Annotated in this window: 52 protein-coding genes and 1 pseudogene (1 of these 53 running past the window's edge); 28 read left to right on the top strand and 25 right to left on the bottom strand. The window is 72.5% G+C overall.

Features of this window, described 5'->3' with window-relative positions:
• Positions 1-249 precede the first annotated feature (249 nt).
• The 6 genes from kdpF (at position 250) to BJ999_RS24190 (ending at position 8,555) form a co-directional block, all read left to right on the top strand.
• On the top strand, positions 250-339 hold the full coding sequence (gene kdpF / locus BJ999_RS24215) for a K(+)-transporting ATPase subunit F (protein WP_179835406.1): 90 nt from the start codon (positions 250-252) through the stop codon (positions 337-339).
• Positions 340-2,010, top strand: coding sequence for a potassium-transporting ATPase subunit KdpA (gene kdpA, locus BJ999_RS24210; RefSeq protein WP_179835405.1), 1,671 nt, complete (start codon positions 340-342; stop codon positions 2,008-2,010). It begins immediately after the preceding gene.
• On the top strand, positions 2,007-4,181 hold the full coding sequence (gene kdpB / locus BJ999_RS24205) for a potassium-transporting ATPase subunit KdpB (protein ID WP_179835404.1): 2,175 nt from the start codon (positions 2,007-2,009) through the stop codon (positions 4,179-4,181). Before kdpA ends, kdpB begins: the two co-directional genes overlap by 4 nt.
• A gap of 1 nt (position 4,182) precedes the next feature.
• The gene (locus tag BJ999_RS24200; protein WP_179835403.1) at positions 4,183-5,091 is read left to right on the top strand and encodes a potassium-transporting ATPase subunit C; all 909 of its coding nucleotides are present in this window, start codon (positions 4,183-4,185) and stop codon (positions 5,089-5,091) included.
• A 31-nt stretch (positions 5,092-5,122) separates the two neighbouring features.
• Entirely contained in the window at positions 5,123-7,840 is a 2,718-nt protein-coding gene (locus BJ999_RS24195) for a sensor histidine kinase (protein ID WP_179835402.1), read from the top strand.
• Between the two features lie 121 nt (positions 7,841-7,961).
• Positions 7,962-8,555, top strand: a complete 594-nt coding sequence (locus BJ999_RS24190) for an SPFH domain-containing protein (protein ID WP_179835401.1) — start codon at positions 7,962-7,964, stop codon at positions 8,553-8,555.
• A 9-nt stretch (positions 8,556-8,564) separates the two neighbouring features.
• On the opposite strand, the gene BJ999_RS24185 is transcribed toward BJ999_RS24190, so the two are convergent.
• On the bottom strand, positions 8,565-9,662 hold the full coding sequence (locus BJ999_RS24185; RefSeq protein ID WP_229810702.1) for an MFS transporter: 1,098 nt from the start codon (positions 9,660-9,662) through the stop codon (positions 8,565-8,567).
• Here BJ999_RS24185 and BJ999_RS43160 point away from each other — a divergent pair.
• The 3 genes from BJ999_RS43160 (at position 9,640) to BJ999_RS24175 (ending at position 11,376) form a co-directional block, all read left to right on the top strand.
• A complete protein-coding gene (locus BJ999_RS43160) occupies positions 9,640-9,765 on the top strand; it encodes a hypothetical protein (protein WP_268247870.1) in 126 nt (41 codons plus the stop codon). The genes BJ999_RS24185 and BJ999_RS43160 overlap by 23 nt on opposite strands.
• A gap of 292 nt (positions 9,766-10,057) precedes the next feature.
• Complete coding sequence (locus BJ999_RS24180) at positions 10,058-10,624, top strand: TetR/AcrR family transcriptional regulator (RefSeq protein WP_229810703.1); 567 nt, start codon at positions 10,058-10,060, stop codon at positions 10,622-10,624.
• A gap of 14 nt (positions 10,625-10,638) precedes the next feature.
• Positions 10,639-11,376 carry a cupin domain-containing protein gene (locus BJ999_RS24175; protein ID WP_179835398.1) on the top strand — a complete coding sequence of 246 codons (738 nt, stop codon included), beginning with the start codon at positions 10,639-10,641 and terminating at the stop codon, positions 11,374-11,376.
• 14 nt (positions 11,377-11,390) lie between these two features.
• Here BJ999_RS24175 and BJ999_RS24170 read toward each other — a convergent pair whose 3' ends face one another.
• Together BJ999_RS24170 and BJ999_RS24165 are read right to left on the bottom strand one after the other, a co-directional pair.
• Positions 11,391-11,780: a DUF302 domain-containing protein gene (locus tag BJ999_RS24170; RefSeq protein WP_179835397.1), complete on the bottom strand. Its 390-nt coding sequence runs from the start codon at positions 11,778-11,780 to the stop codon at positions 11,391-11,393.
• Between the two features lie 60 nt (positions 11,781-11,840).
• On the bottom strand, positions 11,841-12,527 hold the full coding sequence (locus BJ999_RS24165) for a pentapeptide repeat-containing protein (RefSeq protein ID WP_179835396.1): 687 nt from the start codon (positions 12,525-12,527) through the stop codon (positions 11,841-11,843).
• Between the two features lie 84 nt (positions 12,528-12,611).
• Between BJ999_RS24165 and BJ999_RS24160 the strand changes: the two genes are divergently transcribed.
• Together BJ999_RS24160 and BJ999_RS24155 are read left to right on the top strand one after the other, a co-directional pair.
• Positions 12,612-13,088, top strand: a complete 477-nt coding sequence (locus BJ999_RS24160; RefSeq protein WP_229810704.1) for a DUF4279 domain-containing protein — start codon at positions 12,612-12,614, stop codon at positions 13,086-13,088.
• Between the two features lie 130 nt (positions 13,089-13,218).
• Complete coding sequence (locus BJ999_RS24155; RefSeq protein WP_179835395.1) at positions 13,219-13,968, top strand: ZIP family metal transporter; 750 nt, start codon at positions 13,219-13,221, stop codon at positions 13,966-13,968.
• A 114-nt stretch (positions 13,969-14,082) separates the two neighbouring features.
• Here BJ999_RS24155 and BJ999_RS44060 read toward each other — a convergent pair.
• Positions 14,083-14,655: pseudogene (locus tag BJ999_RS44060) on the bottom strand (class I SAM-dependent methyltransferase); the annotation flags it as partial.
• 4 nt (positions 14,656-14,659) lie between these two features.
• On the opposite strand from BJ999_RS44060, the gene BJ999_RS24145 reads away from it, so the two are divergent.
• Positions 14,660-15,070 carry a VOC family protein gene (locus BJ999_RS24145; RefSeq protein ID WP_373292897.1) on the top strand — a complete coding sequence of 137 codons (411 nt, stop codon included), beginning with the start codon at positions 14,660-14,662 and terminating at the stop codon, positions 15,068-15,070.
• On the opposite strand, the gene BJ999_RS24140 is transcribed toward BJ999_RS24145, so the two are convergent.
• On the bottom strand, positions 15,067-15,561 hold the full coding sequence (locus tag BJ999_RS24140; RefSeq protein ID WP_179835393.1) for a MarR family winged helix-turn-helix transcriptional regulator: 495 nt from the start codon (positions 15,559-15,561) through the stop codon (positions 15,067-15,069). The genes BJ999_RS24145 and BJ999_RS24140 overlap by 4 nt on opposite strands.
• Before the next feature lie 96 nt (positions 15,562-15,657).
• Here BJ999_RS24140 and BJ999_RS24135 point away from each other — a divergent pair, with 96 nt between their 5' ends.
• Positions 15,658-17,781, top strand: coding sequence for an MMPL family transporter (locus BJ999_RS24135; protein WP_179835392.1), 2,124 nt, complete (start codon positions 15,658-15,660; stop codon positions 17,779-17,781).
• A 6-nt stretch (positions 17,782-17,787) separates the two neighbouring features.
• On the top strand, positions 17,788-18,294 hold the full coding sequence (locus tag BJ999_RS24130; RefSeq protein WP_179835391.1) for a hypothetical protein: 507 nt from the start codon (positions 17,788-17,790) through the stop codon (positions 18,292-18,294).
• A 26-nt stretch (positions 18,295-18,320) separates the two neighbouring features.
• Here BJ999_RS24130 and BJ999_RS24125 read toward each other — a convergent pair whose 3' ends face one another.
• Together BJ999_RS24125 and BJ999_RS24120 are read right to left on the bottom strand one after the other, a co-directional pair.
• Positions 18,321-18,719, bottom strand: coding sequence for an ester cyclase (locus BJ999_RS24125; RefSeq protein WP_179835390.1), 399 nt, complete (start codon positions 18,717-18,719; stop codon positions 18,321-18,323).
• A 110-nt stretch (positions 18,720-18,829) separates the two neighbouring features.
• Entirely contained in the window at positions 18,830-19,039 is a 210-nt protein-coding gene (locus BJ999_RS24120) for a hypothetical protein (RefSeq protein ID WP_179831324.1), read from the bottom strand.
• Between the two features lie 165 nt (positions 19,040-19,204).
• Between BJ999_RS24120 and BJ999_RS24115 the strand changes: the two genes are divergently transcribed.
• On the top strand, positions 19,205-19,696 hold the full coding sequence (locus BJ999_RS24115) for a cupin domain-containing protein (RefSeq protein WP_179835389.1): 492 nt from the start codon (positions 19,205-19,207) through the stop codon (positions 19,694-19,696).
• A gap of 281 nt (positions 19,697-19,977) precedes the next feature.
• A complete protein-coding gene (gene helR / locus BJ999_RS24110; protein WP_179835388.1) occupies positions 19,978-22,149 on the top strand; it encodes an RNA polymerase recycling motor ATPase HelR in 2,172 nt (723 codons plus the stop codon).
• A gap of 18 nt (positions 22,150-22,167) precedes the next feature.
• Here the strand turns inward: helR and BJ999_RS24105 are convergent, their stop codons facing one another.
• From BJ999_RS24105 to BJ999_RS24090, 4 genes are all read right to left on the bottom strand, one after another.
• Complete coding sequence (locus tag BJ999_RS24105) at positions 22,168-22,698, bottom strand: MarR family winged helix-turn-helix transcriptional regulator (RefSeq protein ID WP_179835387.1); 531 nt, start codon at positions 22,696-22,698, stop codon at positions 22,168-22,170.
• Positions 22,688-23,410, bottom strand: coding sequence for an SDR family NAD(P)-dependent oxidoreductase (locus BJ999_RS24100; RefSeq protein ID WP_179835386.1), 723 nt, complete (start codon positions 23,408-23,410; stop codon positions 22,688-22,690). Before BJ999_RS24100 ends, BJ999_RS24105 begins: the two co-directional genes overlap by 11 nt.
• 112 nt (positions 23,411-23,522) lie before the next feature.
• Positions 23,523-23,996, bottom strand: coding sequence for an iron chaperone (locus BJ999_RS24095; protein WP_179835385.1), 474 nt, complete (start codon positions 23,994-23,996; stop codon positions 23,523-23,525).
• 48 nt (positions 23,997-24,044) lie between these two features.
• Positions 24,045-24,500, bottom strand: a complete 456-nt coding sequence (locus BJ999_RS24090) for a carboxymuconolactone decarboxylase family protein (RefSeq protein WP_179835384.1) — start codon at positions 24,498-24,500, stop codon at positions 24,045-24,047.
• Positions 24,501-24,682: 182 nt separating this feature from the next.
• Here BJ999_RS24090 and BJ999_RS24085 point away from each other — a divergent pair, with 182 nt between their 5' ends.
• Both BJ999_RS24085 and BJ999_RS24080 read left to right on the top strand, forming a co-directional pair.
• A complete protein-coding gene (locus tag BJ999_RS24085; protein WP_229810705.1) occupies positions 24,683-27,172 on the top strand; it encodes a tetratricopeptide repeat protein in 2,490 nt (829 codons plus the stop codon).
• Between the two features lie 119 nt (positions 27,173-27,291).
• Positions 27,292-28,230 (top strand): DUF5996 family protein, encoded by a 939-nt coding sequence (locus BJ999_RS24080; RefSeq protein WP_229810706.1) that lies wholly within the window; start codon positions 27,292-27,294, stop codon positions 28,228-28,230.
• A gap of 25 nt (positions 28,231-28,255) precedes the next feature.
• On the opposite strand, the gene BJ999_RS24075 is transcribed toward BJ999_RS24080, so the two are convergent.
• Positions 28,256-28,498, bottom strand: a complete 243-nt coding sequence (locus tag BJ999_RS24075; protein ID WP_179835382.1) for a hypothetical protein — start codon at positions 28,496-28,498, stop codon at positions 28,256-28,258.
• Between the two features lie 154 nt (positions 28,499-28,652).
• On the opposite strand from BJ999_RS24075, the gene BJ999_RS24070 reads away from it, so the two are divergent.
• Positions 28,653-31,256, top strand: a complete 2,604-nt coding sequence (locus BJ999_RS24070; RefSeq protein ID WP_179835381.1) for a DUF4132 domain-containing protein — start codon at positions 28,653-28,655, stop codon at positions 31,254-31,256.
• Positions 31,257-31,356: 100 nt separating this feature from the next.
• Here BJ999_RS24070 and BJ999_RS24065 read toward each other — a convergent pair whose 3' ends face one another.
• Together BJ999_RS24065 and BJ999_RS24060 are read right to left on the bottom strand one after the other, a co-directional pair.
• Positions 31,357-32,598: an oxygenase MpaB family protein gene (locus BJ999_RS24065; protein WP_179835380.1), complete on the bottom strand. Its 1,242-nt coding sequence runs from the start codon at positions 32,596-32,598 to the stop codon at positions 31,357-31,359.
• A 174-nt stretch (positions 32,599-32,772) separates the two neighbouring features.
• Positions 32,773-34,005, bottom strand: coding sequence for an acetyl-CoA hydrolase/transferase family protein (locus BJ999_RS24060; RefSeq protein ID WP_179835379.1), 1,233 nt, complete (start codon positions 34,003-34,005; stop codon positions 32,773-32,775).
• Between the two features lie 247 nt (positions 34,006-34,252).
• Here BJ999_RS24060 and BJ999_RS24055 point away from each other — a divergent pair, with 247 nt between their 5' ends.
• Entirely contained in the window at positions 34,253-34,591 is a 339-nt protein-coding gene (locus BJ999_RS24055; protein ID WP_179835378.1) for a VOC family protein, read from the top strand.
• 4 nt (positions 34,592-34,595) lie between these two features.
• Here the strand turns inward: BJ999_RS24055 and BJ999_RS24050 are convergent, their stop codons facing one another.
• The 3 genes from BJ999_RS24050 to BJ999_RS24040 form a co-directional block, all read right to left on the bottom strand.
• Positions 34,596-35,786, bottom strand: coding sequence for a putative PEP-binding protein (locus BJ999_RS24050; protein WP_229810707.1), 1,191 nt, complete (start codon positions 35,784-35,786; stop codon positions 34,596-34,598).
• A gap of 181 nt (positions 35,787-35,967) precedes the next feature.
• Positions 35,968-37,827, bottom strand: a complete 1,860-nt coding sequence (locus BJ999_RS24045) for an FAD/NAD(P)-binding protein (RefSeq protein WP_229810708.1) — start codon at positions 37,825-37,827, stop codon at positions 35,968-35,970.
• A 322-nt stretch (positions 37,828-38,149) separates the two neighbouring features.
• Entirely contained in the window at positions 38,150-38,812 is a 663-nt protein-coding gene (locus tag BJ999_RS24040) for a TetR/AcrR family transcriptional regulator (RefSeq protein ID WP_179835375.1), read from the bottom strand.
• Positions 38,813-38,865: 53 nt separating this feature from the next.
• Between BJ999_RS24040 and BJ999_RS41425 the strand changes: the two genes are divergently transcribed.
• On the top strand, positions 38,866-39,156 hold the full coding sequence (locus tag BJ999_RS41425) for a VOC family protein (protein ID WP_218935199.1): 291 nt from the start codon (positions 38,866-38,868) through the stop codon (positions 39,154-39,156).
• Entirely contained in the window at positions 39,153-39,500 is a 348-nt protein-coding gene (locus BJ999_RS41420; protein ID WP_218935198.1) for an FAD-dependent oxidoreductase, read from the top strand. The genes BJ999_RS41425 and BJ999_RS41420 overlap by 4 nt, the downstream gene beginning before the upstream one ends.
• A 12-nt stretch (positions 39,501-39,512) precedes the next feature.
• On the opposite strand, the gene BJ999_RS24030 is transcribed toward BJ999_RS41420, so the two are convergent.
• On the bottom strand, positions 39,513-40,691 hold the full coding sequence (locus BJ999_RS24030) for an ROK family transcriptional regulator (protein WP_179835374.1): 1,179 nt from the start codon (positions 40,689-40,691) through the stop codon (positions 39,513-39,515).
• A 150-nt stretch (positions 40,692-40,841) separates the two neighbouring features.
• Between BJ999_RS24030 and BJ999_RS24025 the strand changes: the two genes are divergently transcribed.
• A complete protein-coding gene (locus BJ999_RS24025) occupies positions 40,842-44,333 on the top strand; it encodes an alpha-N-acetylglucosaminidase TIM-barrel domain-containing protein (protein WP_179835373.1) in 3,492 nt (1,163 codons plus the stop codon).
• A gap of 7 nt (positions 44,334-44,340) precedes the next feature.
• On the opposite strand, the gene BJ999_RS24020 is transcribed toward BJ999_RS24025, so the two are convergent.
• Positions 44,341-45,162, bottom strand: coding sequence for an SAM-dependent methyltransferase (locus tag BJ999_RS24020; protein WP_179835372.1), 822 nt, complete (start codon positions 45,160-45,162; stop codon positions 44,341-44,343).
• A gap of 231 nt (positions 45,163-45,393) precedes the next feature.
• Between BJ999_RS24020 and BJ999_RS24015 the strand changes: the two genes are divergently transcribed.
• Positions 45,394-46,230, top strand: a complete 837-nt coding sequence (locus BJ999_RS24015; protein WP_179835371.1) for an SAM-dependent methyltransferase — start codon at positions 45,394-45,396, stop codon at positions 46,228-46,230.
• A 55-nt stretch (positions 46,231-46,285) separates the two neighbouring features.
• A complete protein-coding gene (locus BJ999_RS24010) occupies positions 46,286-47,812 on the top strand; it encodes a class I adenylate-forming enzyme family protein (protein ID WP_179835370.1) in 1,527 nt (508 codons plus the stop codon).
• A gap of 40 nt (positions 47,813-47,852) precedes the next feature.
• Here BJ999_RS24010 and BJ999_RS24005 read toward each other — a convergent pair whose 3' ends face one another.
• Positions 47,853-48,311, bottom strand: a complete 459-nt coding sequence (locus BJ999_RS24005; protein WP_179835369.1) for a hypothetical protein — start codon at positions 48,309-48,311, stop codon at positions 47,853-47,855.
• A gap of 1,416 nt (positions 48,312-49,727) precedes the next feature.
• On the opposite strand from BJ999_RS24005, the gene argG reads away from it, so the two are divergent.
• Positions 49,728-51,176 carry an argininosuccinate synthase gene (argG, locus tag BJ999_RS24000; RefSeq protein WP_179835368.1) on the top strand — a complete coding sequence of 483 codons (1,449 nt, stop codon included), beginning with the start codon at positions 49,728-49,730 and terminating at the stop codon, positions 51,174-51,176.
• Positions 51,177-51,204: 28 nt separating this feature from the next.
• On the opposite strand, the gene BJ999_RS23995 is transcribed toward argG, so the two are convergent.
• On the bottom strand, positions 51,205-51,951 hold the full coding sequence (locus tag BJ999_RS23995) for an aquaporin (RefSeq protein WP_179835367.1): 747 nt from the start codon (positions 51,949-51,951) through the stop codon (positions 51,205-51,207).
• Positions 51,952-52,062: 111 nt separating this feature from the next.
• On the bottom strand, positions 52,063-52,617 hold the full coding sequence (locus BJ999_RS23990; protein ID WP_179835366.1) for an Rv1733c family protein: 555 nt from the start codon (positions 52,615-52,617) through the stop codon (positions 52,063-52,065).
• Positions 52,618-52,724: 107 nt separating this feature from the next.
• Here BJ999_RS23990 and BJ999_RS23985 point away from each other — a divergent pair, with 107 nt between their 5' ends.
• Positions 52,725-53,576: a universal stress protein gene (locus BJ999_RS23985; RefSeq protein WP_179835365.1), complete on the top strand. Its 852-nt coding sequence runs from the start codon at positions 52,725-52,727 to the stop codon at positions 53,574-53,576.
• Between the two features lie 7 nt (positions 53,577-53,583).
• Here BJ999_RS23985 and BJ999_RS23980 read toward each other — a convergent pair whose 3' ends face one another.
• A complete protein-coding gene (locus tag BJ999_RS23980) occupies positions 53,584-54,174 on the bottom strand; it encodes a TetR/AcrR family transcriptional regulator (protein ID WP_218935197.1) in 591 nt (196 codons plus the stop codon).
• A gap of 93 nt (positions 54,175-54,267) precedes the next feature.
• On the opposite strand from BJ999_RS23980, the gene BJ999_RS23975 reads away from it, so the two are divergent.
• On the top strand, positions 54,268-54,927 hold the full coding sequence (locus BJ999_RS23975) for an HAD family hydrolase (protein ID WP_179835364.1): 660 nt from the start codon (positions 54,268-54,270) through the stop codon (positions 54,925-54,927).
• Here the strand turns inward: BJ999_RS23975 and dmpG are convergent.
• Positions 54,922-55,953, bottom strand: coding sequence for a 4-hydroxy-2-oxovalerate aldolase (dmpG, locus tag BJ999_RS23970; RefSeq protein WP_179835363.1), 1,032 nt, complete (start codon positions 55,951-55,953; stop codon positions 54,922-54,924). The two genes, BJ999_RS23975 and dmpG, sit on opposite strands and share 6 nt — an antisense overlap.
• A protein-coding gene (locus BJ999_RS23965; RefSeq protein WP_179835362.1) for an acetaldehyde dehydrogenase (acetylating) crosses the window boundary here: on the bottom strand, positions 55,950-56,719 show its 3' portion. 181 nt of this gene lie beyond the right edge of the window; only the last 770 of its 951 coding nucleotides appear in the window; its start codon lies beyond the right edge, outside the window; it ends in the stop codon at positions 55,950-55,952. Before BJ999_RS23965 ends, dmpG begins: the two co-directional genes overlap by 4 nt.

Below are 56,719 nucleotides of genomic sequence, written 5' to 3'. Positions count from 1 at the left end.
GATCGAGGTCGCCTTTGGGAAGCGTGAACGCGAGGACGGCGCCTGCCTGAGCCTGCTCGCCGGCCAGGACGCCGGTCCCTGACTCCGGACGGAGCCGCCAGGGCTTCAAGTTCCGCCAAAACTCCCGGAGCAGGCGCTTTGCTTCACGCGCTCCTGGAAGGAAGCGAGCATGGGCGACGTCGTGTTCGTTCTGCTGACGGTGGCGGTCTTCGTCCTGCTCGTCTTCGTGGTGAAGGGGCTGGAGAGGCTGTGACGGCCGAGAACGCGATCGGCCTCGTGCTGGCCGCGCTCCTGACGATCTTCCTGATCATCGCCCTGCTGTTTCCGGAGCGTTTCTAGATGAGCTCGACCGTCGCCGGAATCGTCTTCATCGTCTCGCTCGTCCTCGCTCTGGCGGCGGTGTACCGCCCCCTGGGCGACTACATGTACCGCGTCTACACCGGGACGAGGCATGCACCCGCGGAGCGGGTGATCTACCGGCTGACCGGGGTCGCCCCGGACGCCGAGCAGACCTGGCCCGTCTACGCGCGCAGCGTCCTGGCGTTCTCGGTCGTCAGCGTCCTGTTCCTGTACGGGCTCCAGCGGCTGCAGAACCACCTGGTCCTGAGCCTGGGGTTCCCGCCGGTCGAACCCGGCCAGGCGTGGAACACGGCGGTCAGCTTCGTCACCAACACCAACTGGCAGTCGTACGCGGGCGAGTCCACGATGGGCGACCTCGTGCAGATGGCGGGCCTGGCGGTGCAGAACTTCGTGTCCGCCGCCGTCGGCATGGCGGTCGCCGTCACGCTGGTGCGGGGCTTCGCCCGCAAGCGGACCGATCACCTCGGCAACTTCTGGGTCGACCTGGTCCGCGGCACCCTGCGGATTCTGCTGCCGATCGCGTTCGCGGCGGCCCTCGTGCTGATCGCCGGCGGGGTGGTGCAGAACTTCTGGGATCCGGCGCACCACACGGTGGACACGATCGCCGGCGGCACCCAGACCCTGACGGGCGGTCCGGTGGCGAGCCAGGAGGCGATCAAGCTGCTGGGGACGAACGGCGGCGGCTTCTTCAACGTCAACTCCGCCCACCCGTTCGAGAACCCCGCCGCCTGGACGAACTGGCTGGAGATCTTTCTGCTCCTGGCCATCGCGTTCTCGCTGCCGCGCACGTTCGGCCGGATGGTCGGCGCCGACGCGCAGGGCTACGCCGTCGTCTCGGTGATGGCGACGCTGGCGATCGTCAGCGCCGTGCTCATGCAGGTCTTCCAGCTCATGCACCATGGCACGGTCCCGGTCGCGGTCGGCGCTTCGACGGAGGGCGTGGAGACCCGGTTCGGGGTGCCGGACTCCGGGATGTTCGCCACCGGCACGACGCTGACGTCGACGGGCGCGACGGACTCCTCCCACGACTCCTACACCAGCCTCGGCGGCATGATGACCCTGGCCGGCATGATGCTCGGGGAGGTCGCGCCCGGCGGCGCCGGCTCGGGCCTGTACGGGATCCTGATCCTGGCGGTCATCACCGTGTTCGTGGCCGGGCTGATGGTGGGCCGCACTCCCGAGTACCTGGGCAAGAAGATCGGATCCCGGGAGATCAAGTTCGCCGCGCTGTACTTGCTGATCACACCGGCCCTGGTGCTGGTCGGCACGGGTGCGGCGATGGCGACCGGCGATGGCAGGGCCGGGATCCTGAACCCCGGGCCGCACGGCCTGTCGGAGGTGCTGTACGCGTTCACCTCGGCGTCCAACAACAACGGCTCGGCGTTCGCCGGCCTGACCTCCGGCACCCTCTGGTACAACACCGCGCTGGGGCTGTGCATGGCCCTCGGCCGGTTCCTCCCCATGGTCTTCGCGCTGGCGCTGGCGGGCTCGCTGGCGCGGCAGGGCCGTGCCCCCGCGTCGGAGGGCACGCTGCCCACGCACCGGCCGCAGTTCGTCGGCCTGGTCGTCGGCGTCACCGTCGTCCTCGTCGCCCTGACGTTCCTGCCCGCGCTGGCGCTGGGACCGCTCGCCGAAGGCGTCCACCCGTGACCGCTCGGGTCCGCCGTTCGACGAGGCCCTCGCCCCGGCATCCGGAAAACCGCGGCGGCAGGGTCCAGGGCGGCCTGCTCGATCCGAGGCAGGTGCTCAGGTCCCTCCCGGACACGCTGGCCAAGCTCGACCCGCGCACGCTGTGGCGCAACCCCGTGATGCTGATCGTCGAGGTCGGCGCGGTGTGGACCACGGTCCTGGCCGGCCTGAGCCCGAGCGCCTTCGACTGGCTGATCGCGGTGTGGCTCTGGCTGACCGTGCTCTTCGCCAACCTCGCGGAGGCGGTCGCCGAGGGCCGCGGCAAGGCGCAGGCCGCCTCGCTGCGCAGGGCGAAGGCCGACGCCGTGGCCCGCCGCCTGCTCGACTGGACGGCCGGGCAGGAGCGGGTCCGGGAGGAGGCGGTCGCCGCCCCGCGACTGCGGGAGGGCGACCATGTCGTCGTCGAGGCGGGGGAGGTCGTTCCCGGTGACGGGGACGTGGTCGAGGGCATCGCGAGCGTGGACGAGTCGGCGATCACGGGGGAGTCGGCCCCGGTGATCCGGGAGTCGGGCGGGGACCACTCGGCGGTGACGGGCGGGACGAAGGTGCTGTCGGACCGCATCGTCGTGAAGATCACCCAGCGACCGGGGGAGTCGTTCATCGACCGGATGATCGCGCTGGTGGAGGGGTCGAGGCGGCAGAAGACGCCGAACGAGATCGCCCTGCACATCCTGCTCGCCGCGCTGACGGTCATCTTCCTGCTGGCGGTGGCGACGCTGCAGCCCCTCGCGATCTTCTCCAAGGCCATCAATCCCGGTGTCGGCGACACTCTCGCCCTGGACGCGGACGGGGTCACCGGGATCGTGCTGGTGTCGCTGCTGGTGTGCCTGATCCCGACGACGATCGGGGCGCTGCTGTCGGCGATCGGGATTGCGGGCATGGACCGTCTCGTCCAGCGGAACGTGCTGGCGATGTCGGGACGCGCGGTGGAGGCCGCGGGAGACGTCGACACCCTGCTGCTGGACAAGACCGGCACGATCACCCTCGGCAACCGGGAGGCGGCGGCGTTCCTGCCCGTCCAGGGCGTCGGGGAGGACGCACTGGCCGACGCGGCGCAGCTGTCCAGCCTCGCCGACCAGACCCCCGAGGGCCGATCGGTGGTGGTCCTGGCCAAACGGGCCTACGGCCTGCGAGAACGCTCGCCGGGGGAACTGTCGCAGGCACGGTGGGTGCCGTTCTCGGCGCAGACCCGGATGAGCGGCGTCGACCTGGGCGAGCGACGGAACGGCGGGCCGGACCGGATGCTGCGCAAGGGTGCGGCCGGAGCGGTCGCCGAATGGGTGCGCCGCCGGAGCGGGACGGTGCCCGCCGAGCTGAGCCGCGTCGTGGACGGCATCTCCGCATCCGGCGGCACCCCGCTGGTCGTCGGCGAGGTCGCACACGGCACGGCGAGGGTCCTCGGCGTGATCCACCTGAAGGACGTGGTCAAGCAGGGGATGCGGGAGCGGTTCGCCGCGATGCGGGCGATGGGCATCCGGACGGTCATGATCACCGGTGACAATCCGCTGACGGCCAGGGCGATCGCGGACGAGGCGGGTGTGGACGACTTCCTGGCCGAGGCCCGGCCCGAGGACAAGCTCGCCCTGATCAGGAAGGAGCAGGAGGGCGGCCGGCTCGTCGCCATGACGGGGGACGGCACCAACGATGCTCCGGCGCTCGCCCAGGCCGACGTCGGGGTAGCGATGAACACCGGCACCTCCGCCGCCAAGGAGGCCGGGAACATGGTGGATCTGGACTCCGACCCGACCAAGCTCATCGAGATCGTGAAGATCGGCAAGCAGTTGCTGATCACGCGGGGCGCGTTGACGACGTTCTCCATCGCCAACGACATCGCCAAGTACTTCGCGATCATCCCGGCGCTGTTCGTGACGCTCTTCCCGGGCCTGGACGCCCTCAACGTCATGCGGCTGGCCAGCCCGCAGTCGGCGATCCTGTCGGCCGTCGTGTTCAACGCACTGATCATCGTCGCGCTGATCCCGCTGGCACTGCGCGGCGTCCGGTACCGGCCGAGCAGCGCGTCCAAGCTCCTGTCGCGCAACCTCGGCGTCTACGGCCTCGGCGGCATCGTCGCACCGTTCGTCGGGATCAAGCTCATCGACCTCGTCATCCGCCTCCTTCCAGGAATGTCGTGACATGTCATCTCCGACCTGGGTCCGGCAGCACCTGGCCGCGCTGCGCGCCCTCCTCGTGCTGACCGCAGTGCTCGGCGCCGCCTACCCGCTCGCCGTCTTCGCGGTCGCGCAGGTCCCCGGACTCAGGAGCCGCGCCGGTGGCTCGACCGTCTCCCTCCACGGCCGTACGGCCGGCAGCGCCCTGATCGGCCAGTCGTTCACCGGCTTGGGCGGCGCCCCGCTCAGGCAGTACTTCCAGAGCCGCCCATCCGAGGCAGGGAACGGGTACGACCCGACCTCGACGGCCGCGAGTAACCTGGGTCCTGAGGACATCGTGGACACCCTGCCCCGCCCGAAGGCGGCCGCGGCGGGGGAGGGCGGTGGCCAGAGCCTGCTCACCCGGGTCTGCTCGCGCAGCAAATCCGTCGGCGAGTTCGAAGGCGTCAGCGGGGCGCGTCCGTACTGTGCTCCGGGCGGGGTCGGCGCGGTGCTGGCGGTTTTCGGCCGCCGCACGACCGACGGCACCGTCCCGCACCCGACCCGGGTGGTCAGCCTGAACGAGGAGCAGGGCGTGGTGAAGGCGCCGTTCATCGCCACCTACGAGGGCGTTCCCGTGGAGCTGGCCCGGTTCGGCGAGGACTACGCCGACGGCCTGGTCGTCCCCGTCAGGGGCGGCGCCCCCGTCGATCCGGCCGTCCCTGCCGACGCGGTCACCGCCAGTGGCAGCGGCTTGGACCCGCACATCTCGCCCGCCTACGCCGCGCTCCAGACCGGCAGGGTCGCCGGGGCCCGCGGCGTCGCCCCCGGCCAGGTGAAGCGGCTGGTCGAGGACAGCACCGACGGCCGCGACCTCGGCTTCATGGGCGAGCCGCGGGTGAACGTCCTCAAGCTGAACATCGCGCTGGACCGGAAGTACCCGGTCCGCGGCTGACCCGCGAGGTACCTCGGAGACTGGAGGTGTGATGGGACGCGGCAGGTTGCGCGTCTACCTGGGCTCGGCGCCCGGCGTGGGCAAGACCTACGCGATGCTCGCCGAGGGCGGCCGTCGCGCCGGGCGCGGGACCGACGTGGTGGTCGGCTTCGTGGAGACCCACGGCCGGCCCCGCACTGCCGCGCTCCTGGAGGGGCTGGAGATCGTCCCGCGCACCACCGTCTCCTACCGCGGCGCGAGCTTCACCGAGATGGACGCCGACGCCGTCATCGCGCGGCGCCCGCAGGTCGCGCTCATCGACGAACTCGCCCACACCAATGTGCCCGGTTCCCCCCGCACCAAGCGCTGGCAGGACATCGAGCGGATCCTGGACGCCGGCATCGACGTCGTCACCAACGTCAACGTGCAGCACCTGGAGTCGGTGAACGACGTCGTCGAGCAGATCACCGGTGTGCCGCAGCGCGAGACCGTCCCGGACGAGGTGGTCCGCCGCGCCGACCAGGTCGAGCTGGTCGACATGGCGCCCGAGGCGCTGCGCCGCCGGATGGCCCACGGCAACATCTACCCGCCCGAGAAGATCGACGCCGCGCTCGGCAACTACTTCCGGGCAGGCAACCTCATCGCCCTGCGCGAGCTGGCGCTGCTGTGGCTGGCCGACAAGGTCGACGACCAGCTCGACCGCTACCGCGCCGACCACGGCATCGCCGGGACGTGGGAGGCGCGCGAACGCGTCGTCGTGGCGCTCACCGGCGGGCCGGAGGGCGACACCCTGGTCCGCCGCGCCGCTCGCATCGCCGACCGCACCAAGGGCGCCGACCTGCTGGCCGTCCACGTCGCCCGCAGCGACGGGCTGGCCGACGTGAGCCCGGCGAACCTGACCCGGCAGCGCGCCCTGGTGGAGAGCCTCGGCGGCAGCTACCACCAGGTCGTCGGCGCGAACGTGCCGGACGCGCTGCTGGACTTCGCCGGCGGCGTCAACGCCACCCAGCTCGTCCTGGGCGCGTCCCGGCGCGGAAAGCTCGCGCAGCTGTTCTCACCGGGCGTCGGCGTCACGACGACGGCGCGGTCCGGTTCCATCGACGTGCACCTCGTCACGCACGAGGAGATCGGTCAGGGGCGCCGCTGGAGGGCCCTGCGGGCTGCCGGGCTTCCGGCAGCCCGCCGCTACGCCGGGTTCGCGCTGGCCGCGGCCGGGCTGCCGCTGCTGACCGTCCTGCTGGTGCAGATGCGCGTGCAGGTCCCGCTGGCCGGCGACATCCTGCTCTTCCAGGCCGCGGTGGTGGGGGTGGCGCTGGTGGGCGGGCTGTATCCCGCGCTGTTCGCCGCGATCGGCGGTTCCCTGCTGCTGAACTACTTCTTCACCCCACCGACCGGGCACTTCACCGTCGAGCGGCCCCAGGGGCTGCTCCAGCTCGTCGTCTTCGTCGTGGTCGGGGTGACCGTCAGCACGATCGTGGACGTCACCGCCCGCCGCGGCAGGGAGGCGGCCGGGGCCCGCGCCGACGCGGAGGCGCTGTCCACCCTCGCGGGGGACATCCTGCGCGGCGAGCACGGCGCGATCACCACCCGCGGGCACCCCTACGACGCGCTCGGCGGCATCCTCGAACGGCTCCGCGAGACGTTCACGCTGACCACCGTCACGCTGCTGGAGCGCGACCCCGAAGCGCCGGTGACCCCCGACAGTCTCCGCGACCCGGACTGCTGGAGCATCGTCGCCAACACCGGAGGCGAGCCGTGCACCAGCCCGGACGCGGGAGAGGCCGACATCCTCGTCGAGGACGGCACGCTGTCCCTCGTCCTGCGGGGCCGGGCCATGCCCGCCTCGGACCGGCGAGTCCTGGAGGCGTTCGCCGCCCAGGCCGCCGTCGCGCTGCACCACCGGCGGCTGGCCGAGCAGGCCCGGCAGGTCCGGCCGCTGGAGGCCGCCGAGGAGATGCGCACCGCGCTGCTCACCATCGTCAGCCGCGACCTGCGCGCCCCGCTCGCGTCCGCGAGGGCAGCCGTCGAGGGCCTGCGCGGCCCCGACGCGCCCCCGGCCGGCGAGCGCCACGACGACCTGGCCGCCACGGCCGCCGACTCCCTGGCACGGCTCGACCGTCTGGTGGCCGACCTGCTGGACATGAGCCGCCTGCAATCCGGTTCGCTCGGCATGTCCCCGCGCCGGGTCGCCGCCGAGGACGCCGTCCCCCGCGCCGTCAGCGGGAACGATCGGGACGCCGTCGAAATCCGCATCCCCGAGGGCCTGCCCGAGATGGTCGCCGACCCGGCCCTGCTGCAACGCGTCCTGGCCAACGTCATCGCCAACGCCGTCCGTTTCAACCCGCCGGGCGTCCCCGTCCTCGCCACCGCCAGCGCTCTCGGCGACCGCCTGGAGATTCGCGTCATCGACCGCGGGCCCGGCATCAGGCCTGCGGGACGCCACCGCCTCTTCCAGCCGCTCCAGCGCCTCGGCGACCGGGACGGCGAGACCGGCGTCGACCTGGCCCTGGCCCGCGGCCTCGCCGAGGCCATGGACGGCGACCTCACCCCCGAGGAGACCCCCGGCGGCGGCCTGACCATGGTCCTCACCATGCCGACCCGCCCGCGGCGGGTGGCGCGGCCCGTCAGGGAGGCGCCCGCTCCGGGCGGGAACGTCTCGGATTCCGCCCTCGCCGACCCTCTGATCATCGACCGGGTCGCCGCCTGGCGCGACCGCATCGGTCACGGCAAGGACCGCCCCGCCCCGCCGGACGGCCGCCGACACGACTGACGGCCGGCTTCTGCAGGGCCGGTCCTGCTGATTTGGTGGTCGTACCCGATGGCCAGGCGGCCGCCCGGCGGTCACGATGGAAGCACAGGCCGCCAGCCACCGGACCGGCAGGGGAGGATGCGTGACCGAGGGCCTCCCGAGAGACCAACTGCTGCCCGGCTTCCTCACCTGGACGTCGCTGGCCCTCCTCATCTGCCTCGTCCTGATCACGGTGCTGGCCATCGCGTCGCTGCGGGTGGTCCCTGAAGGAGAACGCCTCGTGATCTCCCGCCTCGGCGGTCCCGCCACGGTGCGCGGACCCGGCCGGATGCTGGTGGTGCCGGGCATCGACCGATGGGTCCGCGTCCCGAGGAGGTGGGATCCCCTCGACATATGGCTGGAGGCCCCCACGCGCGACGGGGTGCTCCTGCGGCTGAAGGCCGTGGCCCTGATCTCGGTGTTCGACCCCGCCCGCTACGCGTTGCGGCCGGTTCCGGAGGCGGCGGCGATCAGCGTCATCGTGGAGGGCCATCTGCGCCGCCATGTGGCGGAGCGGCGCCTGAACGAACTGGGCGACCTGACCCCGGGCCGGACGCCCCCACTGACCGCCGACCTGGACGACGCCGTCGGCGAGTGGGGACTGAAGATCACCCTGCTGGAGGTCGTCCGAGCCGACGTCCCCCTCGTCGGCCTCCACCGCTGGCTGACCGGCGACACCCCCGTCCCGCCGACGTGAGCCGATCACTCAGGCCCGGCTGACCACGGTCACGACCATGACGATCGCGGCCGCTCCGCCGAGAATCATGACCGTCGAGGGGGATGTGCGGTCCATGACGACTCCGCCGAGCAGGGCGCCGGTCGACAGCGTCGCCTGGAACGAGGCCGTGAACAGTACGGAGGCCGCCTCCGGGGCGTCCGGGGCCGCTCTGGCGAACCAGGTCTGCGAACAGACCGGAACGGCGCCATAGCCGGCACCCCACAGGACGAGCAGCGCGATGGCGGCCGGATCCCACCGCCCGAGCAGAGGAAGCGCCAGGGTGGCGAAGGCGATCAGACCTCCGGCCACGGCGAAGGTGGCGTGCGGATGGCGGGCCAGAGCCGTGCCCGCGAGAAAGTTGCCCAGGACGCCCGCCACGCCGTAGGCCAGCAGGAACACCGTGATCAGCCCTGAGGACACATGCGTCACCCGTTCCAGGAAGGGCGTGACGTAGGTGTACGCGCCGAAGTGCGCGAGGACGACCAGGACGGTCACCAAGAGCGCGAACCGGGTGTCGAGGCCCCGCATCATGGTGCGCAGCGCGGTGATGCGGGTGGCCCTCTCAGCGGGCAGCGGGGGGACCAGCACGGCGAGCGCGATGAGCACCGCCACCGACAGCAGGCCCATCACCGCGAAACTGGTCCGCCACCCCGCGAGATCTCCGATCAGCGTCCCGAGCGGCACGCCGAGGACCGATCCCAGCGGGACGGCCGAGAAGACGACCGCGGTCGCCCGGCGCGTCGCGTGTGCCGGGACCAGCCGGTCGGCCAGGCCCGCCCCGATCGACCAGAAGCCGCCGATGACCGCGCCGACGAGGACGCGTGACACGAGCATCGCCCAGTACGCCGGGGCGGCGGCGGCGATGAAGTTCGCCGACGCCAGCAGGAACATGCAGGCGCACAGCATGAGCCGCCGGTCGATCCGCGCCGTCGCGACGGTGACCGTGGGCGCGGCGGCCGCCGCCAGGTATCCGGGCATGGTCATCATCAGCCCGGCCGTCCCGTCGGAGACGGTGAAGCCGGAGCCGATGGACGTCAGCAGCCCGATCGGCAGGATCTCGGTGGTGACGATCGCGAAGATCCCCATCATCACCGAGAGCACCGCCGGCCAGTTGGCCACCGCCGACCGCCTCGACGCGGAGGAGTCTTCGGTCAAAGAGGTCGCTGTGGACATCGGTTCCGTCCTGTGAGGGGCAGTGGTGGTGATCGCCCACTCAACAGGCGTCGCCCGCGCAGGTCTGGCGGGTTCGCGACGTCATGGTCCCCGCGCACTATTGGCGGATAATCAACAAGCGTCCAGTGCCGTCGCGACGCGGGAGGAGTGCCTCGCGGTCGACGGCCTCCGCGCCGTAGCCCTCGATCAGCGGCCCGGGCCTGGCGCCGCGGGGCATGTCGACGGCGAGGGCCCACGCGAGGTGGTCATTGGGGAGGGAACGTCGACGCGGGCTCGCCTCTGTACCTATTGGTATGTACACTGGCGGGGTGAGTGCGAGAGAACGGCTGGTGGAGAGTGCGCGCGAGTTGCTGTGGGAGCGCGGGTACGTGGGGACCAGCCCCAAGACGATCCAGCAGCGGGCCGAGGCCGGTCAGGGCAGCATGTACCACCACTTCGCGGGCAAGGAGGAACTCGCTCGCGCCGCCATCGACCGCACCGCCGAGGAGATGCGGGCCGCCATCGACGTCCAGCTGTCCGAGCCGGGTGCGGCCGTCGAGCGCATCGCCGCCTACCTGCACCGGGAACGGGACGTCCTGCGGGGTTGCCCCATGGGCCGGCTGACTCAGGACCCCGACGTCATCGCCACGCCCACGCTGCGCGAACCTGTCGAGGAGACCTTCGCCTGGCTGCGAGCCCGACTGGCGGCGGTGGTGCAGGAAGGGGTGGATCGCGGAGAACTGGAGTCTTCGGTGGCACCTGCGTCCACTGCGGCCGCGATCGTCGCCGCACTCCAGGGCGGCTACGTCCTCGCACGCGCCGCCGACTCCCCGGAGCCCTTCGACCAGGCGATCGAAGGAATCCTCGCGCTGCTCGACGCGCGCACCGTCCGCTGACCTTGGAGAAACGCATGCAGATAACCCGTGGACCCGTCGGCGGCACCGCCGCCCCGGCGGAATGGTTCACCGGTGAGGCCTGGATCGCGCCGGTGGCCGAACCCGGGGCACGGACGCAGGGCGACAGCGTGCGCTTCGCCCCCGGAAGCCGCACCGTGTGGCACCGGCACCCGCTCGGACAGGTGCTCGTCGTCACCAAGGGCGCCGGGCGTGTGCAGCGCCGTGGTGGGCCGGTCGAGACGATCCGGGCCGGCGACATCGTGCGCATCGCGCCCGGCGAGTGGCACTGGCATGGAGCCGCACCCGCCGTCCCGATGACGCATCTGGCCATCGAGCCGATACCGGACGACGGTACTTCCGCCGAGGCCGGGGAGCCGGTCGGCGACAGTGAGTACCACGGCGGCCTCGCGGAGGACGTCCCGCAGGTCACCCGTACGGTGGTGCTCGACCAGCCGCTGTCGCGACCCCGCAGCACGCACCGGGTCGAGGTCCGGCGCATCACCATCGCGCCCGGCCACGCGGCCGGGTTGCACGTGCACAACGGGCCGGTGTTCGGCAGCATCGAGACCGGTTCGGCCGTCTACCAGATCGAAGGCGAAGCGGCGGCCGTCCTCGGCCCCGGTGACGTGTTCCACGAGCCCGAGGGCGCCCGCATCGCGCGCTTCGACGCCGGGGAGGACGGCGTGACGTTCCTCGGGTACTTCCTGCTCGCCGCCGACGAGGCCGCCGAGATGGAGTTCCCCGACCGCTGAGCGCGGCGCCGGGATCAGGCGTCCAGCCGCCTCAGCGCGGTGGCGAGCCGCTCCGCCACCTCGTCGGCGACCGGCTCCAGGTCGGGACGGTCGCTGACCGAGACCATGACCTGCGGGTCCAACGCCTCCACGACGGTGTCGTCGCCGTCGGCGCGCACCACCACGTTGCAGGGCAGCAGCGGGCCGATCCGCTGGTCGACGCCGAGTGCCCGGTGCGCGAGCCGGGGGTTGCAGGCTCCCAGGATGAGGTAGTCGTCCATCGTCTCGCCGAGCTTCTCGCGCAGGGTGGCCCGCACGTCGATCTCGGTCAGCACGCCGAAGCCCTGGACCTTCAGGACCGCGCGCACCTGCTCGACGGCCTCGCCGTACGGCCGGTGAAGCCGGACGCTGATCGCATAGCTCATGATGCTCCCCCTAAGAGGTGCCTTCCCCGTGGAGCTCCCGCGACGCATGCCCGGGGCCGGTCAGTCCTCGATGGTGATGCCGAGTTCCGCGGCGAACGCGTCCAGGAGGGTCATCGCGTCACCGCTCGCGACGATCGCCCCCCGGAACGAGTCCAGGCCGGCGACGCCGCGCAGGTCACAGCCGCGGAACCGGACCGTTCTCATCTCGGCCCCGGAGAACTGGGCGCCGCCGAGCCGGCAGTTCTCGAAGCGGACGCCGGTCATCTCGGCGGACTGGAACGTCGCCTCGGTCAGGTTGCAGTCGCGGAACACCACGTCCCGCAGATGCGCGAACCTGAAGCCGGTGAGGTCGGCGCGGCATCCCTCGACCAGCACGTCCCGCAGGCCGCTCTCGGCGAGCTGCATCCCCGTCATCCGCGCGTTCATGATCTGCACGTTGAACATCCGGGAGTTGAACGCCCGCAGGTTCGCCAGGTCCGCGTCGCTGAACGCGCAGTCCGCGAGCCCGGCCCGGTGCAGGACCAGCCCGGAGAAGACGGTCTGGGTGAACCGGCAGCGCTCGAACTCGACGTCCTCGACACCGTCCGGGTCGTCCATGGACAGGGTGTCCGCGCCGTACTCCAGCGACAGGTACTTGCCGTCATGCCGGATGTGCCGCTCGACCTTCCCGGCGGGCGTGAGCCTGCGGGGGATCCGCGGCGTCTTGGGCTCTCTCACGGGGGGCGAGGCGTGGGTACGAGCGGGCATGCGGCCGACCCTACTAGCCGACGGCGCCCGGCCCCGTCCCGCTCCGCCGCGGAGCCCGGCGCCGGACGCCGGTAGGGTGCCCGCGTGCGGATCTCCCAGTACGCCTACTTCGCCGTGAAATCGAGACGGATGTCAGCGGACGAGATCACGGCGCGGTTGGGCATCGATCCGGACGAGAGGGTCGTGCGCGGCGGCCGCGATGCGCGCCCGCCCCGTCCGGCCAGGCACGTTTGGCGGGTCGTCTGCCGGAAGCCGCACCTCACCGTGGACGAGCAGATCGCGCGGGTCGTGGACAGGCTGTTCGAGCACGCCGGGACCATCGGCGCCCTGGTGGCGGAGCTCGACCGCGCGGACGGAGAGATCCATGCAGGCACGCTGCAGGTGGTCAGGGTGTTCGAGGATCCGCAGGGTGAGGAGGACGACCTGACCGGCCCGGTCGAGGGCCTGGAGAAACTCGCCGGTCAGCACCGGCTGCTGGGCTGGCACCTCGACGCCCGGACGCTGGAGTTCCTCCGGCTGACGAGAGCCGAACTGGACGTCGACGAATACGCCTACGGGTGACCCCCGTCCAGGCCGGCGCCGTTGACCGGGTCTGAGCTCCGGGACGTTTCAGCCGAGCCCGCCGGGTGGCCGATGCGGCACGTTGGACGGCATGGCGTCCGGCGTTCGGGTAATGGTCGAAGGGAGAGCCGTGCAGGGAGCGTTGCAGGCCGGAGGGTGGGGCCTGCTTGCCGGGTCGGCGTTGGTGATGGGCGCCCTGGCCGGCTTCCTCGTGCCGGTTCCGGCGCGGATCGTGGCGGGCGTGATGGCGTTCGGCAGCGGTGTCCTGCTGTCGGCGGTGTCGTTCGACCTGATCGCCGAGGCGAACGAGCGGGGCGGGCTGACCCCGACGGTGATCGGTGCGCTGATCGGCGCGGTGCTCTATGCCGGAGCCGACACCGTCCTGGCCTGGAGGGGCGCGCGGCACCGCAAGCGCTCGGGCAGGCAGCAGCCGTCGGAGGAGCAGCACCCCGGATCGGGGAGCGCGATCGCCCTGGGCGCGCTGCTGGACGGCGTCCCCGAATCCATCGTGATCGGCACGAGTCTTCTGGGCGGCGGCGCGGTCAGCCTGGTCACCGTGGTCGCGGTGTTCATCAGCAACGTGCCCGAAGGGCTCTCCAGCGCCTCGGGGATGCGCCGGGCGGGACGCGGCCGCGGCTACGTCTTCGGGCTGTGGAGCGGGATCGCGGTGATCAGTGCCCTGGCGGCGGTCTTCGGTTACACGGTGCTCGGCGACGCCTCCGCCGACGTCCTGGCCGGCATCACCGCGCTGGCCGGCGGCGCCATCCTCACCATGATCGCCGACACGATGATCCCCGAGGCCTACGAGGACACGCACCTGCTCACCGGATTGATCATCGTCGTGGGGTTCCTGGCGGCGTTCGCCCTGTCCCACGCCTGACCGGCGGTGTCGGGAGGCGGGGCCCGCGCCGGCGGGCACGCGACCGGCCGCCGACATCTCCTTCGCGCCACCGGCCGTGCGCGTGTCACCCGGCATACGAGGAAGGCCGAGCCAGATCCAGGTGGTGGGCCGGCCGGTCCGGTGCCCGGACGCCTTCAGGGAGTCGTCGAGCCTGTCGGCGGTGAAGTCGACGGGCACGAAGGTGACCTTCCCGGCGGGCGAGGAGAGGGCCGCGGCGCGCTGCCGCTTGTCCTGCTGGGAACGGGGGTGGTCGACCTCGAAGACGGCGGTTCCGGCGAGCTCGGGCATCCGCCACGCCCGTCCGTCCAGGCCGGCGCCCAGGATCACGACCTGCGGGTGGGTGCGCTCCCTGACGGCATCGTCGATGGCGACCGTGCGGGGCACCAGCCCCTCGGCCGTGGCCCGCAGGAACTCGTACTCCAGCCGGGGTCCCCAGCCCTCGGGAGGCACGCCCGAGCGGGCCTGCTCCACCGCGACGAGTTCTTCGGGGCGGAGCAGCACCGACGCGGTGGGATCGTCGAACCGGTCGGGGCCAGACGGCCGTGCGCCACGGCCCGGGCCTGGCAGACGAGCACGGCGGTACGGCTGCCCTGCGTCTCGTCCATGCCGGGTATCGCTTCGTTCCGTGGCCGCATGATCGCTCGGACGACCGCACCGTACCCTCATGACGGTGCGGCTTGATCTCATCACGATCGTCGTGGACGACTACGACGACGCCATCGCGTTCTTCACCGGCGCTCTCGGGTTCGACATGGTCGAGGACTCGCCATCGCTCACCAACGACGGCCGTCCCAAGCGGTGGGTGGTGGTCCGGCCGCCGGGCGCTCGGACGGGCATCCTGCTCGCCCGCGCGGACGGCCCGCACCAGGCCGCCGTGGTCGGGAACCAGGTCGCGGGGCGCGTGGGGTTCTTCCTGCGGGTGGAGGACTTCGACGCCGCCTACGAACGCATGACGATCGCGGGCGTGGAGTTCGTCACCCGGCCCCGCTCCGAACCCTACGGACGCGTCGCCGTCTTCCTCGATCTCGCCGGAAACCGCTGGGACCTGCTCGGTCCCGCCCAGAACGCGCCGTCGGCCTAGCGGCCCGAACCGCGGGCGCGGAGCTTGGAGAGTTCCTCGTTCATCGCGCGGAGGAAGCGCAGGATGAGGCGCAGTTCCTCCTCGCTGAACCCGCCCCGCGCCGCCTCGGTGCTCTCCGCCAGCGGGCGGAAGTACTCGCGGGCCATGGTCATGGCGGACGGCTCGTACCGCAGATGGACGACCCGCCGGTCGGCCGGGTCGCGCGCCCGGGTGATGTGGCCGAGGCGTTCGAGGCGGTCGAGGCAGGCGGTGACCGCGCCGGAGGTGACGTTCAGCTCCTCGCGCAGGCGCCCCGGGGTCATCGGCCGGTCGGGGGTGCGCTGCCGTGCGTCCATGATCGCGACCAGGGCCTGGACGTCGGTCGGGTGCAGGCCGCTGGCATGGGCGAACTCGTGCGCGATCCGGTTGAACTCGGAGTTCAACCGGCGCAGCTCGACGGCGAACGACCGGAGGCCGGCGGGACCCTCCGTCTCCTCCGCTCCCTCGGCCATGCCGATCAGATTACAATACCTCAATCATTGAGATAGTTAATGATTGAGGTATTTGTGGGTATGGCCGCGGCAGGTCGAACTCGCTGGGAGGAACCGATGCGAACACCGCCGCGCCCGATCCGCTGGGCGATCCCGGCAGTGCTGCTCCTGGTCTGGCTGGCCGTCGGCGGCGCCCTCGGCCCCTATGCCGGGAAGCTCGGTGAGGTCTCCACCAACGACCAGGCGGCCTTCCTGCCGCGCAGTGCCGAGTCCACCCGGGTCCTGCGGGCGCAGCAGGCCTTCGATGAGAAGGAGACCGTCCCCGCCATCGTCGTGTGGACGGTGAACGGCCGCGTCTCCGACGCCCAGCGGGACGCGGCGACCCGCGCGCTCGCCGGGCTGCGGGGCGCGCCCGGCACGCTCGGGACACCGTCGCCGGCCCTGCGCTCGGACGACGGCCGGGCGCTGGAGGGCGTCGTCCCGCTCAGGCCCGACCTCGACGACGAACTGCCGGCCGTGCTGGACCGGGTCCGTGCGGCGGCGAAGACCGTCCCCGGGGCGAAGGCGCAGATCAGCGGGCCGGCCGCCACCCGGGCGGACCTGTCGGACGCCTTCGCCGGGATCGACGGGCTGCTGCTGGGCGTCGCGCTCATCGCCGTCCTGGTCATCCTGCTGCTGGTCTACCGCAGCGTCCTGCTCCCGCTGGTGATCATCCTCGGGGCGGTGTTCGCGCTGGGCCTGGCGTGCGCGGTGGTCTACGCGCTGGCCAAGAACGACCTCGTCCGGGTCGACGGCCAGGTCCAGGGCATCCTGTCGATCCTGGTCATCGGCGCCGCCACCGACTACGCGCTGCTGCTCGCGGCCCGCTTCCGGGAGGAGGCGGCGGCCGGCCGGGACCGCTTCACCGCCGGGTGGGCGGCGGTGCGCGGATCGTTCAGCGCGATCGTCGCCAGCGGAGCCACCGTCGCGCTCGGCCTGCTCGCGCTGCTGCTCAGCAACCTCACCAACAACCGGGCCCTCGGGCCGGTGGGCGCGATCGGCATCGCCTGCGCCGTCCTCAGCGCGCTGACGTTCCTCCCGGCGGTCCTCGTCGTGCTCGGACGGATCGCGTTCTGGCCCGCGAAACCCCGGCCCCCGGCCGAAGGCGCCCGCGGGGGAAGGGGCCTCTGGGCCCGCGTCGCCGACCTCGTCGACCTGCACCCGCGCCGCGTCGTCGCCGGAACGGGCATCGCCCTCATCGCCTGTGCCGCGTTCGCCCCGGGGCTGCGCGCCCACGGCGTCCCGCTGGAGGAGACGTTCACCAATGACGCGCCCTCGGTCGCCGCGCAGCGGACGCTCTCCGAGCACTTCCCCGGCGGTTCCGGCCAGCCGGCGGTCATCATCGCCGACGCGGCGCGGGCCCAGGCCGTCACCGATGCCGCCGTCCGGACGGAGGGCGTCGCGGACGCCGCGCCCGTCGGCGAGTCCGGCCGCCCCGGCGGGCCGCCGAAGGTCGTGGACGGGCGGGTCCGGATCGACGCGACGCTGAAGGCGGCCGCCGACAGCGACGCCGCGAAGGCCGCCCTCAAGCGCCTGCGCGCCGCCGTGCACGGCGTCCCCGGGGCGGACGCGCTGGTCGGCGGCTACACGGCCCAGCAGTACGACACCCAGAAGACCGCCGCCCACGACCGAACGGTCATCATCCCGGTCGTTCTGGCGATCATCCTGGTCATCCTGGTGCTGCTCCTGCGCTCGCTGCCGCTGCCCGTCCTGCTCATCGCGACCGTCGCGCTGAACTACGTCGCCACGCTCGGTGTCGCGGCCCTGGTGTTCCGTCACCTGTTCGGCTTCACCGGCCTGGACGCCTCGGTGCCGCTCTACGGTTTCGTGTTCCTGGTCGCGCTCGGCGTCGACTACAACATCTTCCTCATGTCGCGGGTCCGGGAGGAGACGCGGCGCTGGGGCGTGCGGGAAGGCGTGCTCCGCGGCCTGACGGCGACCGGCGGCGTCATCACCTCCGCGGGAGTCGTGCTGGCCGCCACGTTCGCCGCCCTGGTCGTCATCCCGCTGTCGTTCCTGGCGCAGATCGCGTTCATCGTCGCGTTCGGCGTGCTGCTGGACACGCTCGTGGTGCGGTCCCTGCTGGTCCCGGCGCTCGTCCGGATGATCGGCCCCAAGGTGTGGTGGCCCACCCGCTTCACCCGCCATCCGCGGAACGCCGGAACAGCCGAGGCCGTCCATGCAACCCCGAGAGACAGGTGACGAGGCGTGGGCAACACCTTCGAAGCGCTGGGGACGTCCGGGGGCGATCTGTATCTGTCCAATGGCGGGACGGACGTCTTCTTCGACGTGCTCACCCTGGCCGGGTGCGCCCTCGCCGAGTCCGTCTGGGAGAGCAATCTCGTGCTGCTGTTCGCGGACGGACATCGCCTCGGCCGCGGTACGGACGGATTCGATCTGAACTCCCTGCCGTGGACGGCGGACTGGCCGGCCGAGAAGGCGTTCGTGCTGCGCGTCCTCGACCTGGCGATGACACGGCACGGCTGGGGGCTTCTCACCTACGAACCTCCTTTCGCCCTCGACTACCTGCGCCGATACCGCGCGATGGTGGACGGATGGCCCGCCCCCGTCGCCGTGGAGACTCCGGCGACGCGGCCCGATTGGAGCGTCCCGCCGCCTCCCGGATTCCTGGAGCGCTGCCCGAAGCACGGCATCTACCAAGGCATGCTGGGCTGCCGCCTCTGCGACCCGACCCTTCAGCCCCTGCCCGAGTGACGGCCCGGGGGAGTGCTCGGCGGAGATCACTCCATGCCGAGTGCGCGGGCGAGGGACTCGGTATCGGAGATCACCCAGTACTCCGCGAACCGGCCGTCCTCGGCGCGCAGGACGTCGTGGCCGCTGAACGACACCGCCGTGCCCTCGGGGGCGGTCGCTCCGGGCATGCCGCCCCTGAACCGTCCGGCGAACGTCCACCGGGCGGCGACCCGGTTCCCGTCCACGATCGGGCCCACGTCCAGCGTCACGGTGACGCCCTCGAAGGGTGCGTGCCCCTGCCGCAGAATGTCGATCAGCTCTTCGGCCCCGCGCACCTCCTGACCCGGCCAGTGCCCGACGAAATCCGGCGTGACCAGCTCGCGGGCGAGTCCGAAGTCCCCGGCCCACATCTCCAGCAGCCACCGCTCGTACAACGTGCCGATCACGCGGTCCTCCTCGTCCCTCACCCGTACCGTCGTCCCCCGCGGACCTTCTCCGACGCCCCCGGTGAGATCAGGTCGCGAGGTCGAGGTGCGCTCCGGGCTCCGGGGCCACCTCAGGACTCGGAGAAGTCGTCCCGCGACAGCCCCTTCTCGGCCATCTTGTCCTCGAGTTCGGCGCCCAGTTCGGTGCGCACGTCGGGTCGCGACTCGCGCTCTTCGTCGGGCTCCACCTGATCGGTGTCCTCGGTCTTCGGAGCGTTCTCCTCCGGCGTGGTCAACTCCGCCCCCTCGGTGTCGAATGAGTCGCCGGCTCCTCCGGCCACCGCATACGGCTACCCGGCCACACCCGGCTCTAACGACCACGCCCGGCACGTCCGTCACCCGGGGCGTGGCCCGGTCGGTGGTGTACGTCACAGGCCCGTGCTGTCGCGCATGCTTGTCAGGGCCGGACGCCACGATGGGGCGGGACAGTCGACGAGGAGGCCGGAATGTCGTACCCGAAAGAGCTCTTCCACGGTGACGAGGGCGAGGTCAGCGGCACATGGTGGAAGAGCGGCTCCGCGCCCGACCTGCTGATCGGCACGCGCTCGAAGGTGCACTACCTGGCCACGGGCGAGTCCACGGGCGGGCAGTACGGGCTCTACCGGTGGGACATGGGAGCCGAGCCCGGTCGCGGCGCGGGCGCGCACTTCCACAAGACGATGTCGGAGTCGTTCTTCGTCCTGTCCGGCACCGTCGCCCTCTATGACGGGGACCGCTGGGTCGACGCCCCGCCCGGCGACTTCCTGTTCGTCCCGCCGGGCGGGATCCACGCGTTCGACAACCCGCACGGGGCGGCTTCGATGCTGGTCCTGTTCGCTCCGGGGGCTCCGCGTGAGGCCTACTTCGAGGAGCTGGCGGAGATCGTGGGGAGCGGGCGGCAGCTCAGCGAGCGAGAGTGGGCCGACCTCTACCACCGCCACGACCAGTACATGGTCTGAGCGGGCGGCCGGGGATCCGCGGGGAGGGGCGGCGGAGGGCGCGAGAAGGAGGACTCTCCCCGCCACTCTCAACGTATAGCGCACCCGGGGGCTTGCGGCAAGACCCGGGTCGTGGCGCAGAATCGGCGGCCGAGGCCAGAACCTGCGGAAACCGGGGGCGCAGTGCAGGAGGCGTCGTCGCCGCGCGATTCGCGCGGGGACGGCGGCCCGCCTGCGAGCTCCCGGGCGGTCGCGGGGACTCGCCGGAACCACGACCAGCGATCACGAGCCGGAGCCGATACGTGAATCCTTTGACCGCCAGCGTGTTCGACCTCCCCGAGCGTCTGTCCCCCAAGGCCGACCCGGCGCTGATCGAGCGTGACGAGCGGCATTTCGCGGCCGTCGCGGAGACCCTCGACCAGACGATCTCCGACCTGTCCGACCGCCTCGAAGCCGAGCGCAGGGCGCCCGGCGGGATCGGCCAGGGGGCGATGGACCGGGACATGGAGATCCACCGGCTGACCGCCCGCCTGCGCACGCTGCGCCGTTTCGGCCTGGACCTCTGCCTCGGGCACATGGCCGTCGCGGACGGCTCCGAGCCCGTCTACATCGGACGGCTCGGTCTCACCGACAGCACGGGCCGCCGGCTGCTGCTCGACTGGCGCTCGCCCGCGGCCGAACCGTTCTTCGGGGCGACCCACGCCGACCCGATGGGGCTGGCGAGCCGCCGCAGGTACCGCTGGACCCGCGGCCGGATCAGCGACTACTGGGACGAGGTGTTCACCGCGGAGGGGTTCGCCGGACACGCCGCCCTGGACGACCAGTCCGCGTTCATCGCGAGCCTGGGGAGCGACCGGTCCGACCGGATGCGCGACGTGCTCGGCACCATCCAGGCCGACCAGGACGCGATCATCCGCGCGGGGTCCCGGGGCGCCCTCGTCGTCGACGGCGGCCCGGGGACGGGCAAGACCGTCGTCGCCCTGCACCGCTCCGCCTACCTCCTCTACTCCGACCCCCGCCTGGGCCACCACCGGGGCGGCGTGCTGTTCGTCGGGCCGCACCAGCCCTACCTGGCCTACGTGTCCGACGTCCTCCCCAGCCTCGGGGAGGAGGGCGTGCAGATCTGCACCCTGCGCGACCTCGTCGCCGAGGGGGCCGGGGCGGCGGTCGAGTCCGACCCGGAGGTGGCCCGGCTCAAGTCGTCCGCGGACCTGGTGAAGGCGATCGAGAAGGCCGTCGGGTTCTACGAGAACCCGCCCACCGAGGGGATGGAGGTCACCACCCACTGGTCCGACGTCTGGCTGGGCCCCGCCGACTGGGCCGAGGCGTTCCAGGCGCCGGAACCCGGCACGCCGCACAACGAGGCGCGCGACCAGATCTGGGAGGAGCTGGTCACGATCCTCGCTGACAAGCACGAGGGCGCGGACGAGGACGAGGGCGCGGTGTCGCCCGACCTGCTCCGCAGGTCGCTTCGCCAGGACCGGGACTTGCGCGCCGCCTTCAACCGGGCGTGGCCGCTCATCGAGGCGTCCGACCTCGTCGGGGACCTGTGGTCGGTGCCCGCCTACCTGCGGCTGTGCGCTCCCTGGCTCGGCAGGGACGAGATCCGCATGCTGCAGCGCGAGGACGCCCAGGCCTGGACGGTGTCGGACCTGCCGCTCCTGGACGCGGCGCGGCAGCGCCTCGGCGACCCGGAGGCGTCGCTGCGCAGGCGCCGCCACGTGGCCGCCGTCTCCGCCGAGCGCGAGCGCATGGAGAGGGTCGTGGACGACCTCATCGAGGTGGCCGACGACGAGTACGGGACGGGGCTGGTGACGATGCTGCGCGGCGAGGACTTCCATGACGCCCTCGTCGACGAGAGCGCGCTGACCAGCACCGACCCCGACCAGCTCGCCGGCCCGTTCGCGCACGTCGTCGTGGACGAGGCGCAGGAGCTGACCGACGCGCAGTGGCAGATGCTGCTGCTGCGCTGCCCGTCCCGGAGCTTCACGATCGTCGGGGACCGCGCGCAGGCCAGGCACGGGTTCACCGAGTCCTGGCGGGAACGGCTCGAACGGGTCGGGCTCGACCGGATCGAGCTGGCGTCCCTCAGCGTCAACTACCGGACGCCGGAGGAGATCATGGCGGAGGCCGAGCCGGTCATCCGGGCCGCGCTCCCGGACGCCAACGTGCCGACCTCGATCCGCGGCAGCGGCGTCCCCGTCGGCCACGGACCGGTCGCGGACCTGGACCGGGTCCTCGACGCCTGGCTCGCCGCGCACGACGACGGGGTCGCCTGCGTCATCGGCCACCCCGCCTTCCCGGGGAGGCCCCGCGTCCGGTCGCTGACCCCGGAGCTGGCCAAGGGGCTGGAGTTCGACCTCGTCGTGCTCATCGACCCGGACGGGTTCGGCGAGGGCATCGAAGGCGCGGTCGACCGCTATGTCGCGATGACGCGGGCGACCCGGCAACTCGTCATCCTCACGAGCGACTGACACCGCCGCGCCCGAGGGTCAGTCCCCGACCTGCCCCGCCGGGCTCGGGCCGCCGAGCCCGGCGAGCAGGTCGCGCAGCAGTCCGGCGAGCTGCTCGCGGCGGTCGGGGGCGAGGTGGCCGATGAGCCGGTCCTCGGCCGCGAGCAGGTCGGCGACGACGCGGTCGAGCAGGGCATTGCCCTGCGCGGTGAGGGTGACCGCGCGCGCGTGGTAGCCGGATCCGGCGGTGGTCCGCTCGACCAGACCGGCACCGGCGGCCCGCTCCACCCGCTGGGTGATCGCTCCGCGGGTCACCATGCAGGCGTCGGCCAGCTCGCCCGGGCTCATCCGGTACGGCGGGCCGGAGCGGCGCAGCGTGGACAGCAGGTCCAGCGTGGCGACGTCAACCCCCAGGCGCGCCAGGAGGCGGCGGCGCTCGTCGCCGAAGACCTTGGCGGCCCACCAGATCCTGGTGACGACCCCGATCGACTCCACCGGCACTCCCGGCAGCTCGCGCCGCCAGGCGTCCTGGATGGCGTCGGCGCCGTCGCGCGGCGGCTCAGCGGCCACGCTCGGCCCCGCCGTTGACCTGGATGATCTGTGCGGTGACGTGCCCGGCGCCGGGCGAGGCGAGCCAGTGCACGGTCTCGGCGACGTCCCCCGGCGTCCCGGCCCGCCCGGTGTGGGTCTGCGCGATCTGGGCCGCGCGCCGCTCGTCGCTCATCACGTCGCCGAAGAACTCGGTGTCCTCGATGAAGCCCGGGGCGACGACGTTGACGGTGACGCCGCGGGGCCCGAGGGCGGCGGCGAGATCGCACGCGTAGGGGTGCAGGGCCGCCTTCATCGGGCCGTAGGACGTGCCGCCCGAGCCGCGCAGGGCCGCGATCGAGGAGATGAACACGACCGTCCCGGACGGGTTCAGCAGGTCGCGGAACGCCTCGGTCGGCAGGACCGACGTCAGGACGTTGATGCGGAAGTTGCTCGTCCACCGCTCCGCGACGCCGGCGGACCCGCCGTGGTTGTCGGCGTTGCCGCCCGCGTTGTTGACCAGCACGTCGACCGAGCCGAAGCGCTCGGCCAGTTCGGCGCGGACGCGCTCAACCTCGGCAGGGTCTCCCAGATCCGCCGGCAGAGCCGTGCCCCCGATCTCCCCGGCCGCCTTCTCCAGCACCTCCGCGCGGCGGCCGATGACGACCACCCGGTCACCGCCGGTCGCGAAGCGCGCCGCCACCGCCCTGCCGATGCCGGTGCCGCCGCCGGTGACCACGATCGTGCGCGCCATGTCGGACCTCCTTGAGTTTAGATCTAAAGTCAGCCTAGCAAGGAGGCCCGGGTGCCTTGTACCGGCACGCGGTGCGGCGAGCGGGGCGCCGCTCGCCGCATCCGGCGCGTCCTCAGCTCGCGGCCCGCTTCACCAGGTCGGCGATCCGCGCCTCGCCCTCGGCGGTCAGCTCCGGCAGGGCGAAGGAGGTCGGCCACAGGGCGCCGTCGTCGAGGGCCGCGACGTCGCTGAACCCGAGGGTCGCGTACCTCGTCTTGAACTTCGCCTTGGCCTGGAAGAAGCAGAGCACCTTGCCGTCCTTGGAGTAGGCGGGCTGGCCGTACCAGAGCCTCGGCACGAGGTCCGGCGCGGCGGCCCGGACGATCTCGTGCACCCGCTCGGCGATGGCGCGGTCGGACTCCTCCATCTCGGCGATCTTGGAGAGGACGTCGCTCTCCCCGTCGGCCCTGGCCTTGCCCGGGCTGCGGCGCGCGGCCTTCTTCAGCTCCTGGGCGTGGTCCTTCATCGCGGCCCGTTCCTCGTCGGTGAAGCCGTCGAACTTCGCACCGGCGGCGGTACTCGTGGTGGCCTTCTTCGTGTCGCTCATGGCGGGATCCTCCTGGTCGGCGAGTGAGTCGTCTTCGGTCGGGGGCGCTCAGCCCCACGCGCCGGCGATCTGCCGGGTCGTGGCGTTGAGCCGGTTGAACATGTTGGTGACGCCGATCATCAGGACGATCGCGGCCAGCTGCTTCTCGTCGAAGTAGGTGGCGGCGGTGTCCCAGACGTCGTCGCCCACGGCGTCGGCGCGGTCGGCCAGCCGGGTCGCGGCCTCCGCCAGCGCCAGCGCCGCGCGCTCCTCCTCGGTGAAGTACGGTGCCTCCCTCCAGGCGGCGACGGTGGCCAGCCGCTCGTCGGTCACCCCGGCCTTGCGCGCCGTCTTGGCGCCGGCGTCCACGCAGGCGCTGCAGCCGTTGATCTGGCTGACCCGCAGGTGGACCAGCTCCAGGGTCTCCTCCGAGACGCCGCCGGAGTGCACGGCCTTGAAGATCTCCTGGATGGGCTGCATCGCGCCGGACAGGACCATGGCGGGGTTCTTCATACGGGACTGCATCTGCGTCTCTCCTCTGCGGTCGCGCCCCCTTCCCTCGGGGGCATGTCCCCATCACAGCCGCAGCGGCCTACGATGACGACGTCGGTGGGACACCGTGGGACAGTTGCAACGGCCTTGAGCAGCGGCGACGCACCCCGAAGGAGTCCGGCCGCGGTGGGACGGAAGGCGGGGGAACGGTGGTCGTGCACCAGCATCGGGCGGAGAAGGCCGATCCGCAGGAGGAGCTCGCGGCCCGGCTGCGCATGCTGCAGGAAGTGTCCGGACGCGGCGTCCGGGCCCTCGCGCGGGACGCCGGGCTCAGCTCGTCGTCGCTGTCGCGCTACCTCGGCGGCCAGACGGTGCCGCCCTGGACGGCGGTGATCGCGCTCTGCCGACTCCTCAAGCGCGATCCCCGCCCGCTGCGCCCCCTCTGGGAGCGGGCCTCCAGCCCGCTGCCCGCGCCGCCGAAGACCAGCCGCCAGGTCCAGCCCCCGGCGCCGCCGGCCGGCCTGCCGCGCCCGCCCCGCAACGATCTGCCGCGCGACGTCCCCGACTTCACCGGGCGCGGGGCCGAGCTCGCGGCCGTGCTCGCCGCGGTGGAGGACGGCCGTGTGGTCGCCCTGGACGGCATGGCGGGCGTCGGCAAGACCTGCCTGGCGGTGCACGCCGCGCACCGGCTCGCCGCCGACTTCCCCGACGCCCAGCTCTACGTCGACCTGCACGGCTTCACCGCCGGGAGGGAGCCGCTCGACCCCGACCCCGCGCTGCGGACACTCCTCGCCGCCCTGGACGTGCCGTCGGAGAAGATCCCGCAGGAGGGCGGCATCGAGCCGCTGGCCGCCTGCTGGCGGTCGGAACTGGCGCACCGGAGGGCCGTCGTGGTCCTCGACAACGCCGTGGACGCCGACCAGGTCCGCCCGCTGCTGCCCGGCGCCGGCCCGTCCGTCGCGCTGATCACCAGCCGCAACCGGCTGCTGGGCCTGGAGGAGGTGCCCCCGGTGTCGCTGGACGTGCTGACGCCGCGGGAGGGAGCCGAGCTGCTGGCCCGCGCCAGCGGCGACCCGGGCGGATCCGACGGCCGGCTGGCCCGCGAGCCGGAGGCCGCCGCCGAGGTGCTGCGGCGGTGCGGCCACCTGCCGCTGGCGCTGCGCCTGGCGGCGGCGCGGCTGCGGCACCGCCCGGGCTGGACCGTGGGCATCCTCGTCGAGCGGATGGCCGAGGGCGCCACGGAGTTCGACACGGCGTTCGCGATGTCGGTGCGGCAGCTGGACCGGGAGCGGCGCCGCTTCTTCCGGCTGCTGGGGCTGGTGCCCGGCTCGACCTTCGACGAGCACGTGGCGGCGGCACTGGCGGACGTGCCGCTGCGCAGCGCCCGGACGATGCTGGAGGACCTCCTCGACGCGCACCTCGTCCAGCAGCCGGCGGCCGGCCGCTACCGGCTGCACGACCTGGTGCGCCAGCACGCGCGCCGGGCCGCCGACGAGCAGGACGCGCCCGCCGAGCGGGAGCGGGCCCTCGGCCGGGTCCTCGACTACTACGTGCACGCGGCGGCCGCCGCGGACGGCGTGGTGTCGTACCTGCCCCCCGGCGCCGAGGTCTCCGCGGGCCGGCGGCCCGCCGACCTGCCGGAGTTCACCGGCAAGCACGCGGCGCTCCTCTGGTTCGCCACCGAGTACACCAACCTGATGGCCGTCTTCGAGGCGGCGGTCGCCGCCGGAGCCGACGCGCACGTGTGCGAGCTGCCCCGCCACATGCGGGCCTTCTTCGCGCGGCGCTGCGGCACGACGCACCTCAACGTCCTCTTCGAGCACTCCCTGGTCGCCGCGCGGCGCCTGGACGATCCGCTGCAACTGGCCGAGGCGCACAGCGACCTCGGCTTCGCCCGCTACAACGCGGGGCGGATGGCGGAGGCGGACGCCGCGTACGAGGCGGCGGAACCGCTGGTGTCCCGGGCCGGGAACGTCAGGACCGAGGCCGAGCTGACCATGCGCCGGGGCTACCTGAAGTGGGACGAGGGCCGTGTCGAGGAGCCGCTCGACCTCTTCCGGCGGGCGGGCAGGCTGTTCGAGCACGCCGGCTGCCCGACGGGCACGGCCCACGCGACCGCGTACGAGGCGTGGGCGACGCTGCAACTCGGGCACCGCGAGGAGGCGGCGCGGCTCGCCCGCACCGTGCTGGAGATCCCGCACGCCGACCCCGCCTGGCCTCCCGCGCTGACGGCCCGGATCACGCTCGGCGTCGCCATCGCCGGCGACGAGCCCGGCGAGGCGATGGGGCACCTGGAGCAGGCGCTCGCGCTGGCCCGCGAGGACGGGCACAGGCACAACGAGGCCTGGTGCCTGAACTGCCTGGGCGTCGCCCTGCGGCAGGCGGGCCGGTACGAGGAGGCGCTGGCCGCGCACCGCCGGGCCTTCGCCCTGCTGGACGAGCTCTTCGAGGAGCACTGGAAGATCCACTTCCTCCACGGCCATGCCGAGACGTGCCGGCTGGCGGGCCTGCCGGAGGAGGCCCTGCGGCTGCACCGGCAGGCGCTGGAACTGGCCCCGAAGCTGGGGTACCGGTACGCCGAGGCGCTGGCCCGCGAGGGGATCGCCGCCGTCCTCGACGCGACGGACCCGGCCGCGGCCGCCGAGCACCGCGCGGCAGGGCAGGCCATCCGGCGGGACCTCGAGCCGGGCGCCCGACCGGACTGACGCTCCCGCGGCCGCGGCCACGACCCGGCCGAAGCCTCATGCGGAATGCCTTGTCCCGCACTGTTGCGGAGGCCGGATCCGGGGCATGACCCGGATGTTCCGGCTGGAAGGGGGCACTGGTGGAACGACAGGCCTGGCCACGGCTGCGCGTCGCCGACTGGACGCGGACGCGCGACACGCTGCACATGTGGACGCAGATCGTCGGCAAGGTGCGGCTGGCTCACGCGCCGCTGGTGAACCACTGGTGGAATGTGACGCTGTACGTCAGCCCGCGCGGGCTGACCACGTCCGCGATCCCGTACGGCGGGGGCGCGTTCGACATCGAGTTCGACTTCGTCGACCACCGGCTGCGCTTGCGCACCTCGGACGGCAGCCTCCGGGAGTTCGAGCTCGCGCCCATGCCGGTGTCGCGGTTCTACGCCCGGACGATGGCCGCCCTGCACGAGCTGGGGATCGAGACGCACATCCAGGCGCGCCCGAACGAGGTCGACCCGGCGATCCCGTTCGAGGAGGACGACCAGCACGCCTCCTACGATCCCGATGCGGCGCACCTGTTCTGGCGCCAACTCCTCCAGGCCGCTCGTGTGCTGGGGGAGTTCCGGTCCCGCTACATCGGCAAGGTCAGCCCCGTGCACTTCTTCTGGGGCGCCATGGACCTCGCCTGCACGCGCTTCTCCGGGCGGGACGCGCCCGAGCACCCGGGCGGCGCCCCGAACTGCGGCGACTGGGTGATGGTCGAGGGATACTCGCGGGAGCTCAGCAGCTGCGGATTCTGGCCGGGCGGCGGCGAGGAGGGGTCCTTCTACGCCTATGCCTATCCCGAGCCCGCCGGGTTCGCCGACCGTCCCGTGGGCCCGTCCGGCGCCTTCTACAGCCGGGAGAACGGCCAGTTCCTGCTCCCGTACGAGGTGGTGCGGGAGGACCCCGACCCCGACCGGGCCCTTCTGGAGTTCCTGCAGGGCACCTACGAGGCGGCGGCCGATCTCGCGGGCTGGGACCGCGCCGCGCTGGAGGCCGACCCGGCGCGATGGGACCACAAGTCCCGCGAGAGGACCTGAGCCGAGGCGCCGCCGGGGGTCGCGGCTAGCCGGTGTCTTCGGAGGCCTCCCCGGGGCCGTGGAGGTCGGCGAGTTCGACGTGCTCGGCGACCGCCTCGATGTCGCGGCAGTACGCCACCAGGCGTCCCCGCCGGGTCACCACGAACCAGAGCTGGCCGGCGCGGGCGTCGCGGTGACGGGCCTGGGCGAAGACCAGGTCGACGTCGTCGAGGGCGACCACGTCGACCCGTATCCCGTCCGGCCCCAGCAGATGCCGCGCATTGGCCATGGACGCAGTGTGCACCCGCCGCACGATCCGGTCCATAAGCCACAAAACGCCAATCCCCCCACACAGGGGGTGTTCTGCGAAGCGCCGCGGTGCCCCGCGCCGCGTGCGCGATTGGTGATCAGGATGTCGGACGCCGCCGCTAGTTTGCGGGGCCATGGGCGAGACGGTGGAGATCCCGGTCGAGTGGCGTGAGCACATCCATCCGAGGCGCGGCGGCATTCCCGGTCCGCCGGTCGCCCTGGACGAGGGCGCCGCGGAGAGGGCCCGCGAATGGGACCTCGCGGCCCGCCCGATCGCCGAGGAGATGCTGGAGCACGAGCGCACCGATCCCGAGCTCGGCCAGGCCCTGCGGGCATGGCTGGACGGGGAGGCCGATCCGGCGGGCGCGGCGGGCGTGGCCGCCGCGGCGGTGAAGTACGTCGAGGGCGTCGACGCCACGGCGTTCCTGGACGCGTGGGTGCTGGATCACGGGCTCGCGTTCGCCGCCTGCGCGGTCACCGAGGCCTTCTCGATCGAGCCCGGCCCGGTGCCGCGGCCTGCGACGCCCGGCTCCGGCGGCGCCGTCCTGCTCGTCGCCTACGGCGACGGCGCGCCCCGGGGATGGCGGGGCGAGATCCGGCGCGTCACCTTCCATGACCACTTCCCGGTCAGCCGATGGGTCGCCGAGGACGCGGTGGTCAAGCGGCTCCGCACGCTGCTGGCCGCCGCGTCCGAGGACGAGTACGGCGACGCCGTGGCGCGCCTCTCGCGTCGTCGCGGCGACGTCTGGAGGCGGCGCGTGGCGTCCTACCTCGTCCCGACCGAGACGGCCTGGCTGGAGGGTTCCCCCGGCAGCTCCTTCGGGTCCAGGGAACTCGACTACGAGTTCCTGCTCTGCTCCCTGTCCAGTGCGACGCAGATCGGGGACGTGAGATGGATACCGGTCACTCCCGCCGTGATGGGGACGCTGCTCGACGGCCTGGGCGCGGACGCGCTCCCGCTGCTCGAGATCGCACTCCGGCACGGTCTCAACGCCGATGAGGCGCGCCCGATCGTGTTGCAGGCGCTCATGGGGATCGCGGACGGGGCGGTGTTCCCGCTCCTGCTCGGCCACATGGGCGAGAAGGGGGTGCCAGCCGCCTTGCAGGAGGCGGCCGAACGGCACCCGGAACAGGCGCTCCGGGCACTGGCCCCGTTGATCGGCAACGACACGACCAGGGGGCTGCAAGCGGCGGGAACGGTGCGCGGGCTGCTGTACGCCAGGCCCGGTCTGGCCGAGGCGGTGCCGCCGGGGAGCGTCGAGGCGCTGTTGCCGCGTCCGGCCGTTCCCGACTGTGCCGACCTGCCCGACGTGCTCAGCGGCAAGCCCACCCGGAGTACGAAGGCGGACTGGGCCGACCCCGCCCTGCTTCCCCGGATCCTCACGCGCGGCCGCGACGGGGCGCTGCCCGCGAGCGCGACCCGGCGACTGCTGGACCTGCTCGCCAGGAAGGCACCCGAGGCCGCCCAGGTCCGCGCGTTCTGCGACCGGCACTCGCTGGCCGAGTTCTCCTGGGCGGTGTTCGAGCGCTGGCAGGCGCTCGGCGCCCCGACGCGGCACAACTGGGCGCTGGCGCAGCTCGGCCTGATCGGCGACGACACGACGGTGCGGCGGCTCAGCCCGCTGATCAAGCTCTGGCCGGGCCAGGGGCTCACCGGCCGGGCCGCGACCGCGCTGGACGTCCTGGCCGCGATCGGCTCCGACGTGGCCCTCACCCACCTGTTCGAGCTGACCCGCCGCGGCAGGTACAAGGGGCTGAAGGCCAGGGCCGCCCTCAAGATCGACGAGATCGCCGCGGCGCGCGGCATGACGCGCGACGGCCTCGCCGACCGGGCCGTCCCCGACTTCGGGCTGGACGAGCGGGGCACGCTCGTCCTGGACTACGGTCCCCGGCGGTTCACCGTGACCTTCGACGAGCAACTCGTCCCGCTGGTCGTGGAGCCGAACGGCAAGGTGCGAAAGAGCGCGCCGAAACCCGGCCCGAAGGACGATCCGGCCCTCGCCCCGGCCGCGCACGCACTGTTCACCGGCCTCAGGAAGGACCTGCGGACGATCGCCGACCAGGAGATCAGGCGCCTGGAGCTGGCCATGACGACCCGGCGGAGCTGGACGCCGGAGGACTTCCGGACCCTGTTCGTCGCCCACCCGCTGCTCGGGCACATCGTCCGCCGGCTGGTGTGGACGACCGCTTCCGGAACGGCCTTCCGCGTCGACGAGGGCCGCGACTACGCCACCGTCGGCGACGACCCGTTCGCGCCCGCGCCGGACGACCGCATCGGCATCGCCCATCCGGTCCTGCTGGGCGACGACCTGCGCGCCTGGGCCGAACTGTTCGCCGACTACGAGATCCTTCAGCCGTTCGAGCAGCTCGGACGGCCCGTCCACCGGCTCACCGAAGACGAGCGCGGCGCGCACCGGCTCGCCCGGGTGGAGGGGCTCGTCCTGCCCTACGGCAAGGCCAAGGGCCACTCGCAGGGGCGTTGGGAGTCCGTGGACGCGGACGGCGGGTTCGCGGGCGGGTGGCTCGCCCGGCGCGACCCGGCCGGCCTGTACGTCGTGGCCGACCTGAGCCCCGGCCTGGGCCACTACATGTACGGGGAGGGCGAGGACCAGAAGATCAACGCTGTGTGGGCGGGCCCGGCCCCGGCCCGTGCGCCGAAGGACACGGTGCCGCTCGGCCGGGTCGATCCGGTCACCATGAGCGAGGCCGTCCACGACCTCGTCCGCAGCGCGTTCTAGCCGGACGGGACCGAGAAGCCGGGCTCGGTCCCCGGTCGGTTCCGAGCCCGGCGTCCGCGTGGTGCGTCCGGTCCGCGAGCGCGGTCCGGGGCGTCCCGGATCAGTAGTGCGGGTTGTTGGTCTGCGGGATCTCGATGCTGATCGGCGTCTTGAATCCGGACAGGTAGAGCAGGGCGCCCTGGCGGAGGATCTCGTCGAAGGCCCAGTAGAGCTGCCGCAGCTCCTTCGGCGCCTTGGTGAGGTCGAGGAGGCCTTCGCGGACGGCGACGAAGGGCGGCCAGAGGGTCTGGATGAGCGGGTCCCACAGCGGGTCCCGGGGGATCTTCAGCCACCCGGCGATCTCGTTGCCGAGCATGAAGCGGGTGAGCGAGCCGAGGATGGGCTTGGTGAGGATGCCGCCGTCGATCGTGGAGCCGAGGTTGAGCAGGATGTCGGCCAGCTTGACGCCCTCGGGCGTCGGTGCGAGCACCGGGGTCAGCACCTGCCCGGCCTGGGAGTTCGCCTCGTCCCACGACTTCGGGATGTACTCGTCCTGGATGCCGAGCATGTGCCCGGCGAGCTGCCAGGACAGCAGGAACGCCTCGGACTCGGCGTCCGGGATCGGAACCTTCCACCTGACCAGGTTCTGCATGACGGTGGTGGGCAGGCTGTGCCAGGTGACCATCATGTCCGCCTGGCTGATCGGGATCTTCTCGTCGGCCGCCTTGGTCCAGTACGGCGACTTCGGCAGCAGGTGGCGCACGGCGGCGTGCACCAGCCGCGTCTTGACGCAGGTCACGATCATCTCGCCGTCGGGCTCGAACGCCTTCTCGGAGCCGATGTCGTAGCCGAGCTTGGCGGTCTTGGTGATGCGGTCCCTCATGTCCGCGCCGCCCTTGGAGTAGTAGACCGCGCGCGCCTCCTTCGGGATGGCCGTGCTCATCATCCCGCTGGCGAAGCCGTAGGTGACGCCGAGGTAGAGGCCCCGCTTCTCGTTGAACTCGAACGCGGTGGCCAGCTTGCTCTGGTCGGCCCACGCCGGCAGTCGCCGGGCGCGTTCCATGAAGTCGCGCAGATCCGCCGGCAGCCCGTCCGGCAGCGGCTGGCCGTTCTTGGTCCAGGTGCGCAGCAGCGCGTTGACCTTGGGGACGTCGCCCCGGTCGAGCAGCGAGGCGACCAGCGCGTCGACCTCCGGGTCCCACACCCACCGCGGGTCGGCGCCCCTGCCCGCGCCCGCCACCGAGCCCTTGGGCGACCACGTCCACAGTGTGGACGCCTGCGCGGGGGAGGCGACGCTGAGGGCGCCGAGCGTTCCGAGCGCCCCACCGGAGATCAACACGTCGCGTCTGCTGGGTCTGTCCATGCCTTCGCTCCTCCTGGGGGCCGGAGGCGCCCTGCCGATCGCGATGCCGGACACCCCCGGGTTTCCTGAGCTGATCGGAACACTAGACCCTTATTGGCGATGTGCCAATAGGTGTCCGCGCGTTCGTGACGTCCCGTCGAAGGGACGCGGAGGCGCCGCGGGGCGGTCGGGTGGTCAGCGCAGCGGGAAGCCGAGCTCCCGGCCCTGCTCGCGCAGCTCGTCGCGGGCGGAGGGGTGGGCGACGTTGTCGATGATCTGCTGCGCCTGGGAGGCGGCGTCGTTCCCCCAGACGGTGGCGGCGCCCCGCTCGCTGACGATGTAGCTGTGCTGGAACGAGGTGACCGGACCGGCGAGGCGCGGGATGACGGTCGAGACGTCCGCGCGCGGATGCCAGGACGGCAGGGCGATGACGGCGTGCCCGCCGGGGGAGTGCAGCGCGCCGACGACGAAGTCGGTCTGCCCGCCGAAGCCGGAGTAGATCGCCCCGCGGACGCGGCTGGCGTTGGCCTGGGCGAACAGGTCGACCTGGAGCGCGGAGTTCACCGAGACCATCCGGGGCCGGCGGGCGATGAGGCTCGGGTCGTTGGTCTTCTCGGTGCGCAGCATCCGGATCCGGTCGTTGCGGTCGGCCCAGGCGTACAGCTCCGGGCTTCCGAAGGCGAAGGACGCGGTGATCGGGGAGCCGGCGTCGAGCGCGCCCGCCTTCTCCAGCGCCAGCACCCCGTCGCTGAACATCTCCGACCAGACGCGCAGCCCCCGCCGGTCGAGGAGCGAGGAGAGCACGGCGTCCGGTATGGCGCCGATGCCGAGCTGCAGGGTGGCGTCCTGCGGGACGAGCCGGGCCACCCGCTCGCCGATCTCGTGGGCGATCTCGCCGGGCGGCCGGGGGACCGGGGTGGCGAGCGGCTCGTCGTCCTCGATCGCCAGGTCGATCTCGTCGGTCGCCAGGACGGCGTCGCCGAACGTGTAGGGCATGCGGGGGTTGATCTGCGCGACGACCAGGCCGCCGCGCGCGCGGACCGCCTCGATGGCCGCGGGCAGGATGTTGACCTCGATGCCGAGCGAGACCGTCCCGCCGGCCGGCGGGGAGGTCTGCACGATCACCACGTCCGGCGGCAGCGACTCCTTCAGCAGGTTCGGCACCAGCGACAGCCGCGACGGGAAGTAGCGCAGGTTCGCGCGGCCGCGCATCCCGGCGCCGACGAAGGGCGTCTCCAGATCGACCCCTTCGCGGTCCGGCACCTCCATCTGGGCGTTGAGCATGAACAGGCGGTACTCGCCGACCGCGCCGTCCAGGATCCGCAGGGCACGCCGGGGGGCGGCGAAGTTGCCGCCGGCCACGATCCGGGGCCGTCCCGGCAGTCCGCCCAGCACCCGCGCCAGATCCTCCTGGGAGACAACGCGCATCAAGATCCCTTTCCGAGAGACTTCGCGACCAGTCGCGGAGATCCGGCCCAGGCCAGTGTGCCCGACCGGCCGGATGGCGCCGACGCCGAGGGCGGCGGAAAAGGGTTGGAGAGGACGACGCGCGGCGCCCGGCCGCCGGCCGGGCGCCGATCCCGCCGGCGGGACGCGCCGGAAGGCGGGCGGCGATGAGTTGGCGGCACCGCCGTGGTCATTACCTGCGACACGTCCACGACGCAGGAGGAAACGCATGTCACTCGATCTCTTCGCCGGAATCCCCGTCACCGACTACGGGGAGGCGCTGCCGTGGTACGAGCGCTTCTTCGGCGGGAAGCCGTCGTTCCTGCCCAACGACATCGAGGCCGTGTGGGAAGTGGCCGAGCACCGGTACGTCTACATCGTGCAGGACCCGGAGCGGGCGGGGAACGCCCTGGTGCTCGCGTTCGTCGACGATCTCGGTGACCGGGTCGCGGGGATCGCCCGGCGGGGCATCGCGCCGGCGCGGCGCGAGGAGTACGGGAACGGCGTGACCAAGGTGGTCTTCCGCGACCCGGGGGGCAACGAGATCGGCTTCGGCGGCGCCGGGTGACGCGCTAGGCCGCCGTCCTCGCGGCGAGGTGACGCAGCTCGGCGGCGCACATCATGAGCCTGCGCACCGGAAGGTGCCGCGCGTAGTGGTCCAGGTCGGCGCCCAGCGCGAACACGTGGACCGGGACCCCGGCGGCGCGGCCGGACTCCACGGCCTGGCGCAGCGCCGCCAGGACCGCCGGATGCCGCGTCTGGTAGACGGACGAGACCAGGTGGTTGCCGCGGTCGGCGGCGAGGTAGAACTGGATCAGGTCCTTGGTGCCGACGAACAGCTCGCAGGCCCCGGAGGCGCAGAAGCCGGCCGCCGAGTGCACGGCGGCCGGCGTCTCGACGAAGACGGCGAGCGGCGTCTCGTCCCCGAGGCCGAGGAACCGCCGCAGCCGCACGTACTCGTCATGGTCGTTGATGAACGGAACGGCGAAACGCACCCGGTCCGCGTCCGCGCCCAGCCGGTCCCGCAGGTGGCGGCGCAGCGCCCGGAAGGCGTGGGGGTAGCGGCGCTCCCGCAGCAGCCACCGGGCGCCGTGCCGGCCGAGTTCGGGGTTCGGCTCGTCGTCCACGTGGTCACCCGACGTGATCTTGGCGGCGTCGTCGGAGCGCAGGTCGAGGAGCCTCATGATCAGGCGCTGGCCGGGAAGGAGTTCGCGCACCATCGGGCAGAGCTCTGACGCCACCGCGGCGCCGTAGCGCTCGGCCTCGCGGACTCCCGCGCGCAGTGAGTCGATCGGGCTCAGGGCGGCGGAGAAGCAGAGGAACTCCTCGCGGATGAAGAACGAGTCGGCGTGCTCGACGCGCGGTGCGAGGGCGTTCGTCGCCCGGATGTCCGCGGTGTCGGTGACGACCACGCAGATCGACTCGACGTCGCCGAAGGCGGCGTCCGGGCACCGCGGGGCGGGCGCCGCCGGTGCGGCCTCGCCGAGGACGACCGACGCGCGGTCGAGCAGGACCGTGGCCTCGCCGGCGAGCCCGTCCAGTTCGGACGGGGCGACGCGCAGCACGGGGATTCCACGCGAGCGGCAAAGGGATTGCATGTGGCCGGTCCGGCCGCCTTTCGCGCAGATCACGGCTGAACAGGCGACGATGGCGTCGTAAAGGTCGGGGCCGAGTGCATCGACGACCAGAATGGTGCCGTCGACCGGTTTTCTGCTGCGATTGCAGGATCCTTGAACGGAGCGCTGGTGTGAATCGACGAGCACGACCCCTGAAACTTCGCGAGGGCTCACGGACGTCCTCTCTCTCGCCGGTCCCGGTTGGCGATGCGGGCCGACCGCGCTCGAAGGCGATCCGCGGTCAGTCCCGTCCCGGGCAGAGCATGGTTAGAGAGTGACAGTCGTGGACGAGGAAACGCACCTCCCGAATGCCGATGTGGCTTTCCGGCTATCCCGATTCCGGCGGCTCGTCGAGTTCGAGAATCGACCGGAGATCCCGCGGCGTCACGGACAGGTCGTTGAGCCTCGTCGTGGCGGCCGCGTTCACGACGAAGCGCAGCGCGCCGTCCGGCGCGGGGGCCTCGCCGTTGGCGATCACGGTGCTCAGAAGGGCTTTCAGGCCGTGATCGAGCCGCTCCGCCAGGGCTCGGCGATCGCGGCGGCGCCGGGCGGCCATCCGGCGCACGTCGAGCCGTACCGCACGGGCGAACGCCGCGCGCACCTCGTCGTCCCCACCGTGGGCCACGGCCTTGGACACGGTTTCGGTCGGTTCGTCGTAGCACGATTCGAGGTGGCGCAGCACCACCGCGGCGACGCCGACCGAGTGGTTCTTGATCGCGGCGAGGTTGAACGTGAACGCGCCCATCCGGCCGTACCGGGTGATCTCGTCGCCCTCCCGGGGGCAGCCGACCACGGTGATCGGGGCGGTGCGCACGCCGGCCGGTCCGAGGAGGAAACCGTGGCCGTCCACCTCGACGCCGCGTCCGGTCCGCCGGTGCCGCGCGGCGAGCCCCCTGCCCAGCAGGTTCCGCCAGAGCGCCGAACCGACCCGCTCGTAGTCGGTCTCCCGCCCGAAGTTGGAGATCACGAGGTCCGCCTCGACCGTCCGCGCCGGCGCGGGCCCCGACACCGCCACCCGCAGCCTGCCGGCCTCGGTGGCGGTGATCCCGCCGACGGCGCCGGTGGTGAGGGCGATCGGCCCGCCCTCCGCCATCGCGGCGTCGACGAGCTCGGTGATGTGGGGGACGGCGCTCACGCGCAGCGTGGCCAGCAGGCTCCCGTACCCGTCGAGGAGCGCGCGGAGATCGGCCGAGGGGATCCGGGCGAGGACCTCGGGCAGCCGGGGCTCCCAGGACTTGGCGATGCGCTCGCTCACGACCGCGGGCGCCACGCCGGGATGCCGCTGGGCGACGAAGGCGCAGGCCCGTTCCCACTCGCTCCTGAAGAGGCGGACGAGCTCGTCGCGGCCCTCGTAGCCGTCGGAGTGCAGCCGTGGCGCCGGCAGGTCGAGGACGTGGTGGCGGTGGTCGGAGGGATATGTGCGCAGCGTCAGACCGGACCGCGAGATCATGTGGATCCTCCCGGTGTGGCCGTGCCGCAGCAGGAGTGAGGCCGAGTCGTACGCGCTCAGCAGCGTGCCGATGATGGCGACCTCGGCGTCCCGCCGGAGGCCGAGGATCCGCTGGATCCCCTGCTCGGAATAGGGGTGCCGGACGAAGCAGGGGTGGTCCCTGACGCCGGCCGCGAACGGGAGCTCCCGCTCCTCCAGCCCCGTCGCGAGGACGACGTGGTCGGCCCCGATCGTGGTCGGGTCCGGCCCGGCGCCGGATCGCGAGGGGTGCGTCTCCACGACGACGTGTGCGCGGCCGGGGCCGACCGCGATGTCGACCGCCTCGCCGTCGACTTCGAGCAACTCCACGCCGTCCGTCGCCTCCCGCGCGGCCTCGGTGAGGCGGGTGCGCAGGTAGTCGGCGTAGAGCCGGCGGGGTGCCGGACCGGACTCGGTGAAGGTGAAGCCCCTCCACCTCGGGGGCCAGCCGGTCCGGTCGGCCTCGGTGTTCGCCCAGTCCACGAAATCGTCGACGTCCTCCCGGAACATCGACATGCGGCCCGCCTGGATATTGAAGACGTGGTGCCAGTGGTTGCCTGAACGGTGATAGGCCACGCCCGCACTGCGATATTCGGGCCGCCGCTCTATCAGCACCACTTGTAAAGGTTCCCGGGCGAACTGCATGAGACGTATGGCGGTGGCGGTTCCGGCCAAGCCCGCTCCGACGATGACGACCCTGCGGGATCCTGGAAAGCCCACGTGACCACTCCTCCGCCCGAGCCGAACGGCTATGGAAAATCCCCCACTGTTGAGCGTAGCGCGCATTATCGTCCAGGCTCAATGGTTCGGCCGCCGAACGGGCCGCGCATATTCGCGCAGGCGGCGGCCGCCTGGTGCCGGGACCAATCCACCGGCGCTCCGCTGGAAAGTCGCTTCCCATGGAAAGTCGCGTTCCAAAGCAATTCGCTATATGAATTCTTAGCGAATATGTCGGCGAGTGAACGCCCGGCCGCGCGTACGTGAGCCGGCGTGACGTGGGCGGGTCCGTGCCGGCCCCGTTCCCGTCCGAGGATCCCGGGCGCTACCGGTTTGCCGAGCGCCGGTCGCCGCGGGGCGGTGCGGGCGTCGCACCGTAGACCGTGAGCCAGATCGTCCGGGCGAGGGTGCGCGCGATCCGCTCGTCTCCCGCGCCCTCGTCGTGGTGGCAGTGCGCGGAGATCGTCCGTTCCACGGTCCAGATCAGTACCTGGGCCGTCGACCGGACGTCCATCTCCGGGTCCACGGTGCCCGCCCGCCGCTCCCTCTCCAGCCGGTTCTGCACGACGGCGGCGAACCGCCGTATCCGCTCGCGCCAGAACTCCGCGACCTCGGGGTCGTACCCGGCGACCTCGGCCAGGGCGTGCAGGACGCGGCGGTGCTCGCGGTACGCGATGATCATCTGCCGCATGGCGCGGGCGACGCCGTCGACCCCGTCGGAGTGGTCGGCCCGCCACCAGATGACGGCCTCGCCGAACAGTGCGTCGACCGCCTCGTCCGCCAGCGCGAGGAGCAGCCGGCTCTTGTCCGGGAAGTGCAGGTAGAGGGTGGAGCGCGCCACCCGCGCTCGCTCGGCGATGCGTTGCACGGGCAGCTCGGTGTAGGGCGTGCCGTCGGCCATCATCTCCGTCGCCGTCCGCAGCACGCGGCGCCGGACGTCGTCGCGCCGCTCCCGGACCTTCCTGCGGGGCTGGGTGGTGGTCGCCATGGCCGCAGCGTACCGCCTCCAGGCCAGGATCGGACAGTGTGTCGACACAATGCTTGACAGCACCGCCGGAACCGGCGCCCGCGGCCGGCCGGGGCTCCTGGATCCCCCGCACCGACATCAAGCGCTCCGACCTCACCCAGGTGCCCGGCAAGCTCGCCGAACCGTCCGACGACGGGCCGCACCCCGGATCCACCACCGAGTGGTGGTACACGCACGTGATGGATCCGGCGACGCGCCGCACCTTCATCGCGATGCTGCTCACCGCGCCCGTCCCCACCGCGGTGATCTTCCGGTACCCGGAGAGGGGGCCAAGACCGTCCTGCCGGAACCGACCGCGCGGGTGACCGCGGCGGACGGTCCCACCGTCGAGAGCAGCGCCAACGACGAGCCGCTGATGGTGAACACGGTCGGAAGCTGGCAGAACCGGCCGAGCGCCCGCACGCGGATCCCGAACCTGTTCATGGCCGGCGACTACGTCCGCACCCATGTAGACCTGGCCACCATGGAGGGCGCGAACGAGTCCGGCCGCGCCGCCGTCAACGCGCTGCTGGACGCGGCCGGCTCTCCCGCGGAACGGGTCCCGATGTGGGAGCTCTACCAGCCGCCCGAACTTGACGGCCTCAAGATGCTCGACGCCCAGCGCTACCGCTCCGGCCTGCCCAACCTCTTCGACACCCTTCCTGGATGATCTTTCGGCGCCTCAGACGGTGAGGCGGCGCCAGACCTCGTCGAGGGCCAGGTGCAGGGCGCCGGTGAGGACGGTGTCCTCCGCGAGGCCGGAGAACTCCACGGTGGGAGGGGTGAGGGTCAGCTCGGTCAGGTGCCGGGTGATGGCGCCGAGCAGGACGGACCCGGCGCGGGCGACGCCGCCGCCGATCACGACGGTGTCGGGGTCGAGGACCAGCACGGCGGGGGCGATCGCCTGCGCGAAGGTCGCGGCCACGGCGTCCACGACCCCCTGGGCGACGGCGTCTCCGGCGGCGGCCGCGGCGAAGACGGCGGCGGCGTCGGGCTCGCCGCCGCGCAGGGCGGACTCGGGGTGCCCGCGAGCGGCGCGGCGGGCCCGCGCGGCGATGGCCTCGGCGCCGATGGTGCGCTCCAGCGGGCCCCGCCCGTCGCCGGTCTCCGGGACGCGGCCGGGCGGGCGGATGAAGCCGATCTCCCCGGCGGCGCCCGAGCCCCGGTGGAGGCGGCCGTCGATCACGACGCCCGCGCCCAGGCGCTCGCCCCACTGCACGGCCAGCAGGGTCCCGCGCTCACCGGCGACGGCCAGGGCGGCGAGGTTGGCGTCGTTCTCGACCTGGACGGGGCAGGGAAAGCGGTCGCGCAGGTGGCCGGAGAGGTCCACCGACGTCCAGCCCGGGACGCTCGGCGCCAGCAGGACGCGCCCGGCGCCGGGGTCGACGATGCCCGGCGTCGCGACCACCACGCCGGCGATCTCGTCCGCACCGAGGCCGGCCTCCCGCAGGGCGCTCTCGATCACCTCGTCGACGGCGCGCAGGAGGTGACCGGCCTCGCTCCGCCCGACCGGGCGGCGCACGGCCGCCAGGCGCCGCGCGGCGAGGTCGCTGACCCCCGCGCTGACCGTGTGGGGGCCGACGTCGAGCCCCAGCACGGGCGCGGCGCGGCCCCGCAGAGAGACGCGCACGGCGGGGCGGCCGCCGTGCCGGGAGGCGGCCGCCGGATCGTGCTGCTGGAGCCAGCCGGCCTCGACCAGGTCGTCCACCGCCTGCCCCACGGTGGGACGGGTGAGCCCGGTCAGCTCGACGAGTTCGGCCAGGCGCAGCGGATCGGGCGCGCGCTCGCGCACCGCCCGCAGAACGGCGGCGGTGTTGAGGCGGCGCAGCACCGGGGTGCCGACCGCGCGATCCTCTTTCATGCCCCTCCAGAAGATCGCGGACGAACCCTTGACCGCGGGGCCCGGCGCCCTCATGATGAAGGCCGCTCCAGTTTTTCAACGAGCTTAACAAACCTCGCGGTGGAGGTGTCCGCCATGGTCCCGGGCCGACGAACGGAAACCGGTGGCCGCTTGCGGTCGGCCATCGTCATGCTGGTCGCGCTGCTGGCGGTCTCGATGACCGCGGTGGTTCCGGCCGCCGCGCGCGACGCCGAACCGGCGGCCCGCGCCACCGGACCCGCCGCCCGCGCGCTGGAGCGGCTCCTCGGCCGGGGAAGGGCAGGCCAGGTCGAGCTGCGGACCATCCCCAGGGGCTCCGGCCCCGACCGCTTCCGGGTCTCCGCCGAGCACGGCCGTCTGGTCGTCGCGGGCACGTCCCCGGCCGTCCAGCTCACAGGATTCGGCCGTTACCTGCGGGAGGTCGCGCACGCGAACGTCGCCATCGGCGGGACGCAGCTCGACCTGCCCGGGCGGCTGCCGCTGCCGTCCGCGCCGATCGAGGCCGACTCCTCGGTCGCGCACCGGTTCGCGCTCAACGACACCAACGAGGGATACGCCGGCGCGTACCTGAGCTGGGAGGAGTGGGAGCGCCGCATCGACGCGCTCGCGCTGCTCGGCATCAACGAGGTCCTCGTGTACGAGGGGCAGGACGCGGTCTACCAGCGGACGTTCCAGCAGTTCGGCTACAGCGCCGCGGACATGCGCGCCTGGATCCCGCAGCCGGGCCATCAGGCGTGGTGGCTGCTGCAGAACATGTGCTGCACCGACTCGCCGATCTCCCAGCAGCTGATCGACCGGCGTGCGGCGCTCGCCCGGCGCATGGTCGGCCGGCTGCGCGAGCTGGGCATGACGCCGGTGCTGCCGGGCTTCTACGGCACCGTCCCGACCGACTTCGAGACCCGCAATCCCGGCGCCAACACTGTCCCGCAGGGCACCTGGAACGGCCTGGAGCGCGCCGACTGGCTCGACCCGACCGGGCCCGAGTTCGGCAAGGTCGCCGGCGCGTTCTACCAGGCGCAGACCCAGCTGTACGGGGCGAGCACGATGTACAAGATGGACCTCCTGCACGAGGGCGGGCGGGCCGGGTCCGTGCCGGTGCCCGAGGCGTACCGGGCCGTGCAGGACGCGCTCGAAGCGGCGCATCCCGGCGCGACCTGGGTGATCCTCGGCTGGCAGAACAACCCCCGAAAGGAGACCCTCCAGGCGGTCGACCGCTCCCGCATGTTCATCGTGGACGGCATCACAGAGCAGCCCGACATCACCGACCGCGACAAGGACTTCCTCGGCACGCAGTACGCCTTCGGCACGATCTGGAACTTCGGCGGCCACCAGAACTTCGGCGCCGGCCTCACCGTGTGGAACGAGAAGTTCCACGCCTGGCGCGCCAGGCAGGGCACGGCCATGAACGGCATCGCGCTGATGCCCGAGGCCATCGACAACAACCCGGCCGCGGTGGCGTTCTTCGCCGACATGCCGTGGCGGGACGGCCCGGTCGACGTGGACGCCTGGTTCGACCAGTACGCCACCGCCCGCTACGGGGCCGCCGACCCGCACGCGCTCGCGGCCTGGCGGATCATCGGCCGGACCGCCTACGCGTGGCCCGCGGGCAAGGACACCCGGCACGTGACCGGCCTGTTCGACGACCAGCCGAACCTCACCGCCACCGGGACGCCGCTGCAGTACGACCCGGGCGAGTTCGAGAAGGCCCTGCGCGAACTGCTCGACGTCGATCCGCGGCTGCGGCGCTCCGGCGCGTACCGCTACGACCTCGTGGACGTCGCCAGGCAGGTGCTGGCCAACCGCGGCAGGCTGCTCCTGCCGAAGATCCGCGCCGCCTACCGGGACGGCGACCGCACCGCCTTCGCGCGGCTCACCGACCGGTGGATGGGCGAGATCCGCCTCATGGACGACGTCCTCGGCGCCGACCCGCACTTCCTCCTCGGCACCTGGCAGCGCGAGGCGTCCCGGCAGGCGGCGGACCGCAGGGAGGCGGCGACCCTCGACTACAACCTCAAGTCGCTGGTCACGCTATGGGAGAGCGACAGCCCCGGCCTCCAGGACTACGCGCGCCGCGAGTTCAACGGGCTGGTCGGCGGCTACTACGCCGAGCGCTGGAGGACGTTCTTCGACGAGCTCGGGCGCGCCATGAGGACCGGCGCGGAGCCGCAGCGGATCGACTGGCGCGCCGTGGCCGAGCGCTGGGCGCACGGCGGCACCCGCTACGCCGCCGAGCCGCGCGGCGACGCCCACCGGCTGGCGCGGCGGGTGGCCGAGGAACCGGCGGGCGCGCTGGCCCTCGCCACCGACCGCAAGGGCGTCGAGCCGGGCGGCGCCGTCCGCGTCACCGCGACGTTCACCAACGAGTCGACGCTCAGCGAGGCCCGGAAGGCGCGCTTCCGGCTGGCCGCACCAGCCGGCTACAGGATCGCGGCGGGATCCGGCCCCGCCGGCGATGTCGCCCCCGGCGAGACCGCCACCGCGACCTGGACGGTGACCGCACCCGCCGACGCCCGGCCCGGCGCCCTGCCGGGCCTGGACGCCACGGTCTCGTGGCGCACCGCCGGAGGCGACTCCGAACAGGCGAGCGCCCACTCCCTCCTCATGGTCGGCAGCGGCACGGTGGGGGCGCCCTACAAGACCTTCGCCTCCACCGCGGCCGAGTTCGCGCAGTCCGGCGACACGGTCGGCATCGCCGCGGGCGGCAAGGACATGTGGGGCGAGACCAACGAGTTCGCGACCGTCTACAAGGAAGACGGGCTGACCCCGGGGCACGCGGTCTCCACGAAGGTGACCAGGCTGGACGGGGCGTCCGACTGGACGCGGGCCGGACTGGTCGCGGGCGACGACCTGGCCCGGGCCGGGTCCGCCGGGTACGCCACCATCGCCGTGACGCCCGCCCACGGGTGCGTCTTCTCCCGCGACGCCGACGGCGACGGCCGGCTCGACCACTACACCGAGGTCGGCGGGTTCACCGCGGGCGAGGTCCACGTGCGGCTGAGCAGGGACGGCGACCGGATGACGGGATCGTGCAGCTCCGACGGCAGGAACTGGGCCGTGGTCGGCTCCGGCACGGTCCCCGGCACGGCGGGCGCCCAGGACGTCGGCATGTTCGTCAGCGCGGTCAACGGCCACACCGCTCAGGAGGCGATCGCGCAGTTCGGCGGCGGAATCGTCGCCTCGCCCAGCACGTCCCGGGACGGGTCGGGCGACCCGCTGCAGAGCCTCCGCAAGCCGGTGACGGCGCTGTCCTCCGAGCCCGGGCGGCCGCCGGAGGCCGCCAACGACGGCAGCCGCGCCAACTCGCCCTACTGGGGCGGCCAGATGACCTACGGCGAGAACTGGTGGCGGGTCGACCTGGGCGCCGTCGACGACGTCTCGCGCGTCAACGTCCGCAACTACGTCGACGGGACCCGCTACTACACCTACCGGCTGGAGGGCAGCCTCGACGGCGACCACTGGTTCACCCTCGGCGGGCGCAACGGGCCCCGCCCCGCCGCCGACGCGGGCGACACCATGACCACCGAGGCCGAGGCCCGCTACATCCGGGTGGTCGGTTCCGGCAACACCGCCAACCTCACCTTCCACCTCACGGAGGTCAGCGTCTACGGCACTCCGGTGGGGTGACGCGCGCTCAGGGTTTGCGCCCGACGCCCCCGACGCTCCAGATCGGCCTGGACGACTCGATGGTCTCGTGCTCGGGACGCCACAGGGGGAGGTAGACGACGCCGGGCTCGATCAGGTCCCAGCCGGAGAAGAGCCCTTCCACCTCGGCCCTGGTCCGGACGTTCGAGCGCGGCTTGCCGCGGATCGCGTGGGTCTCCTGCTGGTAGAGGAAGGCGAGCCTGGCGGTGACCTCCGGGCACAGGTCGCTGACCGGATGGGAGATCGCGATATGGCTGCCCGGCGCCATGAGGTCGCCCAGCCGCCGGACGCTCCACGCCACTTCCTCGTCGTCGGGAATGGCGTAGAGCACGTGGAAGAACAGCAGCGCCGTCGGCCGGTCGAGGTCGATCAGGCGGCGCAGGTCGGGGTGCCGCGCGATTCCTTCGGCATCCCGCATGTCGGCCTCGACGACCGTGGTGTAGGGGTTCTTTCCCAGCAGTGCCTGCGCGTGGACGCGCACGACGGGGTCGTTGTCCACGTAGACGACCCGGCAGTCCGGCGCCACCGCCTGGGCGATCTGGTGCACGCTTCCCTGGGTGGGCAGGCCGGTCCCGATGTCGAGGAACTGGCGTATCCCCGCGGCGGCGAGGAACCGCACGACGCGGTCCAGGAACTTGCGCCCCTCGCGTGCCAGGACCGGCAGTTCCGGCGCCAGCTCGATCGCCTGGAGCGCCGCCTGCCGGTCCGCGGCGTAATTGTCCTTGCCGCCGAGGAAGTAGTCGTGCATCCGGCTCTCGTTGGGCGCCGTCGGATCGAAGGTCTGCGGCTCGTGCCCCGCGGGGAAGGGCATGGCTTCTCCATTCAGCTGACATCCGAGCGGTGACGCACGGCGGCCGGGAATCGCCCAGTATGGCACGCACCTTTCCGGTGTGCCCGACGTACTCGAGGCAGGTGCCCCGGCCGGGCACGTCGATCGTCGGCGCCGGGCCGCCGGGGCCGTGCCGCCGGACCGAATCGTGATCGGTCGTTTCTGTGGACCGGTCCGACAGGACGTGCGCAGACCGTAGAGTTGGGTGCGAAGATGATCAGCGTGGGCGGCCGGCAGGGAGGCACGGTGGCAGGCGAGGGGCTTCGGCCAGGCGGATTCGACCCGAGCGTGCCGAACATCGCTCGCATGTACGACTACTACCTCGGCGGCAAGGACCACTACGAGGCCGACCGCCTCCGCGCCGAGGAGGCCAAGTCCGCCGACCCCACCCTGATCACCCTGATCAAGGAGAACCGGGCGTTCATGGGCCGCGCCGTCCGGTACATGGCCGAGCAGGGCATCGACCAGTTCCTCGACATCGGCACCGGGCTGCCCACCCAGCAGAACGTCCACCAGATCGCCCAGTCGGTGAACCCCGCCGCACGCGTCGCCTATGCCGACTACGACGGCCAGGTCGTCGCGCACGGACGGGCGATCCTCGCCGACTCGCCCGGCACCCGGATGGTCCAGGCCGACATCCGCCGCCCCCGCGAGATCCTGGAGCACCCCGAGATCACCCGGCTGCTGGACTTCGGGAAGCCGGTCGCGCTGCTGACGATCGCCACCCTGCACTTCATCCCGGACGAGGACGACCCGCCCGGCGTCATGGCCGATCTGCGCGAGGCGCTCGCGCCCGGCAGCCACATGGCGATCACCCATGCCTCCGCCGACGGCGTGCCCGACATCGTGGCGAAGGTCGTGGAGGTCTACAAGAGGACGAACGCGCCCGGCACGCCGCGCACCCTTGACCAGGTGACGGGCCTGTTCGGCGACTTCGAACTGGTCGACCCGGGCCTGGTGTGGGCGCCGCTGTGGCGGCCGGAGCACCCGGTCTCCCTTGAGGAGGCCCTGCCGATCTGGTTCTACGCCGGGGTCGGCCGCAAGCTCTGAGGTGTGCGTGCACGACCGCTCCCTGACGAATGCCACCGGGACGAGGGAAGGCGACATGCGGGCATTGACGGTCGGCGGAGCGCTGGAGGCCGCGGCGACGCGGGACGAGGCGTTCCTGTACGACGGCGACGGCACCATCACGTTCGGCGGGTTCGACGGGCTCGCCGACCGGGTCGCGGCGGGCCTGCTGGCCCGCGGCGTCGGAAAGGGCGATCGGATCGGCCTGCTCGGCCCCAACACCGCGCAATGGCTCGCGGTGTTCTTCGGCGCGGCCAGGATCGGCGCCGTGGTCGTCCCGCTCAACGTCCGCTACCGGGAGCAGGAACTGGCCTACATGCTCGGCCAGAGCGGCGCCCGGCTGGTCGTCGGCGTCGACGCCGTGCCCGACTTCGACTTCGCCGCGTACTTCGAGTCGTCCGGCATGCCCGCCGTGCACTTCGGCGCGGGCTTCGACGCCCTGGCCTCGACCCCGGCCCCGCCGTCCCTCACCGCGGCCCGCGCCGCGGTGGATCCGGACGACCCGCTGATGATCCTCTACACGTCCGGCACCACGGGACGCCCCAAGGGCGCCGTCATCACCCATCGGAGCATCCTGGCCTCGGCCTCGGCCCAGGCTGACCACTTCGGGATGACCGGCGAGGACGTCCTGCTCGGCCACCTCCCGTTCAACCACGTCGGCGGGATCACCTGCACCATCATGGCCGCGCTGGTCAGCGGCGGCTCGGTCGCGCTGCTGCCCGCGTTCTCCCCGGACGCCGCGCTGCGCGCCGTCGAACGGCACCGGGTGACGTTCCTCGGCGCCGTCCCCACGATGTACGTGCTGATGCTCGGCCGCCCCGACTTCGCCGAGCACGACCTCTCGTCCGTCCGGCTGTGCATGGCGGGCGGCTCCAACGTGGAGCCCGCGCTCGCCGACGCGATCCGCCGCGGCTTCCCCGGAGCGCCTCTCTACGGCCTCTACGGCCTGTCCGAATCCTCGGGGGCCTGCGTCCTGTCCCCGATGGACGACGACCCCGAGACGGTCTCCCGGACCCTCGGCGCGATCATCGGCGACTTCGAGGCGCGCGTGACGGCCCCCGACGGGACCGTCCTGCCGCCGGGGGAGACCGGCGAGCTCCAGATCCGCGGCGCCTGCGTCGCCGCCGGCTACTGGGACATGCCGGACGAGACCGCCGAGGTCTTCCTGCCGAACGGCTGGCTCGCCACCGGGGACATGGTCGCCGGGGAGCCCGACGGGCACCTGGTCCTGCGCGGCCGCAAGAAGGAGATGTACATCCAGGGCGGCTTCAACGTCTACCCGGTCGAGATTGAGAACGTCCTGACCGCCCACCCGAAGGTCGCGATGGCCGCCGGGATCGGCGTCCCCGACACGATCCTCGGTGAGGTCGGCCGCTTCTACGTCGTCCCGCGCCCGGGCGCCGAACCGCCCACCGCCGACGAACTGACCGCCTACTGCCGCGACCGCCTGGCCGACTACAAGGTCCCCCGCCAGTTCGTCATCACCCCTGACGTTCCGCTGACCCCCGTAGGCAAGATCCACAAAGCCCTCCTGCAGGAACGCGACCACTCCGCGGCGACCTGAGCCCGGCGCCGGGGAGCAGCGGCCTCCCCGGCTGCCGGGCCTAGCAGTGCGCGTGGACGTCGAGGATGGCCTGGGCGAGGGTCTCCGAGGCGGGCGCGTTGACGAGCCTCCACTGCGCGGCGCAGGGGATGAGCGCCCACCATTCCTTGGTGTGGGTGCCCCACCAGCACAGGACACCGAAGCGGGCATGGAGGTAGGCGATCGTTTCCGTGTGGGGCGTGCCGGGGCCGGGCGGCGGGATCGGCAACGCGGTGCCGTCCCTCACCGGACGGCGCGCCCGGGCGGCGAGCGCGGCCGCCACGTAGGGGGTGAGGATCCGGGTGATCCGCTCGGCCGCGCGGGCCGGGTTGGTGTGCGGGGCCAGATCCTCACCCGTGCTCGACCGGTACCACCAGGCGTCGGACGTCGATCCGGGGGCGAGCGTGACGCTCTCCCCGAACCCCGGGACGGCCGGGTCGAAGACGCGCAGGAGCGGGAGGGGCCCGTCGTAGCGCGTCACGGCCTTCCAGCCCTCCCGGACGACCTCCTGTGCAAGTCGGTCAAGATGGCTTGTAATGGAGGAAGTTGAGACTGGGGCCTGCAGATTCTTCGGTTCGATCCACCCCATTACCGGCGCACCCACTTACGGGGGTCGGGTCTCGGACGGCAGGCCGCGCGGCTGAGCTCGTTGGTGAGCGCCTTGCGGAGCTCTTCGGCGGTGTTGCATATAACGGTCGGGTCAATGCCGGCCTTTGGGTCGTGCAGGGTGGCGACCCAGTCGCCGAGCCTCCCGTCGTAGCGCGTGGCGCGCCAGATTCGGTGGCCTTGGAAGTCCTCGCGGAGACGGGCTAACGCCTGGTCAGCGGGGTTGACGGGCGTGTCCATGATCAGTTCAAGCTTCCGTTGGTGTGGTTGCTCTCCGTTACCGTCCTCAATCTTCCCGTGACCGGGTCGACTTTTGGAAGAGCGGGGAGCCCAACAGATGGAAAGCTCTCGGCGCCGTTAGAAAACACATCGCTTTCGGGTCGCCCGTGTTTCCCGTCCCCGCTGCCCCGCAACCGCGGGGTTCCGTGTACCTCCGGCTGCTTTGGCGGTGAACGCCTGTTTGCCGAACCGACTCCATCTCGTTTCCCTCCGTTCCGTGCAATCCGGTGTAACCGGACAATTCTCCGTCGGATGTCGGCGCCCGGGGGATCACTGGAGTGGGGCCCGGGGTTCGGACGGCTCCGCAATGGAACGCCTCCTCTGCTCGTGCGACCGGCTTCCGGCAGCGCCATGAACCAGGGAACGCGAGGCCGCGCAGAATGTAAGGCGATCGGCCACAAGCGGTCATTCTCGGGTTTCGGAATGGCGCATTACGGTCATTCCCATTTCGCATGTGAAACTTGCGCGGCAAGTGTTGGTGTCAGGGTCGATGATTATTAACCGGCCGCGCGTGGATCGGCATCTCGATGGGACGAATATGCGACGAATGAAGCATCTCGCATTGAGGCTTGAGTCCATGCCGCTTCGCGTACTTGCGTTCACGGCCGGCCGCCTGGTAAGCGGCGAACCGTGAAAGCCGAATGATCCGCACGCGCGAAACCGGTGCGAACTCGGAGACGAGTGATGGAACGGTGCCTTCAGGGTCGCGCTGATGCGGCGGCCCATACATGAGGCGGACGACTCGCCGAGTAAGAAACGAGGTATCCGCTGGTCAAGCTCTTCCGATGGATGTGGGGCCTGTCCTTCGCCGCGTGGGGATCGAGTTTCACCGTGTGGGGACCGAGGTCGGCCGGAGCGCTCGCCTCGCGCTGATTCCTCGTTCCTGTGAACGCGCATCGGGCCGGGGCCGGCCCCGGAAGCGACGCCCCGACGCCCGGCCCGCCCGGTGGGGTGCGGGCGAGCCTGAAGCACCGCGTTGCATGTTCATGCAGGAGCGTGCATACTTGTGCTCATGTCCAAAGTGCTGACCTCCCTGCCCGTCGGTGAGCGCGTCGGGATCGCCTTCTCCGGTGGCCTCGACACTTCGGTGGCGGTCGCGTGGATGCGCGACAAGGGCGCGGTGCCGTGCGCCTACACCGCCGACATCGGGCAGTACGACGAGCCCGACATCGCGTCCGTGCCCGGCCGCGCCGCCAAGTACGGGGCGGAGGTCGCGCGCCTGGTCGACTGCCGGGCCGCCCTCGTGGAGGAGGGGCTCGCCGCCCTGGCGTGCGGCGCGTTCCACATCCGCTCCGGCGGCCGCAGCTACTTCAACACCACCCCGCTCGGACGGGCCGTGACGGGGACCCTCCTGGTCCGCGCCATGCTGGAGGACGACGTCCAGATCTGGGGCGACGGCTCGACGTTCAAGGGCAACGACATCGAGCGGTTCTACCGGTACGGGCTGCTGGCCAACCCGTCCCTGCTGGTCTACAAGCCCTGGCTCGACGCCGACTTCGTCACCGAGCTCGGCGGCCGCACGGAGATGTCGCAGTGGCTGCTCGCCCGCGGCCTGCCCTATCGCGACAGCGTGGAGAAGGCCTACTCGACCGACGCCAACATCTGGGGCGCGACCCATGAGGCCAAGGCGCTGGAGCACCTCGACGCCGGGATCGAGATCGTCGATCCGATCATGGGCGTGCGGTTCTGGGACCCCGCCGTGGAGATCTCCGCCGAGGACGTCACGATCGGCTTCGAGCAGGGCCGCCCGGTGACGATCAACGGCAAGGAGTTCGGGTCCGCCGTCGACCTGGTCCTGGAGGCCAACGCCATCGGGGGGCGGCACGGCATCGGGATGTCCGACCAGATCGAGAACCGCGTCATCGAGGCCAAGAGCCGCGGCATCTACGAGGCGCCCGGTATGGCGCTGCTGCACGCGGCCTACGAGCGGCTCGTCAACGCGATCCACAACGAGGACACCCTCGCCACCTATCACAGCGAGGGGCGGCGGCTCGGCCGGCTCATGTACGAGGGACGCTGGCTGGACCCGCAGGCGCTGATGCTGCGCGAGTCGCTGCAGCGCTGGGTCGGGACCGCCGTCACCGGCGAGGTCACCCTGCGGCTGCGGCGCGGCGAGGACTACTCCGTCCTCGACACCGCCGGGCCCGCCTTCAGCTACCACCCCGACAAGCTGTCCATGGAGCGCACCGAGGACTCCGCCTTCGGCCCCGTGGACCGGATCGGCCAGCTGACCATGCGCAACCTCGACATCGCCGACTCGCGCGCCAAGCTGGAGCAGTACGCCGGGCTCGGCATGGTCGGCAGCGCGCACCCGGCCCTGATCGGCGCCGCGCAGGCGGCCTCGACCGGGCTGATCGGCGCGATGCCGGCGGGCGGCGCGGAGGCGATCGCCTCCCGCGGCAAGGACTCCCGGGACGCCGAGGTGCTCGACCGCGCCGCCATGGAGTTCGGCACCGACTGAGCCGCGCCCCGCCGGGCCGCCGGTGGAGCTAGGGGGCCTCGTCCTCCTGCACGGGCGGGAGCGGGGTCTCCTTCTCCGGCGGCCCGACCAAGCCGTGCAGCGCCGCGGCCACCACGGCCCCCACCAGGGGCGCGACGATGAACAGCCACACCTGCGACAGGGCCGTCCCGCCCACGACGACGGCCGGCCCGAGGCTGCGGGCCGGGTTGACCGAGGTCCCCGTGATCGGGATGCCGATGAGGTGGACGGTCGTGAGGGCGAGGCCGATGCCGACCCCGGCGACGGACGGGATGGCCGCCGTGCTCGTCATGGACAGGACGATGAACACGAACAGGGCGGTCAGCACGACCTCCGTGAGGAACGCGCCGCCCATGTCGATGTGGATGAGGCTGGCGTCGCCCCACCCGTCCGCGCCGAGGCCGGTCACGGAGCGGGCGTAGAGCGGCGAGCCGGAGAAGGTCGCCCACAGCAGGAGCGCGCCCAGGATGCCGCCGGCGAACTGGGCGATCCAGTAGCCGACGGCGTCGAGCGGGGGGATCCGGCGGGCGAGCAGCACGCCCAGCGTGACGGCCGGGTTGATGTGGCAGCCCGAGATCGGCCCGATCGCGTAGACCAGGACGAGGAGCACCAGGCCGAAGGCCAGCGCCGTCGCGACGACGCCCGCCGAAAGGCTGCGCCCGGCGACGCCGAAGCCGAACGACAGGGTCGCCACGCCCACCGCGAAGTAGACCAGGAGCAGCGTGCCCATGAGCTCCGCCGCGATCCTCCTGTACACGCGCTCACCTTCCCCCGAGGATCTGATGCCCTCGGCCTACCCCCGGGGGCGAAGAAGATCATCTCGGCGTGATCGCCGTGACCCAGAAATGGGGGCGGCTTGGGGAACCGGTCAGGCGTGCTGGGCCAGGCTGGTCCAGCTCTCGTCCCAGAGGGCCTCGCGGCGGCGGTCGCAGCGGCGGCGGACGAGGAGGTAGGCGGCCAGCAGAGGGGCCCCCACGGCGACCGCGGCCGTGGCCGCGGCCACCGCGGTGGTGGCCAGCGTGGCGGTGCGGGTCTGAGGGTGCTGGATCGGATTGCCCGCCGCGTCCACCCAGATGCGCTGCTCCATGCCCGGTCTGACGGACTTGTCGGCCGGGACGACGGTGGTCCGCATCCGGCCGTCGAGGGACGTCCAGGCCAGCTCGGCGTAGGTGTGCCGCACGCCCGCGCCGCCCTGGGAGTCGGTGTGGACGACCTGCGCCGTGACGCGGTGGACGTTGCGGTGCTCGGCCCGGACGCCGCTGCGGTGGGCGTCGACGGCCAGGAGCGCGGACGCGGGCGGGGCGAGCACCGTGAACAGCACCGCGGCGGCGACGCCGACCTTCCATTGGCGGCGGTCGACGCCGCGTCGCAGATCGTTGCGGTCGAAGCCGAAACGGCGGCGGACCCGTCCTAGCCTTCTCATTGACTCCTCCTTCGTCCGTGACAGTAATCGCTCCGGGAAGCGGTCGCGCACGCGCCTCTTCTGGTGCGCCGGCGAAGCGCGCAGACTGGCAGGAGGAGGGCAGGCACATGAAGGGCGTGGAGAACGACGAGCAAGGGCACGTCCTGTTCGGCTACGACGGGACGGCGGAGAACGACACGGCGCTGCGCTGGGCGATCGAGGAGGCCCGGCTGCGCGGCCTCGACCTGGTGATGTGCCACTGCTGGCACTGGCCCTACCCGGAGGAGTACGAAGACCCGCACGGCGAGGCGGTCATGAGGAGGGTCGGGGAGAACCTGCTGGAATGCGGCACGCGGCGAGCGCGCGAGCTGGGGGCGACCGGCGCGGTGCGCGGCCGCCTGGTCCGCGGTCCGGCCCGCGGCGCGCTGCTGCGCGAGTCCCGAGAGGCGCAGCTGTCGGTGATCGGGGCACCCGGGCGGCTGGACGAGGGCGCGGGGGTGCTGGAGCTCGCGGCGGGCGCCTCCCGCCCCGTGATCGTCGTCAAGGACGGGACGGGCCCCCGCCGGGTCGTGGCGGGCGCCGACGGGACGACGTGGTGCGACCCGGCGCTGGGCTTCGCCGCCGCCGAGGCGGCGCTGCGCGGCTGGGAGCTGCGCGTGGTGTACGCGTGCTGGGAGCCCGCCGCGGTCGACGCGGAGGAGCTGGGGCTGTTCCACGACAGGGAACTGCTGGAGAAGACGCGCGCCGCCGAGCTGGAGGCGGCCGTGGCGCCGTGGCGCCAGCGGTACCCGGGGCTCGACATCCGGGTCTCGCTGCTGCTGGAGCCCCCCTTGGCGGCGCTGTTCGACGCCGCCGACGACGCCGGGCTGCTGGTCCTGGGAGACCGGGGCGCCGGGATCGCCCGGCTGGGCTCGACCAGCACGGCGGTGCTCCGGCATGCCCGTCGCGCCGTCGCGATCGTCCCCGCGCGCCGGGACTGAGCGCCGGTCAGGAGTCGGCGGCAAGAGCCTCGGTCGCGTGCAGGGCCGGGTCGGCAGGCAGTTCGGGGTCGAGGATCAGCTGGAGCATCAGCCCGTCCAGCATCGCGGTGAAGAGCATGGCGGTGCCCTCGCGGCGCTCGGGGGGCCAGGAGGGGCGCAGGTGCTCCAGCCGCGCGGCGATGCGGGCCCGCACCTCCCGCGACCAGTCCCGCCGCTCGGCGCCCATCCGCGGGTCGCGCAGCGCCCGGACCAGCAGTTCGGCGGCGAGCCTGAGGTTGCGCTCCCCGGCGAGCATGTCCAGGACGCGCTCGCGCAGTGCCCGCAGGGCGGCCGCCGTGTCCGGCGCGGCGACCAGCGCGTCCACCACCGGGTCGACGATCGTCTCGCTGGCCCGCTGCGCGACGGCGACGTGCAGCCCCGGCAGCCCGTTGAAGTAGTGGTGGAGCAGCCCCGGCCGGATCCGGGCCCGGTCCGCGACGGCCCGGGCCGTGAGCGCGGCCCAGCCGCCCTCGGCGAGCAGGTCGAGACCGATCCCCACGAGCTGCTCCCGGCGTGCCAGGCCGCGGGGTGTCGACGCGCGGGGCTCCTCGTGGGTCATCACGCCACGCTATCCCAACGCTTGCACCGTGCAACCGATCGAGATCGGCGCGGGCCGCCGATTCCCCGGAGACGGACGGGGTAGGGCCGCTGCATGATCGATGCGGTGCTCTTCGACGTCGACGGCACATTGGTCGACACCAACTATCTGCACGCCACCACCTGGTGGCAGGCGTTCCTCCAGCACGGGCACACCGTCCCCATGGCGGACGTGCACCGGGCGGTCGGCATGGGTTCGGACAAGCTGCTGGACCACCTGCTCCCGGACGACCGGGATCGGGACGCCGACGACGGAATTCGCACCGCGCACACGGCCCTGTACGCCCAGTACTGGTCGCGGCTCCAGGCCTTCGACGGCGCCGCCGACCTGCTGCGGGCCTGCTCCGGGCGCGGGAGCCGCGTCGTGCTCGCCAGCTCGGCCGCCGCGCCCGAGCTGAAGGCGCTGCGCGCGGCGCTGGACGCCGACGACGCGATCGACGACGCCACCTCCGGCTCGGAGGTGGAGGCGACCAAGCCGGCGCCCGACCTCGTCCGGCTCGCCCTGGAACGCGCCGCGGTGCCCGCCGCCCGGGCCGTGTTCGTCGGCGACACCCGCTGGGACGTCGAGGCCGCCCGGCGCGCGGGGATGCCGTGCGTGTGCGTCCTCACCGGTGGCTGGGGCCGCGCCGAGCTGGAGGAGTCGGGCGCGGCGGCCGTCTACGACGACCCCCGCGCCCTCCTGGAGGACCTGGACCGCAGCCCGCTCGCGCTATGACGCGCGGTCGCGCTCGGCGGCGAGCTGGAGCGCCACGTCGATGATCATGTCCTCCTGGCCGCCCACGTAGCCGGCCTCGCCGACCTTCTGCAGGATCTCGTGCGCCGGGACGCCGTAGCGCTCGGCGGCCCGCTCGGCGTGCAGCAGGAAGCTGGAGTACACGCCCGCGTACCCCTGCGTGATCGCGCCGCGGTCGGCGAACGGCAGCCGGTGCAGGAACGGCTTCACCACGTCGTCGGCCGCCGCCAGCGCGCCCTGCACGTCCACGCCCGTCGGGACGCCGAGCCGCTCGAAGGTCGCGACCAGGACCTCGGTGGGGGAGTTGCCGGCCCCCGCGCCGAGAGCGCACAGCGCGCCGTCGATCTGCCGGGCGCCGTTCTGCTGTGCCAGGACGGAGTTGGCCACGCCGAGGGAGAGGTTCTGGTGGCCGTGGAAGCCGACCTGCGCCTCGTGCCCGATCTCCTTGACCAGCGCGCTGATCCGCTCCTGCGCCTCGCCGAGGACGAGGGCGCCGGCGGAGTCGACGACGTAGACGCACTGCGCGCCGCCGTCCACCATGATCCGGGCCTGCCGCGCCAGCTCCTCGGGGCGCACCCGGTGCGACAGCATGAGGAACCCGACGGTCTCCATGCCGAGGTCGCGGGCGGCGGCGAAGTGCTGCAGCGACACGTCCGCCTCCGTGCAGTGCGTCGCGACCCGGGCGACGGACGCGCCCGCGTCGTGCGCCATCCTCAGGTCGTTGACCGTGCCGAGCCCCGGCAGCAGCAGGACGGCGATCTTGGCCCGGGCGGCCTCGTCCACGGCGGCGGCGACGAGCTTGACGTCGTCCTCCAGCGAGAAGCCGTAGTTGAAGGACGACCCGCCGAGGCCGTCGCCGTGGGTGACCTCGATGACCTCGACGCCGGCGGCGTCCAGGGCGTGCACGACGCCCCGGACCTGCTCCTCGGTGAAGCGGTGCGCCATCGCGTGGCTGCCGTCCCGCAGCGTGGAGTCGGTGATCCGGATCTTCTCGCTGACGTCGCTCATATCGAGGCCTTTCTCCGCGCGAGCTGCTCGCCGACCCTGGCTGCGGCCGCGGTCATGATGTCGAGGTTGCCGGCCCACGGCGGCAGGTGGTCGCCGTTGCCGCGGACCTCCAGGAACACCGCGACGCGGGCCATCCCGTTCCAGATGTCGCGGGGCTCGTCGAACTGGGGCTCGACCCGCAGCGTGTAGCCGGGGACGTAGGCGGCGACCTTCGCGACCATCTTCTCGACCGACTCCGCGATGGCCTTGGTGTCGGCGTCGGACGGGATCGCGCAGAACACCGTGTCCCGCATGATCATCGGCGGGTCCACCGGGTTCAGGATGATGATCGCCTTGCCCCGCCCGGCGCCGCCGACCTGCTCGATCGCGCGGGCCGTGGTCTCGGTGAACTCGTCGATGTTCGCGCGGGTGCCGGGCCCGGCCGAGCGGGACGCGATCGACGCGACGATCTCGGCGTACGGCACGGGCACCACCGAGGACACCGCGTGCACGATCGGGATCGTCGCCTGCCCGCCGCAGGTGATCATGTTGAGGTTGGGGGCGTCCGACAGCGAGTCCAGGTTCACCGGCGGGCACACCAGGGGGCCCGTCGCGGCCGGTGTCAGGTCGATCGCCGTGATCCCCGCCTCCTCGTAGCGGGGCGCGTTGGCCAGGTGCGCCTTCGCCGACGTCGCCTCGAACACCAGGTCGGGCAGCGTGGGCTGCTTCAGCAGCCACTCCACGCCCTCCGCCGACGCCTCGACGCCCATCTTGCGGGCGCGCTCCA

Origin of the sequence: Actinomadura citrea, from assembly GCF_013409045.1 — a bacterium.
Taxonomy (GTDB): Bacteria; Actinomycetota; Actinomycetes; order Streptosporangiales; family Streptosporangiaceae; genus Spirillospora; species Spirillospora citrea.
Note: the sequence above shows the minus strand (reverse complement) of the source record. Positions and strands in the feature narration are given on the sequence as shown.

Coding starts and splice junctions, on each gene's coding strand:
- kdpA (WP_179835405.1), top strand. CDS start 340: ATGAGCTCGACCGTCGCCGGAATCGTCTTCATCGTCTCGCTCGTCCTC.
- BJ999_RS24200 (WP_179835403.1), top strand. CDS start 4,183: ATGTCATCTCCGACCTGGGTCCGGCAGCACCTGGCCGCGCTGCGCGCC.
- BJ999_RS24195 (WP_179835402.1), top strand. CDS start 5,123: ATGGGACGCGGCAGGTTGCGCGTCTACCTGGGCTCGGCGCCCGGCGTG.
- BJ999_RS24185 (WP_229810702.1), bottom strand. CDS start 9,662: ATGGGGATCTTCGCGATCGTCACCACCGAGATCCTGCCGATCGGGCTG.
- BJ999_RS24175 (WP_179835398.1), top strand. CDS start 10,639: ATGCAGATAACCCGTGGACCCGTCGGCGGCACCGCCGCCCCGGCGGAA.
- BJ999_RS24170 (WP_179835397.1), bottom strand. CDS start 11,780: ATGAGCTATGCGATCAGCGTCCGGCTTCACCGGCCGTACGGCGAGGCC.
- BJ999_RS24165 (WP_179835396.1), bottom strand. CDS start 12,527: ATGCCCGCTCGTACCCACGCCTCGCCCCCCGTGAGAGAGCCCAAGACG.
- BJ999_RS24140 (WP_179835393.1), bottom strand. CDS start 15,561: ATGGCCGAGGGAGCGGAGGAGACGGAGGGTCCCGCCGGCCTCCGGTCG.
- BJ999_RS24135 (WP_179835392.1), top strand. CDS start 15,658: ATGCGAACACCGCCGCGCCCGATCCGCTGGGCGATCCCGGCAGTGCTG.
- BJ999_RS24115 (WP_179835389.1), top strand. CDS start 19,205: ATGTCGTACCCGAAAGAGCTCTTCCACGGTGACGAGGGCGAGGTCAGC.
- BJ999_RS24100 (WP_179835386.1), bottom strand. CDS start 23,410: ATGGCGCGCACGATCGTGGTCACCGGCGGCGGCACCGGCATCGGCAGG.
- BJ999_RS24095 (WP_179835385.1), bottom strand. CDS start 23,996: ATGAGCGACACGAAGAAGGCCACCACGAGTACCGCCGCCGGTGCGAAG.
- BJ999_RS24090 (WP_179835384.1), bottom strand. CDS start 24,500: ATGCAGTCCCGTATGAAGAACCCCGCCATGGTCCTGTCCGGCGCGATG.
- BJ999_RS24075 (WP_179835382.1), bottom strand. CDS start 28,498: ATGGCCAATGCGCGGCATCTGCTGGGGCCGGACGGGATACGGGTCGAC.
- BJ999_RS24070 (WP_179835381.1), top strand. CDS start 28,653: ATGGGCGAGACGGTGGAGATCCCGGTCGAGTGGCGTGAGCACATCCAT.
- BJ999_RS24065 (WP_179835380.1), bottom strand. CDS start 32,598: ATGGACAGACCCAGCAGACGCGACGTGTTGATCTCCGGTGGGGCGCTC.
- BJ999_RS24060 (WP_179835379.1), bottom strand. CDS start 34,005: ATGCGCGTTGTCTCCCAGGAGGATCTGGCGCGGGTGCTGGGCGGACTG.
- BJ999_RS24055 (WP_179835378.1), top strand. CDS start 34,253: ATGTCACTCGATCTCTTCGCCGGAATCCCCGTCACCGACTACGGGGAG.
- BJ999_RS24040 (WP_179835375.1), bottom strand. CDS start 38,812: ATGGCGACCACCACCCAGCCCCGCAGGAAGGTCCGGGAGCGGCGCGAC.
- BJ999_RS24030 (WP_179835374.1), bottom strand. CDS start 40,691: ATGAAAGAGGATCGCGCGGTCGGCACCCCGGTGCTGCGCCGCCTCAAC.
- BJ999_RS24020 (WP_179835372.1), bottom strand. CDS start 45,162: ATGCCCTTCCCCGCGGGGCACGAGCCGCAGACCTTCGATCCGACGGCG.
- BJ999_RS24015 (WP_179835371.1), top strand. CDS start 45,394: ATGATCAGCGTGGGCGGCCGGCAGGGAGGCACGGTGGCAGGCGAGGGG.
- BJ999_RS24010 (WP_179835370.1), top strand. CDS start 46,286: ATGCGGGCATTGACGGTCGGCGGAGCGCTGGAGGCCGCGGCGACGCGG.
- argG (WP_179835368.1), top strand. CDS start 49,728: ATGTCCAAAGTGCTGACCTCCCTGCCCGTCGGTGAGCGCGTCGGGATC.
- BJ999_RS23990 (WP_179835366.1), bottom strand. CDS start 52,617: ATGAGAAGGCTAGGACGGGTCCGCCGCCGTTTCGGCTTCGACCGCAAC.
- BJ999_RS23985 (WP_179835365.1), top strand. CDS start 52,725: ATGAAGGGCGTGGAGAACGACGAGCAAGGGCACGTCCTGTTCGGCTAC.
- BJ999_RS23980 (WP_218935197.1), bottom strand. CDS start 54,174: ATGACCCACGAGGAGCCCCGCGCGTCGACACCCCGCGGCCTGGCACGC.
- BJ999_RS23975 (WP_179835364.1), top strand. CDS start 54,268: ATGATCGATGCGGTGCTCTTCGACGTCGACGGCACATTGGTCGACACC.
- dmpG (WP_179835363.1), bottom strand. CDS start 55,953: ATGAGCGACGTCAGCGAGAAGATCCGGATCACCGACTCCACGCTGCGG.